General features: G+C 44.5%; 39 protein-coding genes, 1 tRNA gene and 2 pseudogenes. 37 read left to right on the plus strand and 5 right to left on the minus strand.

Going from position 1 to position 41645, the window contains the following annotated elements:
- Positions 1-1239: pseudogene (locus tag QZY95_RS00925) on the minus strand (pyruvate ferredoxin oxidoreductase); the annotation flags it as partial.
- 542 nt (positions 1240-1781) lie between these two features.
- On the opposite strand from QZY95_RS00925, the gene QZY95_RS00930 reads away from it, so the two are divergent.
- The 7 genes from QZY95_RS00930 to QZY95_RS00960 all read left to right on the plus strand — a co-directional run bounded on the left by QZY95_RS00930 (position 1782) and on the right by QZY95_RS00960 (position 10147).
- Positions 1782-2339 carry a hypothetical protein gene (locus QZY95_RS00930; RefSeq protein ID WP_290918094.1) on the plus strand — a complete coding sequence of 186 codons (558 nt, stop codon included), beginning with the start codon at positions 1782-1784 and terminating at the stop codon, positions 2337-2339.
- A gap of 199 nt (positions 2340-2538) precedes the next feature.
- A complete protein-coding gene (locus QZY95_RS00935) occupies positions 2539-3255 on the plus strand; it encodes a tetratricopeptide repeat protein (RefSeq protein ID WP_290918096.1) in 717 nt (238 codons plus the stop codon).
- A gap of 268 nt (positions 3256-3523) precedes the next feature.
- Positions 3524-5038, plus strand: a complete 1515-nt coding sequence (locus QZY95_RS00940) for a TolC family protein (protein ID WP_290918100.1) — start codon at positions 3524-3526, stop codon at positions 5036-5038.
- On the plus strand, positions 5031-6107 hold the full coding sequence (locus QZY95_RS00945; protein WP_290918103.1) for an HlyD family efflux transporter periplasmic adaptor subunit: 1077 nt from the start codon (positions 5031-5033) through the stop codon (positions 6105-6107). The genes QZY95_RS00940 and QZY95_RS00945 overlap by 8 nt, the downstream gene beginning before the upstream one ends.
- A 6-nt stretch (positions 6108-6113) precedes the next feature.
- Positions 6114-7889 carry an ATP-binding cassette domain-containing protein gene (locus QZY95_RS00950; protein ID WP_290918106.1) on the plus strand — a complete coding sequence of 592 codons (1776 nt, stop codon included), beginning with the start codon at positions 6114-6116 and terminating at the stop codon, positions 7887-7889.
- 15 nt (positions 7890-7904) lie between these two features.
- A complete protein-coding gene (locus QZY95_RS00955; RefSeq protein ID WP_290918108.1) occupies positions 7905-9032 on the plus strand; it encodes an ABC transporter permease in 1128 nt (375 codons plus the stop codon).
- Positions 9029-10147, plus strand: coding sequence for an ABC transporter permease (locus QZY95_RS00960; protein ID WP_290918111.1), 1119 nt, complete (start codon positions 9029-9031; stop codon positions 10145-10147). The genes QZY95_RS00955 and QZY95_RS00960 overlap by 4 nt, the downstream gene beginning before the upstream one ends.
- Before the next feature lie 141 nt (positions 10148-10288).
- On the opposite strand, the gene QZY95_RS00965 is transcribed toward QZY95_RS00960, so the two are convergent.
- Positions 10289-11194 (minus strand): DMT family transporter, encoded by a 906-nt coding sequence (locus tag QZY95_RS00965; protein WP_290918115.1) that lies wholly within the window; start codon positions 11192-11194, stop codon positions 10289-10291.
- 523 nt (positions 11195-11717) lie between these two features.
- Between QZY95_RS00965 and QZY95_RS00970 the strand changes: the two genes are divergently transcribed.
- From QZY95_RS00970 to QZY95_RS00980, 3 genes are all read left to right on the plus strand, one after another.
- A tRNA-Arg gene (locus tag QZY95_RS00970) sits at positions 11718-11794 on the plus strand.
- Positions 11795-11923: 129 nt separating this feature from the next.
- Positions 11924-12823, plus strand: coding sequence for a site-specific integrase (locus QZY95_RS00975; RefSeq protein WP_290918117.1), 900 nt, complete (start codon positions 11924-11926; stop codon positions 12821-12823).
- Between the two features lie 291 nt (positions 12824-13114).
- On the plus strand, positions 13115-14008 hold the full coding sequence (locus QZY95_RS00980) for a hypothetical protein (RefSeq protein ID WP_290918119.1): 894 nt from the start codon (positions 13115-13117) through the stop codon (positions 14006-14008).
- An 82-nt stretch (positions 14009-14090) separates the two neighbouring features.
- On the opposite strand, the gene QZY95_RS00985 is transcribed toward QZY95_RS00980, so the two are convergent.
- Positions 14091-15155, minus strand: coding sequence for an MBL fold metallo-hydrolase (locus QZY95_RS00985; protein ID WP_290918122.1), 1065 nt, complete (start codon positions 15153-15155; stop codon positions 14091-14093).
- A 241-nt stretch (positions 15156-15396) separates the two neighbouring features.
- Here QZY95_RS00985 and QZY95_RS00990 point away from each other — a divergent pair, with 241 nt between their 5' ends.
- The 7 genes and pseudogenes from QZY95_RS00990 (at position 15397) to traI (ending at position 19407) form a co-directional block, all read left to right on the plus strand.
- Positions 15397-15750: a hypothetical protein gene (locus QZY95_RS00990; protein WP_290918125.1), complete on the plus strand. Its 354-nt coding sequence runs from the start codon at positions 15397-15399 to the stop codon at positions 15748-15750.
- Between the two features lie 4 nt (positions 15751-15754).
- Positions 15755-16039, plus strand: a complete 285-nt coding sequence (locus QZY95_RS00995) for a hypothetical protein (protein WP_290918128.1) — start codon at positions 15755-15757, stop codon at positions 16037-16039.
- Positions 16040-16209: 170 nt separating this feature from the next.
- Positions 16210-16536: a hypothetical protein gene (locus QZY95_RS01000; protein ID WP_290918130.1), complete on the plus strand. Its 327-nt coding sequence runs from the start codon at positions 16210-16212 to the stop codon at positions 16534-16536.
- 18 nt (positions 16537-16554) lie between these two features.
- Complete coding sequence (locus QZY95_RS01005) at positions 16555-16716, plus strand: transposase (protein WP_290918133.1); 162 nt, start codon at positions 16555-16557, stop codon at positions 16714-16716.
- A gap of 4 nt (positions 16717-16720) precedes the next feature.
- Positions 16721-16855: pseudogene (locus tag QZY95_RS01010) on the plus strand (IS3 family transposase); the annotation flags it as partial.
- Positions 16856-17278: 423 nt separating this feature from the next.
- A complete protein-coding gene (locus QZY95_RS01015) occupies positions 17279-17665 on the plus strand; it encodes a hypothetical protein (RefSeq protein WP_290918137.1) in 387 nt (128 codons plus the stop codon).
- Complete coding sequence (gene traI / locus QZY95_RS01020; protein WP_290918140.1) at positions 17662-19407, plus strand: TraI/MobA(P) family conjugative relaxase; 1746 nt, start codon at positions 17662-17664, stop codon at positions 19405-19407. The genes QZY95_RS01015 and traI overlap by 4 nt, the downstream gene beginning before the upstream one ends.
- Positions 19408-20331: 924 nt before the next feature.
- On the opposite strand, the gene QZY95_RS01025 is transcribed toward traI, so the two are convergent.
- Both QZY95_RS01025 and QZY95_RS01030 read right to left on the minus strand, forming a co-directional pair.
- The gene (locus QZY95_RS01025) at positions 20332-21264 is read right to left on the minus strand and encodes a DNA/RNA non-specific endonuclease (RefSeq protein ID WP_290918142.1); all 933 of its coding nucleotides are present in this window, start codon (positions 21262-21264) and stop codon (positions 20332-20334) included.
- Between the two features lie 133 nt (positions 21265-21397).
- Positions 21398-22174 carry an autotransporter domain-containing protein gene (locus QZY95_RS01030; protein WP_290918145.1) on the minus strand — a complete coding sequence of 259 codons (777 nt, stop codon included), beginning with the start codon at positions 22172-22174 and terminating at the stop codon, positions 21398-21400.
- Between the two features lie 1289 nt (positions 22175-23463).
- On the opposite strand from QZY95_RS01030, the gene fabG reads away from it, so the two are divergent.
- From fabG to QZY95_RS01130, 20 genes are read left to right on the plus strand one after another with little or no spacing between them, the layout of a single operon-like run.
- On the plus strand, positions 23464-24189 hold the full coding sequence (gene fabG / locus QZY95_RS01035) for a 3-oxoacyl-ACP reductase FabG (RefSeq protein ID WP_290918148.1): 726 nt from the start codon (positions 23464-23466) through the stop codon (positions 24187-24189).
- A gap of 36 nt (positions 24190-24225) precedes the next feature.
- The gene (locus QZY95_RS01040; RefSeq protein ID WP_290918151.1) at positions 24226-25437 is read left to right on the plus strand and encodes a beta-ketoacyl-[acyl-carrier-protein] synthase family protein; all 1212 of its coding nucleotides are present in this window, start codon (positions 24226-24228) and stop codon (positions 25435-25437) included.
- On the plus strand, positions 25437-26915 hold the full coding sequence (locus QZY95_RS01045; RefSeq protein ID WP_290918154.1) for an NAD(P)/FAD-dependent oxidoreductase: 1479 nt from the start codon (positions 25437-25439) through the stop codon (positions 26913-26915). The genes QZY95_RS01040 and QZY95_RS01045 overlap by 1 nt, the downstream gene beginning before the upstream one ends.
- Positions 26897-28126 (plus strand): beta-ketoacyl-[acyl-carrier-protein] synthase family protein, encoded by a 1230-nt coding sequence (locus tag QZY95_RS01050; protein WP_290918156.1) that lies wholly within the window; start codon positions 26897-26899, stop codon positions 28124-28126. The genes QZY95_RS01045 and QZY95_RS01050 overlap by 19 nt, the downstream gene beginning before the upstream one ends.
- Positions 28123-28380 (plus strand): phosphopantetheine-binding protein, encoded by a 258-nt coding sequence (locus tag QZY95_RS01055; protein ID WP_290918160.1) that lies wholly within the window; start codon positions 28123-28125, stop codon positions 28378-28380. Before QZY95_RS01050 ends, QZY95_RS01055 begins: the two co-directional genes overlap by 4 nt.
- A gap of 12 nt (positions 28381-28392) precedes the next feature.
- A complete protein-coding gene (locus tag QZY95_RS01060; RefSeq protein WP_290918163.1) occupies positions 28393-29133 on the plus strand; it encodes a lysophospholipid acyltransferase family protein in 741 nt (246 codons plus the stop codon).
- 38 nt (positions 29134-29171) lie between these two features.
- Positions 29172-29573 carry a hypothetical protein gene (locus QZY95_RS01065; protein WP_290918165.1) on the plus strand — a complete coding sequence of 134 codons (402 nt, stop codon included), beginning with the start codon at positions 29172-29174 and terminating at the stop codon, positions 29571-29573.
- A gap of 9 nt (positions 29574-29582) precedes the next feature.
- Positions 29583-30662, plus strand: a complete 1080-nt coding sequence (locus QZY95_RS01070) for a radical SAM protein (RefSeq protein ID WP_290918203.1) — start codon at positions 29583-29585, stop codon at positions 30660-30662.
- Entirely contained in the window at positions 30662-31102 is a 441-nt protein-coding gene (locus QZY95_RS01075; RefSeq protein WP_290918168.1) for a 3-hydroxyacyl-ACP dehydratase, read from the plus strand. Before QZY95_RS01070 ends, QZY95_RS01075 begins: the two co-directional genes overlap by 1 nt.
- Positions 31099-31716 carry an outer membrane lipoprotein carrier protein LolA gene (locus QZY95_RS01080; RefSeq protein ID WP_290918170.1) on the plus strand — a complete coding sequence of 206 codons (618 nt, stop codon included), beginning with the start codon at positions 31099-31101 and terminating at the stop codon, positions 31714-31716. Before QZY95_RS01075 ends, QZY95_RS01080 begins: the two co-directional genes overlap by 4 nt.
- Positions 31717-31751: 35 nt before the next feature.
- Positions 31752-34145: a hypothetical protein gene (locus QZY95_RS01085; RefSeq protein ID WP_290918173.1), complete on the plus strand. Its 2394-nt coding sequence runs from the start codon at positions 31752-31754 to the stop codon at positions 34143-34145.
- Positions 34142-34894, plus strand: a complete 753-nt coding sequence (locus tag QZY95_RS01090) for a hypothetical protein (protein WP_290918176.1) — start codon at positions 34142-34144, stop codon at positions 34892-34894. The genes QZY95_RS01085 and QZY95_RS01090 overlap by 4 nt, the downstream gene beginning before the upstream one ends.
- A complete protein-coding gene (locus tag QZY95_RS01095; RefSeq protein WP_290918179.1) occupies positions 34891-35280 on the plus strand; it encodes a hypothetical protein in 390 nt (129 codons plus the stop codon). The genes QZY95_RS01090 and QZY95_RS01095 overlap by 4 nt, the downstream gene beginning before the upstream one ends.
- Positions 35277-35732 (plus strand): acyl-CoA thioesterase, encoded by a 456-nt coding sequence (locus QZY95_RS01100; protein WP_290918181.1) that lies wholly within the window; start codon positions 35277-35279, stop codon positions 35730-35732. The genes QZY95_RS01095 and QZY95_RS01100 overlap by 4 nt, the downstream gene beginning before the upstream one ends.
- A 2-nt stretch (positions 35733-35734) precedes the next feature.
- Positions 35735-36898: a DUF2062 domain-containing protein gene (locus QZY95_RS01105; protein WP_290918184.1), complete on the plus strand. Its 1164-nt coding sequence runs from the start codon at positions 35735-35737 to the stop codon at positions 36896-36898.
- Positions 36891-37793, plus strand: a complete 903-nt coding sequence (locus tag QZY95_RS01110) for a hypothetical protein (protein WP_290918186.1) — start codon at positions 36891-36893, stop codon at positions 37791-37793. Before QZY95_RS01105 ends, QZY95_RS01110 begins: the two co-directional genes overlap by 8 nt.
- Positions 37794-37802: 9 nt before the next feature.
- The gene (locus tag QZY95_RS01115; protein ID WP_074215702.1) at positions 37803-38057 is read left to right on the plus strand and encodes a phosphopantetheine-binding protein; all 255 of its coding nucleotides are present in this window, start codon (positions 37803-37805) and stop codon (positions 38055-38057) included.
- Position 38058: 1 nt separating this feature from the next.
- On the plus strand, positions 38059-39273 hold the full coding sequence (locus QZY95_RS01120) for a beta-ketoacyl-[acyl-carrier-protein] synthase family protein (RefSeq protein ID WP_290918196.1): 1215 nt from the start codon (positions 38059-38061) through the stop codon (positions 39271-39273).
- A 1-nt stretch (position 39274) separates the two neighbouring features.
- On the plus strand, positions 39275-40099 hold the full coding sequence (locus tag QZY95_RS01125; protein WP_290918198.1) for a beta-ketoacyl synthase N-terminal-like domain-containing protein: 825 nt from the start codon (positions 39275-39277) through the stop codon (positions 40097-40099).
- Entirely contained in the window at positions 40096-41271 is a 1176-nt protein-coding gene (locus QZY95_RS01130; protein ID WP_290918201.1) for an AMP-binding protein, read from the plus strand. Before QZY95_RS01125 ends, QZY95_RS01130 begins: the two co-directional genes overlap by 4 nt.
- The last annotated feature ends 374 nt before the right edge of the window (positions 41272-41645 follow it).

Consider the following 41645-nt stretch of genomic DNA (forward strand, 5'->3'; position numbering starts at 1 on the left):
GCCTGTACGTTTGCTTTCACTTGCGCCCATAGCAAGACCGGTGTCCAAAGCATTCATGAAGTAGAGCAGAGTGTTACAACCAATATCGCCGAAGATAGCTTCAAGTTGTCCGCTTTTCTTCATACGCGCAGCAACCTGAGCAAAGAGGCGGTAAGGACAACCGGCACAAATCATTGGTGGACGCGGTACAGGTGCAGCGGAAACACTTTTTGAGCTGATATCTTCACCAAGGAAAGCAGCAATGCTTGCAGGTGTCCATTCGGTTACTTTGCTGAATTCCGGCTTGCCGATTACTTTGAGACCGGCAGCAGCACATTCATCCTGCAGGTAACGGTAGCCGTCATCCAATACGTAAACGTCACCATCAATGGATGCACAGAAATCTTTAATTTTCTGCATTGGAAGCGGGTTGGTGAAGCCGAGGGACAGTACGTCAATATCATTATCGTACAGCTCTTTGTATTCTTCCATGTACAGTGCGTTTACACCGTATGCTATAACACCGCGTTTTCCGTTGCCTTTGATGTGCACGTTGAGCGGGCTTTCTTCAATGTATTTGGTGAGTGCAGGCATGCGCTCTTCCATAACACGGTCGTAGTTGATGCGTGCAAGGTTAGGAAGAGCGTTAAGCTGTTTCATCGGAGCAACTTCTGCAAGGCCGCGTGTTTCAGTTTCAGCAAGTGTAACAAGACCTTCACTGTGACAGAGTACACCGCTTGGCTGGATGATAACTGCTGAGTTAAATTTACGTGCAAGGTCAGCTGCAATCTTTGAAGATTCGTAGAGTTCCTGATGGTTGCGCGGCTCAAATACAGGGACAAAAGAACTTTTGTACAGTAAATGTGGATCAATTACGTGCTGAGTGGAACTTGGAGTAAAGTCTGTTGCTACATACAGAACAAGACCACCGCGTGGAACAGAAAAAGTTGCAAGGCTGGTAAAAACGTCGCCTGCCTGAAACAGCCCGGGGATTTTCATTGTTACAACACAGTCGCGACCTGCAAGTGTGTGCCCGTGGCCAACGCCCAGTGCAACTGATTCACTTACGGACCAGCCGACAGTGATCATATCCTGCACCTGTGACAAACCTTTGTCGATAACTTCAGAACTAGGAGTTCCCGGGTAGCCGTCTACAGCATGGATGCCATTTCGCACGCATCCAGCAGCAAAGGCGATGTTCCCCTGCAGGACTGTTTTATGTCCATGTTCCTCAGTACATAACTTTTTCATAGCATTCATGATTTACTCGCTCGTAATTGAAATAAATAAAGGTGCTGTGCGGGGTGCTTTATCTATGGCAGTAAAGAGAAAGCGCGCAAAACAGCAATATAATTATCTGAGTGAATGTGTTTAGCACAAATCGTGTAACCTTACGTCCGGTTAGTCATTACACAGGTGCCTTTTTTATACAAGATTACAGCGTGTTTAAAGGGCGTTAAAAAGGCAGAAGTCTGCGTATGACGCTGCCTGTAGGGTACGGCCTTGTGTACGCGTGTCAAAAATGTGGAAATCAGTTGTACCGAATCTCACAAATTTGTCCAGCACTAGCATGGTTCTCTAGATTTTTGAGGGAAAAAGCTGGCCTTGTTTGTAAGAAGAGTCGCGGGATGAATCTGAGGCGTTTCGGTTAGAATATATAGAATTTATTGAACTTGTTAGGATGGGTGTGCTACAGAATAAATAATCCCGCCTTTGGTGCGCCGCGGGAGTGATGGATGCAGATATGTTTTAGAGACTGCTTTGCTTGGGGAGCAACGCATAACGTTATAGTAGAGGATGACATGCGTACTCTTTTTTATGCTGTTCTTACAGGCTGTATGCTTGTGTTCGTCGCGCAAGCTGGTGTGGCAGGGGTAAAAACATATGAATATGTTGATGTACAAAGTGAAAGTGTACCGAAAATGGACTTGGAGCGAGTTCGTGCCAGTGTTGTTGTTCAAGACGCCCATACGCTTTCGCAAACGGATTTGATTGATACTGCGAAAGCAGCTGCATATAAACTGTGTGATAAGAATAAACAGCAGGTCATTGTCGTAAAAGTGTATCCATCTAAAGATTACGCGCTGTTTTTTCCACAGCTGCTGGATATGACATATTCACCGGAACTGATAGGCTGGAACGGTAAACCCTCTGCAAAGTGGGTTGCCTATATTGCTGACGAAATGCCTTCTGAAGAAGATATGTTCCGCATTCGTACGTGGATGCTGGAGCAGACAAAGAATAAGCAGTCTTTGTTAGATCGAAAGAAGGATATTGCGAAGAAAATGAAGATTCCAGTTGATGATGTGTACTTTCCTATCTTCAATTTGGTTCCTTGCCTGATGGAAAATCATGGATAGTAATAGCACCCAAAAAGATGCGGGGTTGCAACGTGTTTGATGCAGCTCCGCATCTTTTTTGTTGAATCTGTAGTTACGAGTCAAAATGCTTGTGAATCGTGCGTTAGAAGGCTATTTCATACGCAAAGAAAATGAAGACACATGCGCAAGAAACTCCGGTAATGGTTGTTTTTTGCCTTTTTTATCGCAGGAGAGTTGTATGACTAAGACCGAAACTACGATTGACGCTGAAGGCTTGCAGCAGATTGCTCAGCTTCAGCAGCGAGCTGTTGAGTTTGCCGAATCCGGCATGATGGAAGAAGCTCTTGAAGCTGCAATGGTTTGTATTGGACTTCAGGAGGAAATTGCCCCTGAAGATATGCTGTTACGAGCAAAGCTTATTCAGAATGCGAGTCGTATTCTGTTGTACACAGGCGACATGGAGCAAGCTGAAGCTATCGCTAACGAAGGCATCGGTCTTTTGCAGGGGGCTGAGGGAACAACAGCAGATGATATGGCTCATGCCTTTCTTAATCTTTCTTCTATTCTTTATGCCAAGAAAGATCTCGACAATGCAGCACTGGTGTTGATGGAAGCTATTACTATCTGGACAACTGAAAAAGGGCACGACAGTCCTGAAGTTGCTGATTGTCTTGGTAACCTTGGCCGTTTGCGTGAAGAACAAGGTAGAGCAGAAGAAGCTGTTGAACTCCACCAACAGGCTATTGATATTAAAAAACAGAAGTTCGGCGATCATGAGCAGACAGCATTTTCTCTTATGAACAAAGGCCTCGCACTGATGCTTTGTCAAAACCTTCCTGAAGCAAAACTTGCTCTTGAAGAAGCCATAGAGTGTTGTAAACGCATTGGTCAGGAAGATTCCGAAATGGCTAAAGCGTGTCAGCAAAATTTGGCTCTTTGTCTTGAACAGATGTAGTAAGAGTTTGTAAGACTTGCTTACCGGCTTTGTTATCGCTGGTAGCTATTGAGCATGCTTGTAAAGAAGTAAGGCTGCCCATTTGAATGATGGGCAGCCTTTTTTATTGTGTAATCAATTTTTCTAAGAGGCTATTGAATGAAGGGGAATAAAAAGTTGAAGGTCATTTATTCTAGAAATTTTATATAAAATATTAATAAAAAACAAAAAAAAGTGTATGCCTGAGCAAAGAGATTTTTCTTATAAACCATAGCGAGTCAGGTTGTGCATGAAAAATAGACGAATTGTGCGCGGCTTATATATAGCCGGTTTTGTTGTCTGCCTTACAGCGATTAGTGGTTGCTGGAAGGTGGGGCCTGATTATGTGGCTCCTGATCTTACACAGTTTCATGGTGAAAAGTGGAAGACGCCACTTCCTTCATTGTGTCCGGAAAGTGCAGCCGTGCAGTGGTGGACACAGTTTCACGATGCGGAACTGGAGCGACTTGTAAATTTGTTGTTGGCTCAGAACCTGACGCTCAAGAGTGCGCGTGCGAGGATTGTAGAAGCTCGATCTCAACGAGGGGTAACCCGTGCAGATTTGTTCCCTAAAGCATATCTAGGTGGATATGGTTTACGCACTCGAGCCGCCGATGATGCACAAGGCATAATCGGTGTTCCCGGAGGTGTGCAAACAAGTTTGTTTGCTGGCGCAGCCTTGGCAGGGTGGGAGCTAGATTTGTGGGGACGTGTTCAGCGTCTTGTTGAAGCAGCGGATAGTACCATTGAGGCAAATCGTGCTGCGTATGGTGATGTTGCTGTGTCGTTAGTTGCTGAGCTTGCATTGTCATATGTTGATTTGCGTGCTGTTGAGTCTCGCGTTCGGCTGTCTCAACGGAAGGTGTTGCTTTTGGAGCAGCAGAGCAAACTGGCTGCTTCCCGATTAGCAGCAGGCACCGGAACCAGACAGGATTTTTTACAGACCCAAACCGCTATCCGTCATGAAAAGTCCCAACTCCATGCTCTGGGACAGGCAAAAATTATTGCTGAGAACAGCATCGCAGCATTGCTTGGTACACCTCCAAGTAAAGTCTCTTACGCTTCAGGGTGCCAACTTCCTATGCCTGTTGTAGCTGGAATGAAGCTACCGGCGAGTTTGCTTTCCCGAAGACCGGATGTCCGAAAAGCTGAGCAGGAGTATGCCTCATCTGTTGCGCTCATAGGTGCAGCAGAAGCTGAGCGATACCCAAAAATAGCGTTGGGCGGGGTCTTGAGTTTCCAAACTGCTGATTTCGAAAAGTTGTTTCATGCAGATACGCTCGTCTATGCATTTGGTGGTGGAATATTGGTTCCGGTTTTTACTGGCGGAAGAATCGATGCTCAGATTGCTGTCCAAAAATCTCAGGCCGAGCAGCGCAAGTTTGCTTTGCAGCAGACAGTTGTTGATGCCGTTGCGGAAGTAGAAAACAGCGCTGTTGGTGTGGCGCAAACAGGAAAGCAGGTTGCAGAATTAACGTGTGCCATGCAAGAGCTTAGACAAGCAACAACGTTAACAAGTCGTTTGTTCTCCAACGGGCTGGCAAATAAAGATGCTGTAGTGTCGAGTGAGCTGGAGCAGGTCGATGTTGAGGATGCGCTTGTCGTGGCTCGGCAGCAGGAATTAGGGGAAGTCATCCATTTGTACCGTGCATTGGGCGGCGGTTGGGATGTTGTACCGGAGCGTGTTCAGCAAACAGCAAGCGATGTGAAAACCGTAGGTACTGTGTCTGAAGTTCAGTCCCAGAAGGAGCAGCGTCATGAATAAACGGAAGTTGTTATTAATTCTGCTTATTGTTTGTATCGGGTTGGTGTTCTGGTGGTATTTCAGCCCTTCTACACTGATGGAAGATACAAAAGAGGTCACGTTGTATGGGCAGATAGATTTACGCACGGTTCAGTTATCTTTCAGTGAACAAGAGTATATTAGTGAAATGCTTGTTGACGAAGGTGATGTAGTGCAGAGCGGGCAAGTTTTGGCAGTACAAAAGAAAGATAGACTTGCAGCTCAATATAATGAAGCCGTGGCGAAAGTAGAGGCACAGGAAAAGGTTGTTAAGAAGCTTAGTTCTGGGCTTCGTCCGCAAGAAGTAAAACAGGCTCACGCAAAAGTTCGGGCTGCGCAGATTGAATTACAAAACGCAGAAGCGTTGATGAAAAGAGTTCGAAACACAACGCCTTCAGGTGCCAGTACTCGTCAAAATCTTGATGACGCAGTAACCTCTGTCAAGTTGGCTCAAGCTCAACTTGCGGTTGAGAAAAATGCATTGAGTCTGGCTGAAGAAGGGTATCGCAAAGAAGATATTGCTGAAGCAAAGGCCACATTGAAAGCGTTAAAGGCAGCAGTTGCGCTGCTTAACGTTCGAATGGGGGAGTTACAGCTAATAGCCCCTGTGGACGGAACAATTCAAAACAGAATTGCTGAACTTGGAGAACTTGCTTCACCAGCGCGAGTTGCATTTACCTTAGCTGTGACAGAGCCCAAATGGGTACGCGCATATTTGCCCGAACCTGAGTTGGGGCTGGTAACAGAAGGTATGACGGCAGCAGTGTACTCAGACACTTTTGCAGAGCCTTTTGAAGGCTGGGTTGGGTTTATTTCTCCACAAGCAGAGTTTACTCCCAAACGTGTTGAAACGACAGAGCTTCGTACTCAGCTTGTGTATGAAGTACGTGTGTGGGTAGATGATCCTGAAAACAGATTAAAGTTAGGAATGCCTGTGACAGTTTCATTGGACACAGCTTCAAATAGGAATATCAACGCCGACTTGGACACTCCGGTTAGTGTATCTTCCGAAGACGTTGTAGATGTAGCCAGCAGTGATTCACAGGAATAGTTGTTGATGTCGGTGCGGGAAAAAGCAGCAACAAAGGCGTTGCTGGAAGCTAACGACTTGCAGGTGGTGTTTAAACCCCAAAGCAAACATCCGATTGTGGCATTGCATGGTTTGAATTTGTCTGTAGCTTCCGGTTCAGTGACAGGGCTTGTAGGGCCAGACGGAGCAGGTAAAACAACATGTCTGCGTCTTGCCGCAGGGCTTCTTGTTCCTCAGGCTGGGGCAATTACGGTTTTTGGCCATGATGTTGTGCGGGAGGCTGAGAAAATTCGTCCCCGAATTGGATATATGCCTCAGCAGTTTGGATTGTACGAAGATTTGTCTGTTCAAGAAAATCTAGATTTGTATGCTGATTTACATGATGTGCCAATGGCAGGACGGGACGACCAGTTTGCTCGATTACTGGAAATGACTGACCTCGGCAAGTTTACAGCGAGGCGATCAGGTCAGCTTTCCGGTGGCATGAAGCAAAAACTAGGTCTTGCCTGTTGTCTGGTAAAGATACCTGAACTGCTTATTCTTGATGAGCCGACTGTGGGGGTAGACCCTGTTTCACGCAGAGATATTTGGCGCATTGTGTACCAGCTTGTTCAAGAAGAAGGGCTGGGGGTTTTAGTCTCTACAGCTTACCTTGATGAAGCTGAGCGTTGTAACAATGTTGTTGTAATGCACAACGGCGTAAAATTGGCAGAAGGAACTCCGGCAAGTTTTTATGAGCGGGTGCAGGGGCGTGTTTACACCATTTCTCCAACACCAAATCAGAGTGTCCGGCATCTGCACGGAGAAATTCTACAACGTTCAGACATTGTGGATGCGTCGATTCAATCAGGTACGGTGCGTGCCGTTTTTTCAAGTGACAGTGGTTTTGTAGAAGAGACAGGTGGTAAGGAGAGGCGTGAACTTGAGGGGGCTGTTACGCCTGTGGCACCACGTTTTGAAGATGCTTTTGTCGACATGCTTCAACAGGATGGGGCTGCTGTTGAAAAGCTGTCACTGGACGGAATGCAAAGAACACAACATGGGGTAGAACAAGGTATTGAAGAACGTCAGGCAGCCATTGATGTTTCGGGGCTGCTGAAGACGTTTGGTGCATTTACAGCGGTTCATGATATTTCGTTTTCGGTACAGCGTGGTGAAATTTTCGGTTTGCTCGGTGCAAACGGGGCAGGGAAGACTACTACTTTTCGAATGTTGTGCGGGCTGCTCAAGGCCTCCGGCGGCAGTATTCATGTTGCTGGGAATAACATGCGCAAAGCCCCTTCCAAGGCTCGTTCCCGCATTGGATATATGGCACAGAAGTTTTCTTTGTATCAGCAGTTCACTGTGTCACAAAATTTACGCTTTTACGGCAAAGCGTATGGCTTGAAACGTGATGCGTTAACTCGGCGTTTGGACTGGGCGTTGACTGAGTTTGATATGGAAGATCGAAAAGATGTGGTTACTCAAAGTTTGCCCGCCGGATTTAAGCAGCGTCTTGCTATGGCAGCAGCAATGCTGCATGAGCCTGAAATATTATTTCTTGATGAACCGACCTCCGGTGCAGATCCGCTTGCACGTCGAGAGTTCTGGGCTCGAATCAATAAGTTTTCTCAGGAAGGGGTTACCGTCGTTGTAACAACACACTTTATGGAAGAAGCTGAATACTGTGATCATTTACTCATAATGGCACAAGGACAACAGCTTGCAGCGGGAACTCCGGCACAAATTAGACAACATGCTGTGACAGAGGCGAAACCGAATCCTACAATTGAGGATGCGTTTATTATGCTTGCGGATGGGTAAAGAAGAGAGATCTGTATGGCTGGAATTTCGTACATACGGTTACGCGGATTTATTCGTAAAGAAGTGCTGCAAATCAGGCGTGACCCTAGCAGTTTGTTGTTAGGCATAGTAATGCCGGTTATTTTGCTACTTATCTTCGGGTATGGCGTTTCTCTTGAGCCTACTAACGTTCCCATAGCACTTGTTATTGATGAGGCAAGTCCAGCGACACAGGAGTTAAAAGCGCGTTTTCAACTTTCCAGATATTTTAGACCGGTGACAGTGCATTCTATACCTGAGGCTGTTCTATTAATGGAATCGAACCATGTGGATGGCATTGTGCATATTCGTTCTAATTTTTCATCGTTGATGGAGGCTGGAGAGGAGGCGCCCATTCAACTGATTTTGAACGGGATTGATGCCAATAGAGCGAGGATAGTCGAGGGGTATATTCAAAATGCAATTGGTATGTGGTCGGAACGGTTTGCGTTACAGACAGGGAGGAGCTACGCGCCGCCAGTCGTTATTGAACCTCGTATCTGGTTTAATGCTGCTGCCAACAGTACATACTCTCTTATACCGGGGCTGCTGACCCTCATTATGACTCTTATAGGCACACAGCTTACAGCTCTTGTTATTGCGCGGGAGTGGGAACGTGGAACAATGGAGGCTCTGCTAAGCACTCCAATATCGTCCGATGAAATTTTGCTTGGAAAGCTTGTGCCCTATTATGTGTTAGGAATGATAGGCATGGCGCTATCCATTATTCTCGGTGTGTTCCTCTTTGAAGTACCGTTGCGTGGGTCTTTGTTCGTACTTGTTCTGTTGGGGAGTATCTTTTTAATAGCCTCTCTGGGGCTGGGGCTTTTCATTTCTTCCGCTGCCCGCATTCAATTTGTCGCGGCTATGGGATCTGTTCTTTCTGCTTTTCTGCCTGCATTCTTTTTGTCCGGATTGATGTTTGACTTAAAGAGCACTCCTGAAGCTATTCAGTACATAAGCACCATAATTCCCGCTAAGTATTTTGTCACAATCACTCAAACCCTTTTTTTAGCAGGGAACGTGTGGTCTGTTTTACTTCCAGCAAGTCTTGTTTTGCTTGTGATGTGTGTAGTGTTGGTTGTTGCTGCACGTAAAAAATTGGGAAGAAGGTTGCCGCAATGATTGAAGTTCTTCGGCGAATACTGACGCTTACGATTAAAGAGTTTATGCTCATTTGGATAGATCCAAAAAGTCGTTTTGTTATTATTATTCCTCCCTTATTCCAATTTTTTGTTTTTGGATATTCAGCGACATTTGATTTGCAGAGTGTTGAATATGCAGTGCTGGATGAATCCAGAACAGAGCAGTCTCGCACGTTGCTGAATCATTTTAGCGGCTCACCTCACTTTGAACTTGTAGGAATGCTTGATTCTACATCACAGGTTTCTGAGTTAATAAATACACGAGATGCTCGTCTTGTACTGCATATACCCACGGACTTTGCGGATAGGGTAACTAATCATGAGCCAGCAGTTATTCAAGTCATTGTTGACGGAAGAAACTCTAATGTCGCGTCAGTTGCACTTGGGTACATTCAGGAGATAACCCAGCAGTACGGGGCTCAACTTCAGGCTTCACTCGTGGCTGCAAATCCTCAGGTCACACTTGTTCAACGTTCGTGGTTTAATAAGAACATGGAAACACGGTGGTACATTGTTTCGTCGCTAGGCGGAATTATCAGCATGGTGATTGCTATGCTTTTGGCGGCGTTGTCTGTGGCTAGAGAACGTGAGTTCGGCACATTTGATCAGCTCCTTGTTTCTCCTATGCAGCCTGCTGAAATTTTAATCGGAAAAGCTGTTCCATGCGTTTTTTTTGGATTAGCAGATGCTGTATTGTTGTCCATTGCTGCTGCGTATTGGTTTGATGTGCCGTTTAGAGGCTCTATAGTGGCTTTAGTGATTGTGCTTCTGGCGTTCTTGTTTTCAGTTGTAGGAGTAGGGCTGTTCATCTCATCGATGTCAGTGACAATGCAACAAGGCCTTCTTGGAGCATTTGTTTTTATAATGCCGTCTGTTTTGCTTGGAGGCTTTACAACACCGATAAGCAACATGCCGTTGTGGTTGCAGAATGGGACGCTTGTTAACCCACTCCGTTATGTTGTTCAGGCATTGCGTGAAATATTTTTAATGGGTGCAGATTTGTCGACCATTTGGCCGTATGTTTGGCCATTGCTGATAATTTCAGCAGGTACAATGCCGGCGGCAGCAATTATGTTTCGACTGAGAACTCAATAGAGCTCAAATGAATACAAAAGAAAAACGACTGCAAGACAGCTATCTTACAGTCGTGTAAAAATCGTTACCATGTTATGCAAAAACATGATCATTCATGTAAAAAACGTTATCGCTTCTTAATCTATTTTGCTCTTGTTTTAGCTATTCTGTGGCGTCAGTTGTACGACTTTGGGATGAGGTGCCAAGCCAAATTGCTGTTAAAGCCAGAAGCCCACCAGTCAGTTCCATGATGCCGGCTGGTCTGGCAAAAAACAGAATGTCCCAGATGAAAGAAAGCGCGGGCATGATTAAGATAGTAAGACCAGCCTGTGAGGTTGGAATTCCGGGTAGTCCTCGAGAAATAAGAAGCCAACCTATTGCTTGGCTTACAAGTCCATAAAGAAATAACCACATGCCGTCTGTGGCTGTTGGAATAGCGATTGAGGTTGAATTCCAAATAAAAAATATTCCCATACTTGCCGCTGAAGCCAACGAGACTAAGGCAACAACCGCTACAGGTGATACATTAGGACTGCGCATTTGGATGTAGCGAACCATTAACGTGTAAAGGGCAAGCCATAACGCAGCTGCAAGTCCTAACCCGATTCCTGAAAATTCGCTTGTAAGGAAACTGTCGAGTGTGATCCCGATAAGCATGCAGAGTCCGGCAAGTGCAAGTGGTACAGCAAAGACGAATCGAGCAGTAAGTCGTTCTTTGAAGAACATCCATCCAGCAATTGCAAGAAAAAATACCTGAAAGTTTATGAGAATCGTTCCGACACCGGGCCCAAGGATATTAATAGAACGGTGCCAAGCCATGAGATCCAATGTTAAAAAGAGCCCTCCGGCACAGAGTAGGCCGGAATGTCGTTTAAGCAGCGTGATAATAGATTCGCGGCACTGTAGTAGAGAAAGACCGAGTAGGCACGTTCCACCAATGAAAGTGCGGTAAAATGCAGAAACGTCGGGACTTGTTGATGCAAGTTTTGCAAACACAGCAGAAAAACTAATACAAATTGCTCCTGCAACAACGCTAAGCAGGGCAGATGTAGAATGAGAACGGGTCATTATGTACACTCGTTATTTGTACAAAACATTAACGGGAATAGAAGAAACGTAAATTACTCGTTACGTAAAAGAGTTGGCTGAAAAAAATTAAAATATCAGTACCCTGTGTCGTACGAGTGTTTTTTACGAATCTTTCTAAAAGTGAAAATGAAACACCAATCCGTTATCAAACAATATGATAGCAGAACCCGCGCAGTATCAGGAAAATTTAGAGATTACAATCAAAGAAAGAGGGGAGTACGAAAAACGGCATATGGCGTTGTGCTTTTTTTGTGTCGTCAAAAAATATAGTTTTTTGCGGTGAGTTTTTTGAAGAATGGGGCAGATGGGCGGATAAGAAACTGTATAAGCTACGATCATGTGTCTTGCAGCTTTGGTGCAAATAATGTTTGAAATATATCTATAACATTTTGAAATAGGAATGTTTTTTAGAAGTAAATTTTTAGATTAACACTAAAAGTAATTATTCTAGACTTTTCCTTGACCTTTTATAGGCAATAGGATTAAAAGACCCATCTCACAAGCGCCTGTAGCTCAGCTGGATAGAGCAGCCGCCTCCTAAGCGGCAGGCCACAGGTTCGACTCCTGTCAGGCGCACCATAATTACGATTTCATCTTACAAGCTCTTGCATTACAAGGGCTTTTTTTTATGGTTAACGAAACTACAAATAGACATAGTTTTTGCTTCCGAAAGTTTCAAGACAAATCTTTAAACAAGGGGGCAATTTCATGGGACATGCCGTAGAAACCGTTGAATCTGCTTGGAATCTGTATAAAGAACTCAAACTCCCCACCATTCGGAAACCAAAAACTGACATTCAAGTATGGGAAATGCATATTGCTCCCTACTTAGGTGACAAAACTTTGGATTCAGTAAAAAGCATCGATATCCTTCGATTACGAAGTACTATTGAAGCTAAAAATCTTAGTCCGCAATCCGTTCACCATGTGCTAGGGCTGCTCCGTAGAATTTTGCGAAAAGCAATTCAATGGGAGCTGTACTCTGGCCCACTTCCAATCTTTGAAATGCCTCGTGTTCAGAATGAGAGAACTCGTTTTCTTACGTTAGATGAGTCGGAGTTACTACTGTCTGAATTAAAGCGTCGGTCTGAGCTTTGGCATGACATTAGTCTATTTGCACTATCTACCGGATTACGCTCCGGTGAAATTTTCAATTTACTTCCTGAACATATTAATCTTTCAGCAAAGACTGTTGCAGTTGTAGATACAAAATCTGATAACAGAGTCGTACCGTTAAATAGCGCTGCGTTTAAGATTGCTGAAAACTATCTCGCTCGTAATGCAGGATCATATCTTTTTGTGACCATGCACGGAAATAAAATACAATTTGCTGGCAAACTCTATAGAAGAGCAGTAGAAGCCTGCGGCTTAAACGAAGGTATACGCGATCGTCGCCAGCGTGTTGTTTTTCATACATTACGACATACTTTTGCCTCTTGGTTAGTTCAAGGGGGAACTCCTTTAGCCGTAGTAAGCCGGCTGCTAGGTCATAGCGACATAAAAATGACTATGCGTTATTCACACCTAGCACCCCTCCAAGGTCGTGAAGCAGTAATGTATTTAGAAAGTTATATGCAAAACCCACTAAGGTCAACAGAGAAAAAATAAAATATTATATGTGGTTATGAGCTGAAAATAGGTGAAATAGAGTGAGATTAAGTGAAATTAAATGTATTAAAGCGAGATGTGATGAAATGAAGTTTTCTTGCTCTTTGTGTGGCGTTAACGTTAATACTAAGCCCCTTTTTAGGGGCTTTTTTATGTGAACCAGCGGTGCATTGTTAAGAATAATCCTATTATATAATGCTGCTTTGTGGAACAAGAGGTGAGATAGGACGATTGGCCGTAGGTGTTGAAGTCTCTTATAAGATATGACAAATGTTTTATAGGAGGGGCGAAGTGAAACCAGAACTACTTACAATTACATACAAAAATAGTTGTAAACCGAAGGAGCCAAGTGACATAAGACATGTCGCTAGATCCTTAGCAGCAATGGCAGATTTACTGGAAGAATCTTATCGAGAAGGATGTTTTTCTGAGTTATCGTTAGATGTTGTATTTCGGGAGTATCGTCGAGGGTCTGATGTTTTTGATATATGTATTCAGGCGGGCGCACAAGTAGCACCTTTACTTGCGCCTAGTTTGCCGCTGTTACCAAATGTTTTGGGAATACTAGGACTTGTAAAGGGGGAGCTGCCTGGAATGCTCCAGTTTTTAAATTGGCAAAAAGAACATCCTGATTCTACAAAAGAATCTGAAGAGAATGGTAAGATTATCTTAACCGCTCCTGATTCAAAGATTACTATAACAAATACTGTTTATAAAATTGCAAATAGTACGGTGATGTTGCAAGCAGCTCAAGATGTGGCAGAACCATTAGCTAATGAATTAACTGCAATTACAGTTAATTCTTCAAACACAGAAGGTGTTCCTGTTACCAAGCGTGAGCTAAGCAGTATCAAGAGAGCCTTGCTTGTTAAAAAAGATGAGTTTGAAAATGCTTATACAGATAAGTTATGGATTATAGTTGCTCGTCCTAGTCTTACTGGGGGAGAGCAGTGGTATTTTAAAGAATCTTCTGAAAGTAGAGAATTTGGTGCGAAAGTAAAAGATATAAACTTCTTGGATAGAGTTGTGAGTGGTATGCCCTTTGGGAATGGCGATATGTTAAAAGTTATTATGCAAACCAAGCAGAATATGAGTGAAAAAGGAAATCTTGTTACTAAGCGCTCAGTTTTAAAAGTTCTTCAAATTAAGCATCGAACAGAACAAGGGACATTGATAAAAACTTGATTTGATAGAGCTCGTAAGGATTGAAATTGTGATCTAACTTTTGATTCAAGTTTCTAGCAGGATCAGATATGGGTTAGAATGGTTATGGGCAGCCCCTTGTATTCTGGTGGGGGGCACTAATGGGATGCCAACTTTTTTGCGAGGTAAGTTGTAAATGTACGATCGTGCAATTTTGTGTGCCGCAGCTGTTGCCGTTACACTTGATATTTGAGGTGCATAGTGTGTGCTTTTTTTTAAACTCGTTACTGAGCCTTGCTATCAAGTGTGAACTTCCTCGTACATATTTATTATTTTTGTTGTGAGAAAAAATATTTATTTTACCATAAGCACTGTCATTGCCATCTGAACCATGATGGGGGGCTGTAACAATAATATCTCTGGTTGGAGGTGTTGTGTGGTTGAAAAAGTTTGGTGATAAATTACTATCTGCACAAAATAAAACACCATTGTATTTGGCTGTTTCGGGAGAATAAAATGCGAGTGCTGTCGTATTTTCCCAAGATAATCTGAAAAAATCAAGAAAGGTTGCACAATGTTGTTGTTTGAACTTGGCTATATTTTTAGCATCAATTTCACATGAATTTACGGGAAATAGGTCAAGCGGTGAACTTGTAGGGGGGATGCCATGGTGAAAGTATCTAATCGTACAATGTTTCTCTTTAGCAAGTATCAATAATTGATAAATATCATTAATCCATTGGGCTGTTTTCTTTTTCACTAAAGAATGGGTTAAGAGGGAGCGAAGTAGTTTGAGATGGTTTTGTGATAAATTATCTAGTCCATCAATCATGCTATCAGCACGGGAAAACTCGTTGATTATAATTTCATTTAGGTTGTCATATACGGTCTTGGCATTAAACGATGAATCTTCGATAAAAGCCCAGAAGGCAGGGATCCAAAGTTCGTTGAAGGTGAAACGTGGACGTTTTGATTTAAAAACTTTGATTAATCCTTTAATATGGTCTCCATCGTGATGTGTGCAGATAGCGATATCAATATGTAATACAGCTACTTTTTTTAATTCTTTGCAGATTGGATTCGCTCGCCCATATATTTTTGCTTGCCCTCCATCAACGAGTATTTGCTTTTCCCCTTTTTTTAATAAAAAAGCATCACCGCCGACATCGAAAGCATAGAGTTTTTGCATGAGCTTATTCCTTGTAACCTATTGAGAGTGATTATTTTTTGCCATAACATGCTGTAACTGTTTGTTTTATGTAAAACCTGTTTTCGGGATACTTCTTTTTATTTTGTAACTCAATCTTTCCTTTTCTGGAGATTTTAGATACACTTTTATGCAATATTTCAAATGCTTGCATTAAGGTATTTTTGCTGGTTAAGCAAAGCCCTATACGTACGGGGCAATATGAATCTAAAAGAGTTAGCGGATGGATGAAAAAGTATTGAGTCAACATGCGTTTAAATTTCTAGGAGAAGCTCTTTCTGGAGTTTTTACACCACTTATCTTGATAGTCTTTGGTGTGTTATTTTCGGCGACCTATATAGTTACGAATCGTACGGATCATGATTATATTTGTTATGCAGCGCTATTAGGTGCTGCTGCAACAGTGGCATTTGCATGCAAGTGCTATCATTATGCTTTGAAAGAGAAAGATCTAATATTACGAACCGATGCTTGCTATACAGCTAATGCGCATAAAAGTACTGGTTCGACAGAGCACATAGTTCGCCCAGGCCCACGTGTTCGAGGCGGAAAGTCCAACAAAAATAAAGAGAAATAGTAGAATGTACTCGTATGTTTTTTCATATAATCCAGACAAGCTTAAAAAACGTACCGTCTTTGACTTCTTGAATGAATGTGAAGAAGTCGCTGCATGGCTTTCCCCTTTTGCAGGAACTGTGATTGTTATTTCTAATTCGTCCGCTGAAGATTTAAGTGAGCTTTTTAGTGATGAGTTTGGTGAAGCAAATCATCTTTTTGTTGATATTCAAGATGATGAACCGGACTATCAAGGTTGGCTTGATGAAGAAGCTTGGGATTATATCAATAGCCCGGACGATTATGAATAGGTTCAAACGCCGCCAGAAATGGCGGCTTTTTTATGCCCGATGTTACCCTCTTATTTAGCATTATTAGTCTGTTATATTTACTTTGGGAGAAGTAAATGGTTACAGATGTGGTTGAGCTAACTCTCATTATTTAAGACTGTACGGGGGGAATTTGACTCGAAGACGTTACTATGGCTGATATTATAAGGCGAAAATCTACAGCTCCCAAAGAAGTTGTGGCTGAGGGGGGGCTTGATGCTGGCTATCTAGAAGACTTTAACTGGAAGAGTGAATATGATAGTTTTTCAGAGGGTTACTTAGAAGCATCTCCAGCGACACAATGTTGCTCTCCGATATCGTTTACCCATGAGACGGTAGCGCAAGTTGAACCAGATTTTTCTGAAGTTTTACCTAATCGTGATGACGAAGCCATTGTTGAAGAAGACGAAGCGATTCTTGATGATCACCTTTTGATCCTGCTACAAACTTGTGGACACTTAGTTAAGCCATTATCCTGAATCAAAGAGAATATGGCGATGAGTGTCCGAAAACGTAGATCATATGATACTGAGTTCAAAAAGAATGCAGTGCTGTTAACTGAAGATTCAGGCCGTACTGTTGCTGATGTCGCTGATAGTTTGGGAGTTCTTAAGGACATGTTGTACCGTTGGCGTAGAGAAATTTCACAGAAAATTTAAAAACAAGCATGAAGCAGAATTAGTTTTATTTAACTATATCGAGGCGTACTACAATCGTAGACGGCGACATTCGAGTAATGGCTGGCTTTCACCTGCCATCTTTGAGTCTCGCAACGAACAGTATGACCTTGTGACTTAACTTGGTGTCCACATTTTTGTTGTAAGATCAAGAGTCTCAGTTTCGATTGGGACTTTTTTTTGGTCTTTAGTCTATGAAGCTAAAATTTAATGAAATTTACTCTAATAAAAGAGCAAGAGATGATTGTAAGTAAAAAAAAGTGAAGTTAGTTGGATTCAAGTGACTTTAAGTCATAAAATCAGAATCTTGTCGCCTTAATTGTTCTTTTGTGTGTATCTTTGGTCGGAGTCCGTAGGCAGGACAGGTAAACTGCCCCCACTTTTAAAGTGGGGGCGTTTACTGCCTGCCACCATAAAGGTGGAAAAGAACTTATTCGCCTATCGGCTCAACGTACAAGAAATGACGACTCATTTCTGAGTCATCCCCATCCATGCAGATCATCCTGTTCTGCAAAATTTCACATCCTCCGATCGGAGAAGATCCATGAATAAGAAGCCAGCAGAAAAAGTAAGAAAGGTTCGTATTGAGTCTTACATCACTAGGGAAGAACACGAGAAGGTTGTGTCATTAGCTCAGCAGTGCGGTATCTCTGTATCTGAACTCATACGTAGGCTTGCTCTTGGACAAGAACTCAATTCAAAAGTTGATAAAGAGGCTTTTTTAGACTTGCTGAAGGTCAATGCAGACCTTGGCCGTCTGGGAGGCTTATTCAAGTTGGCGTTAACAGAGAAAGTTAGGAAAGTAGCAAGTCATAAAGAGTTGAGACGTATTTTGCATGAAATTGAAGATCGGCAGGAGGAATTGCGACAGCTGATTAAGTTAATTGAAAAGGTCGTGCTTAAACGTGGGGCGAAAGGATCTTCAGCATGATTTCAATGAAGCAACCTTCACCATCTCCGAAAAATGATAACTATGCTCGTTTAGCCAACTATATTGCCGACGCTTCTCATAAGGGAGAAAAGTGTATGGCTGTCTGGAGTGCAGGGTGCATGGCCGGCGAAGACTTTCAATTGGGCATCTCTGAAGTTTTAGCGACACAAGCGTGTAATGAGCGTACTAAGAAAGAAAAGACCTACCACTTAATAGTCTCTCTTCGTCCAGAAGATGAGAGCAAGCTTTCCGAACAAGATTTCAAAGATATCGAGCAGCACTTTGCCGAGGTGCTTGGCTTTGAAGAGCACCAACGTCATTGCGGTGTGCATACCAATACTAACAATCTTCATATGCATGTTGCTTACAACATGATTCATCCTGAAAAGAAGACACGGCATGAGCCATATCGCGATTATTGGAAGCGGGATAATTTGTGTCGAGAACTTGAGCAGAAATACCAGCTCGCACTTGATCCGGGGCGGAAGCAACGTCGAGAATTTTATCAATATGTGTCGAACAAGAGTAAGAACTTCTTACCGGCAATAGAAAGAGCGAAGTCATGGGAGAATGTACATTGTGTAATGGCAGAATACGGACTTCAACTTTCATGCAAAAAAGAAGTTTTCATTACTCCATTTGATAATTCGGGGATGGCCTACCGCTTAAAAGGTTATGAACTTCATTCAGCGTTCAGAAAAGAAAGCTTGGAAAAGCGATTTGGCTCATTTCAGCCTAAAAAAGCTTTTTATCCGGCCAAAGAGACATTTATTGTTAGTAAACAAAGAAATGTTAATGTCTTGAATGAAAAGGCAGAGGCTTTGGAGGCATATACAGGGCAGGAAAGTTTTGATGGGTATCTCAAGCGGCATAAGGGCATTATCGATTCGGCTCGTGAGTCATCATCTTCATGGCAAGAGTTTCAAGCTGTTTTACAGGACGAGCTGAACATTACGATTAAAGAGCGCGGGCGCGGAGCTGTTTTTGCTGACTTGGGAACAAGAGGAAAGAACCAACCTCATGCGAAATTGAGCTGTTTAGGTCGGGAGTACTCCAGAGCACGATTGGAAGTAGATTTTGGTGAGCTGGAACGGTTGAATGAAGGGCGAACAAGTACCCCTAAAATGGGGTATGACAGTAACCCTCTTCACCGTGATCCGGAGCGAGGGCGATTGTACCAAGAATACCAACTTGGCATCAAAAAGCGGAAAAAAATGTTTGAAAAGCAGAAGGAGCAAAGAGAGCATGAGGCTCGAGAGCTGCGACTTAAGTGGAAAATAAAGATTAAAAAGTACCAAATTGATAGTATGTTGACTTGGAAAGAAAAGCGGTACTTAGTTAATGCAGCCAAGGCTGAGCAACTACGCCATGAAGAGTTGCTGAAGGAAAAGTACGCAGAGCAGCGAGTAAAGATTAAAAAAGAAATTCCATACGGCAACTGGAATGAATTTCTGCGGCAAAAAGCTGAGGCTGGTAATGCTGTGGCGTTGGCTATTCTTCAGTCCTCAAAAAAGAAAGAGCAGCATGTTTTCAATGAACGTCCTGTAGTGAAGCTTTTGGAGGGAATGACTTATACTGTCGATAATGAAGGGAACATTACCTATAAGCTTAAAAATGGTGGGGCAGTACGAGATTGCCGTAAAGATATTTATGCAAGCAATGACCTTGAGGCAGTACGGTTTGCAGAGAGGCTGAAGGTAAGGCGCTTTGGTGTAAAGGCTATGAGGCAAAAAGAACGGTAAGAACGTTCTAATGGCGGCTGATGAAATTGTTTTTAGCTCTTTTTAAGGCAAAATGTTGGCAACTTGGCGCAGACATATTGTTCCCTGGCAAGGCGTTCATTGTATCTTTCAAACGTTACAAACCTACAACTAAAGAGTGTCTACGAAACTAGTTGCTATTCAACACTTAGTAATGGGGGGAGGTTTCAATTACTATTGAAATACGTCCAAATGATCAAATTTATGCGAATTTATGTCCAGATAGTAAGTTAATACTTATATATTGAGTGCTGATATTATAAGATCACGTTCTTGGTAGGGGGATAAAAAGCAGTTTAAAGAGAAGAAGGCGTCCCGAGTGTTAAAGAACGCCCTCTCTCACCGTTAAGCAATGTAGTAGGATACTAGGTAAATATCCCACCAGTTGTGTATTAATGTTTTTAAGGGGAGGAAGGGGGAGTCAGGATATGTATTCAACAAAGGTGGACCAATCGGATATACAGTATTTATCTACCACTATTTATTATATTTTATAAATTTTGAAAAAAGAAAGTGGGGAGATTTCGAAGTTTTTGAAATCTCCCCACAATCAACTGTGACAAGCTGTTGGTTGGTAGATACTTGGAGTTGCTAGGAGGAGCCAGTATTATCAAATCAATCTTTTACTGTTATTATATGTTGAGTGTATAATACTGGTCGAGATGAGGGGATTTGAACACCCGACATCTTGCCCCCCCATACTAGGCTTCCTACCGTCATCACTCTTAAGCGGGTGTTCCTTATTTTCACAAACCCAGAAGAACTTGTTTTTTTCTTTGATTCAAAAAGGCGCATTACTTTGTCGCAGCCTTCTTCAGGGCGTGGTTTGAAAAGATATCTACCGTTTAAGTATCTTTCCTCAGTTGTATCGTTTTCATCCGCGTGCTCTTCATTAAAGGGCGGGGCTTACTTAGGTAATCTTCCTCCTGCATCCAAGCACTCTTGTAGTGTGTTGTATGGTGTGTAGTGCTTTGTACGACTGTAGTACCTTGAAGAGCTGTCATGACAGATGTGTGAACGGGATAGTTTTACGATGTTATGCGAGGAACTGGAAACAGTTCGCTTTTTTGTGGCTTTCTTCTGGTGTGTGCCGTTTTTCCACGTCCATGCTGTGGTGTTTGTCATTCTCTCTAACATCGCTTCTGATGCATCATTCATGTCTGCAAAAAAGTCGATCCCTGTCACAGCTTCAATCCGATCTACTGAAACTACAAAGTCTCTTAACGGAGCAGATGACTTCTTATTTGGCAATAAGAATGCAATCACCTTATTCCGGTGAGGTGTGTAGATGATTTTGTAGTAGGTATTTGGAACTAAAACCTTGTTTTTACCGATGTACTGACTCCCGTTGAGGACTCCACCAGTCACAACGATAATGTCTTCTGTATGAGCCCAATTGCGTACCCGCTCCTCAAGCCTCTTCCAAATTCCCCTGTTGAAGCCAGGGCGTTGGGGGCTCATATTCGACATATAGAATGATTCGCTCATAGCTTGTTTCGAGAATGCCATGTCGGCGGCTGGAGCGAGATGCCCACGATCATATCCGCTCTTTTTGTAGTCGCGTAAGCTTGCTGATCCCGTTGCTATTTGAGGATCAGGTCGAAAAGAATCGTCTCTCTTTACGCGTGGAGTATTGGTTTCCTTTTGGGTCATTTCGTACATGACCCACTCGGCCTGTTCTGTTTCCTCGTCATAACCAAGAGAGTAGTTTGTATGGTGGACTATGCTGTCGGTACGTGAGCCAGCTGGGAGCAGTTCTTTGTATATTTCCCCCTGTGCTGTAGAGGCAAAAAAAAGGAAGATAATGACGGCTACGAATTTGGAGTAACGATGGTGCATGACGTGTCCTTGTGAAATTGTTTTATGACGCTCGGTTTGTATCTTTTGTTGCTAATGCTTTTTTCAACAACATCTTTTTCCAAAAATACTTCTGCAAAGAAGGCAGTTTTTATATTGTCCTTATAGAAGGGCGTTAAAAGGACAGGCTACAAGATAGGCCGAGCATCCATGTTGTGTTATGTGGCTCAATAAATTTTACTGGTTGATCGCCAATCTGGCTTGATGCCTTTTTAGATGTTTTAACTTCATACCATTCGAAATACGGTGAAATTCCAAGGCTGTAACCTTCTGATTTATTTTCTAATGTTGCTGATATCCGCGATCCAGCACCACTAGCAAAATTTTGGTGGTTTGTTATGTCGGAATACCCATTTCCGACGTCACTCAAATTTGAAGACACTCTTCCGGCTATCAATAATGAACCTTCCATTTTGACTTTTACGTTCCAACTGTTATTAAACTTATATTGTGTGTTCAAACCGACTGGCAGGTAGAACTGACTAATCTGGCGAAGGTAGCCTCCTTCAGCAATGATGTCGTCCCGCCAGTAGCGGTATTTGAGGCCTGTATACGGAGTTAACTGCCAGGATGACATGGTGAACTTTTTCCCTACAGCAGCCGTACTTTGAAACAAGAAGTCGTGAGTATCGCAATTGAGACCTGTGCCATCAGAGTACATCCCTTCATAACGTAATTCCCCGCCTAATCCTTCAGCTTCAAGGCCAAAGAAATATCCTTGATTGGTTGTATGTGTAACCTCGGTGTTTACTCCGGCAAGGTAGCCAGTTTCATCCATGATCTGCTCGTGATACGAAAAGTAAATGACCTTGGGAGATATTGTAAAAGTTGTTTGAGCATGAGCAGTAAAAGGAAAAACAAAAAGAAGTAACGCAAGAGTGAGTCTTTTCATGTTTATTCTCGTGGCTTATTCGGGTGAGTTGTTGAGGAGATAAGCTTCCTAGTTAGGATACAGGTTAGAGGTACAAGAAAAAGGAAGAGTGTCTTTTAACTTCTTAGTATTCTAATAAATATTTGTCTGGTGCACTAGTTTTTTGATTTTTGGAAAGAGGTAGGTTTTTGCAATGAAGCGTGATCAGGAAATAAAGCGTTTTTCGGAAATTATATTCAGCTCAAAACAGTAAAAGAAGGGATCTATTTCAGGGGCTATGAGCCTTGAATTCGATCAATCTTAAGCGATTAAAACCAAAAAGCCATCAAGCTTAGTTATGCGGACTTCTTTGGCTCGCTTAAAGCAGCTGTTCAACGCCTTGATATTATTTCAGATTATTCAAAACACATTAGGCCTGAAAATTTGAGAGTTACGCTAATAGAGACAAGGAAGAACATTAACGTCACCCGTTTCACGGGCTGATCTACAAATCATACCTCCAAGCTGTATCACTCCGTATTTTGTTTGACAGGGTGTCATGTGAAGGGGATAATCTTCTACACGGTTAAGCCATTTTTCATGCCGTTTTGATTTTTGGGGCTACATGACGCCCCCTATTGGGAGCATCCATGGGAAAAAACTACCTCTATGGCCGAGCTAGTACCGTAGATCAAAATCCAACTGTGCAATTCATCGCACTCAAAAAGGCATAGTTAGATGAACTGCTCTGAACGTACCGTTACCCGAGCAAAACGGAAGATAAAAACCAAGATGCAGGTAGATTGGCCTGTTGCTATTAGGCTTAATTGATAGTTTCCATAGTCGAGCTTTCTATATCCGCATCTCAAACAAAAAAAGCGACCTTTGTGGTCGCTTCGTAGTAATATTATTTTGCTTCGCTTTTTATTCGCTTTACTGTCGAGCAGAACATCCAAACCTGTCTGTAGTCTTACTAAGTTAGCGCTTCTTGATTTCGGAAGGAATGGACGATCCAATGGGGCTCCCTCCATCTTCGACATTAAATGAAAAAGCTCCCAGCCACTAAGGCTGGGAGCTTTTTCATTATCTACTTTTAATTTCTCATGAATAGTACCATGCTCTGAAGGTGAGTATTTCAAAAAACTATGTTGATGTAGCGTCATTGAAGTATTTATGAGGCTTTTTTTGTGTAATAATGCTAAAATTAATGGAATCTTACGCTATAATTGAGCACTGAAGAGTCTTCAATTTTCTTATTAGTTCTCCTTGCCAATTCTGTAATCTATCCATTATAACGCGCCTGTCTAAAACCTATAATCTAAAAGAGAACTATGACTTCCCCTATTGCACTTATAACTGGGGCCAGCAAAGGTATTGGCGCTGCAACAGCATTGACTCTTGCTGAGTCCGGATATGATGTTTGGTTAAATTATCGTGGTGATCATTTTGCCGCTGAACAGGTTAAGGCCGCTATCGTTAAGAAAGGGCGTAAATGTACGCTTCTTCCTTTTGATGTTGCCGATAAAAATGCTGTCAGGACTGCTTTAGAGCCATTATTGAAAGATGCTGTTCCGTATGTGTTGGTGAATAATGCTGGTTATACTAAAGATGGTTTGATGATGTGGATGGACGATGAAGATTGGAATGGTGTGCTGGATGTTCACCTGAATGGTTTCTTCTACGTTACTAAATGCGTGTTGACCTATATGCTTCGCAAACGTGAAGGGCGCATTATCAACATGGTTTCCACATCTGGTGAGACAGGTGTTGCTGGGCAGGTGAACTATTCCGCCGCAAAGTCAGGGCTTATAGGGGCCACGAAATCTCTTGCGCGGGAAGTGGCAAAGAGAAATGTTTTGGTGAATGCCGTGTCTCCTGGCTTTATTGAGACCGAGATGACAGACGGTCTGCCTAAAGAGAAGATTCTTCCGATGATTCCAGTTGGTCGTATGGGGACAGCTAGAGACGTGGCGGGTGTGGTGCGCTTTTTATGCTCCGAAGATGCAGGTTACATCACCGGACAGGTTCTTTCTGTGAACGGCGGCGTTCATATGTAGTATTAGCCCGGTCTTTCGGGCAGGGGGGCATTCTCCATGTATAGAGTGGCTATTACTGGTGTTGGCATTATTTCTTGTCTTGGCAACGACAGAGAAACTGTTGCGTCAGCGTTATATGATGGGCGTTCTGGAATTATATCAGACCCAGAGCGAATTGAATTAGGATTTGCAAGCCCGCTTACTGGTGTTATCAATTTTTCTCCAAAAAAGTATCTTACGCGCAAACAACGTAAAACCATGCCCGATTTTGCTGTGCAAGCCTACGCAGCAGTGGCTGATGCGTTGGAGCATGCCAATCTTACATTGGACGAGTTGCAAAATGATATGACTGGACTTGTGTTCGGCTGCGACTCAAGTGGCTTAACTGCTGTGGAACAAGTTGATCTGCTTCGAGAGCGTGGTGAGACCTGTCTTATCGGCAGCGGGCATGTGTTCCGTGCGATGACTTCCACCGTGACACTGAACTTGAACTCCATTTTGGGGACGCAAGGTGCTTGTTGGACTATCAGTTCTGCGTGTGCCAGTGGCGGCAATGCCGTGGGGCAGGCTGCTGACCTTATTGCCCTCGGACGTCAGGAACGTGTTATTTGTGGGGCCGCGCAAGAGCTTAACTGGCAGTCTGTGTGCAGTTTTGATGGACTTGGGGCTTTTGCCACAAATGATGATCCTGCCAAAGCGTCTCGTCCTTTTGACTCACAACGTAACGGGCTTGTTCCAAGCGGTGGTGCAGCCGCAATTGTTTTGGAACGGTTCGACCTTGCGGTTGAGCGTGGCGCACATATTTTAGGCGAAGTCTGCGGGTATGGATTTTCTTCAGACGGCGAAGCTCTTTCTGTACCTAGCTCAACGGGGTTATCTCGCGCTATGTCCATGGCACTCCGTAATGCGGATGTTCAACCTTCAGACGTTGACTATATCAATGCTCATGCGACTTCTACGCCTCTGGGCGATGCTGCAGAAGGGCAGAATATTTTGCAAGTGTTCGGCGATACAACACCGCCGGTAGCTTCGCTAAAGTCTATGACAGGACATGAACTCTGGATGACTGGTGCGTCTCAGGTTGTTTATTCCGTGTTGATGGCTGAACGGGAATTTCTTGCTCCAAATATCAATTTTAACGAGCCGGATGACGCGATTAAGACGTTAAATGTTCTTCAACAGACCAGAGAAACTCGCGTTCATAATATCTTATGTAATTCTGCTGGATTCGGCGGTACAAACGCCAGTCTTGTTTTGAGATTTTTCTGATGCAGTATGATGTAATCATAATCGGTGGCGGGTGTTCCGGTCTGACTGCTGCCATTACCCTTGCGAAGTTGGGACGACGTGTTGCTGTTGTCGAGAAGGATAAGCGGCTTGCTCCCTTACTGCGTGGATTTAGCAGGCAAGGAGTACATTTTGATACAGGCGTTCACTATGTCGGTGGACTTGGCTCAGGCGGGGTGCTGGAGTCTTATTTTAGATTCTTAGGCATTGATGATGTTGAACGGAAAGAACTTAGACCTGCTTGTGCTAATATTTTCAAATTTCTGGACTCATCCCGCGAAATAACTTTTCCGCATGGTGCAGATTCGTTTGTATCTATGCTTATGGAAGAATTTCCTGACGAAGCGGACGGGATCGTCTCTTTTTGGGAGCGCGTGGAAAAAACCGCAGCGCAGTCTCCTTTTCTGAATTTACAGCACTCACTTGATGAAGATGCGCTAATCCCTGACTTGGACGTTCCAAGCGTGGCAGATGAAGCCCGTAGGGCGACATCGAACCCGTATCTGCAAGCGGCATTTTCCTTGCATGCATTACTGTATGGTGTTTCGCCTGAGCAGGCGCGCTTTGACGCACATGCCTACACACTTGCATCGTATGTACATTCCGCACACTCGTTTCCTGGTGGGGGCAAGGTGCTGGCTGATGCGCTTGAAAAGAGAGCACGTGAGCTGGACTGTGATGTCTTTTGCGGAAAGGGTGTTGAGCGTATTCTGGTGGATGACGGTTGTTTTGCCGGTGTGCAGTTTGCCAATGGTAAAACTATTCATAGCAGGCAGTGTATCTATACCGGTCATCCGGCTTTGTTGCCAGACCTGTTACCGGAAGGTGCTGTACGTCCCCAATGGGCAAAGCGGCTGAAACGTTTGGAGGATACAGCTCAGGCAATGGTTCTATTTGCTATTGCTGATCATCCAGTCGAACTTCTTACAGACAGTAACGTCTTTCTTTGTACTGCTCCTTGTGTAGAAAAATTTTTTGAAGCGGACGAAGGAGTTATTTATCTGGCAGGCGGTGAGCCTTTGCCAGATGGACGACAAGCAATAACAGTAGTAACTGCTGCCTCCACTGAAGGTTTTTCCGAATGGCAGGAGACGTCATATGGGAACAGGCCATATGCATATCACAAGGAAAAAGAACGTATTAGCAAGGCTATTTGGCAAAGGGTTCAAGATGGGTGTCCTGAATTAAGAGATGGTGTGAGTCTTGTTGATGTGGCTACTCCTTTGACAATGCAGCACTGGGTAGCGAGTCCTACAGGTAGTTTGTATGGCGTACGGCATTGTATTGATCAGATTTCTCCGATGCCTATGACAAAAGTTAAGGGGCTTGGTTTGGCTGGTCAATCTGTTCTTCTTCCGGGAGTTCTTGGCGCAATGGTTTCTGCCTTTGTAACCTGCGGGTGCTTGGTCGGGATGAAGGAACTGCATAAGGAGTTACGGGCATGTATCCGAGAAGAGTAGTGATTACCGGCATGGGAGCTGTGTCTCCTTTTGGCGCTGGTGTCGAGAGCATGTGGGATGGGCTTGTGGCTGGTAACTCAGCTGTTGGTGAGTTGCCGTCTGGTACTGAAATTTCTGGGTTGAGTGTTCGTGCTGCAGGTATGGTTCCGCCTGTGAATGTTAAAGTAATTCCCCGTCAGTATCGTCGTTCAATGTCGCGCATGACGCAGTACGCTGTGCTGGCTGCTCAAGAAGCTTTGGATCAGGCAAACATTCCTGACGCGGTTCTAGCTTCTGGAAGATTAGGGATTTCTGTTGGTTCTACTATCGGAAGTGCGGATGCTTTAGAAGAGTTTTTTACTGAGTATGTAAAAGAAAATAGTCTGGAAGCAATTCGTTCTACAACATTTTTTAAAGTGATGGGGCATACCGTAGCTGCCAACCTCGCCCAAGTGCTAGGTGTTACTGGACGTGTAGAAGCTCCTTCCGCAGCTTGTGCTTCTGGATGTCAGGCAATCGGACTTGCCTATGAGAGCGTTGCATATGGCAGGCAGGATGTCATGCTGTGTGGTGGAGCTGATGAGTTCAGTCCGCTTACTGCTGCTACTTTTGGTCTGATGAATGCTGCTTCATCCAATGACGCAACCTCTCCAGATGCCTCATCTCGCCCGTTTGACAGTAGTCGTGATGGAATTGTTTGTGCTGAGGGAGCAGGTTTGCTTGTTGTTGAAAGCCTAGAACACGCACAAGCCCGTGGTGCGACGATTTTTGCCGAGATTGTAGGCTTCGCTTCTAACAGTTCTCCAAGCAGCATAGCTAATCCAGACGCGAACTCCATTAAAACATGTATTGAACTTGCGTTGAAAGACGCTTCTGTATCACCTGTAGACGTTGATTATATCAGTGCTCACGCTACGGGCACCGAGCAGGGGGATATTGCAGAAGCGACTGCCATAGCTGAGATATTTACCTCTATGCCAATGATTAGCAGTCTAAAAGGGCATATGGGCCATACAATGGCAGCCAGTGGGGCACTTGAAAGCATTGCATCTGTGTTGATGATAACCAATGACATAATTGTTCCTACCCGCAACCTCACTGAGGTTGATCCCCGGTGCGGAGCCGTGAATTTGCCTGTTGTAAATCATAATCAGGCGGTTAGCACCGTCGTTAAAAACAGTTTTGCCCTCGGGGGCATTAATTCTGTACTAGTTATAAGGAATGCTACATGACCGAGAAGGAAGTAATAGAGATTGCGAATGTCGCGCTCGCAGAAGAGTTTGAACTTGAAATGGAACAGATGGTCCCTGAAGCTCGTTTTAACGATGATCTGGGTTTAGACAGTCTTGATGCTGTTGATATGGTTGTTGTTTTGGAGCAGGCGTTTGGATTTAAGTTGCGTGATAATCAGGCTCTGAGAGAAATTCGCACTCTTGATGATTTGCATAAATATATTTTGCGGAAGAAAAGCGAGCTTGAAGGTTAGTCTGGTTTTGGTATGCGCTTGTCTCTTCTGCTTATGAACTTGATTCAGTACCCGTTGTTGATAGGGTGGACTGTTTTTTGTGTGCTTCTGGCTTTTCCTCTGTTTCATCTATGGAGATTGGTAACTGGATGGGAGCTGGATAGGGTTGCGCGCATGTTCATCTGGTTTTACGGCAGAGTCTGGATGGAGTTCTTGAGACCTTTTGGACGGGTTCGTAAAGAGGGCTTGCAAAAGGAACGTGTACCGACACCTTGTGTTTTTGTGGCTAATCATTTGTCATTTTTTGATGTGTATTGCATGGGGACACTGCCTGTAACAAACTTTTCTATTGTTGTTCGGGCATGGCCGTTTAAGATGTGGTTTTACGCTCCTTTTATGCGGGCAGCCAAGTATTTGAACAGTGAACAGCTTGATCAGGAAGAGTTTATGGCACAATGCCGTGACGTCTTTGACAGGGGAGGGAGTGTTCTCTTTTTCCCTGAAGGACATAGAAGCCGTGACGGAGAGCTGGGCAGGTTTTATTCAGGGGCCTTTAAGGTGGCTCTAGACAATGATGTTCCTGTTGTTCCGCTTGCCATATCCGGTACGGATAAATTGTTGCCTAGAGGGCAATGGGTAATGCGGCCGGCAGAGGTCGTGGTTGAAGGTTTGGAACCGGTCTATCCTCGTCAGTTTATGCATGAAGATGTGCCCCATCTTGCTATGCGCAAATATGTTAAGCAGGCCATAGCTGCTGCCCGCAAACGACGGTAGCTATCTTTTATGAATCTTGTGTTACCCAAGGGGTTGTTATGAAACGCGTTTTCTCTTTTCTTGTTGTTATGATGTTCGTTATTGCTTCTGTTGGTTGTTCTAAGACTATGATGAGTTACCATGATCAGTCTTTTCAGGCAGCTGATGGTTCGCTTACGCTGAAGCAGGTAGAAAAAGCAATTGTGACTGCCGGTGCAAAGCGTGGTTGGGTAATGAAAAAGAAACATAATGGGCTTATGATTGGTACACTGAATGTACGTAATCATATGGTTCAGGTTAATGTGAAATATAACACTGAAGCTTTCTCTATTACGTATCTCAACAGTGTGAATATGAATTATAACGCGCAGCGTAAGACTATTCATCGCAGTTATAACACTTGGATCATGAACCTCCGAAATGATATTCAGGCAACAATTCCGTTGGCTGTTATGGAGTAAATCTTGAGTATGCCAGACCGCCCTTGGGGATCTAATTTCAGCCAAGAAGACATAGATTCTGCCAGAAAAGAGAATCGCATCCTTTCTCTTGAGCTCGAGCTTAGTCGCGAATGCGACTTGAATTGCATTTACTGTTACGCTGAGTCCGGTTCTGCCAGAGAGGATGAACTTTCATTGGATGAAATTTATTCTGTGTTGGATGAAGCCGCAGACCTTGGTGTGCGTCGTGTGATTGTGCTCGGGGGAGGTGAACCTCTTGTATATACTCATACGCTGGACATTATGAGATCAATTGCTGCTAAAGGTATAGGAATCGATCTTTTTACCAACGGTACGCAAGTTACTGCTGATATGGCACGTGAGTTTCTTTCGTTGGGGGTCGCGCCTGTTGTGAAGATGAACAGCATGCGTCCTGATGTTCAGGAGAGGTTAGCCGGTAAAAAAGGATCTTATGTCGATATTCGACGCGGTCTGGATTTATTGATGGAAGCTGGATACCCCACTTCGGAAATTCCTTTGGGGGTTCAGTCTATCATTTGCAAGCAGAACATTGATGAACTGCCGGACATGTGGGTCTGGCTTCGAGATCGGAATATTATTCCTTATTTCGAGATGATCACCTTGCAAGGTAGGGCACAGAAGCATCCAGAGCTTGCTGTTACCATTCCGGAAACCCAAGCATTGTTTGAAGAGCTGGCCCGCATTGACAGGGAACGATATGACCTGCATTGGGAACCGCATCCATCCGTTGTTGGATTGTGCTGTAACAGGCATGCATATTCCTGCACGGTAACGGTTTCCGGCGATATCATTCCGTGTCCTGGTGTTGATATCTCTGTTGGTAATATCCGAACGCAGCCGCTTGCGGACATTCTGAGTCAGAGCCGAGTGTTGCATGAATTGCGCAACGTTCGGGAACACATCAAAGGTGAATGTCGTGAGTGCGATCTTGCTCATGAATGTTACGGCTGTCGAGGGATGGCGTATCAAGCAACAGGGGATTATTTAGCTCCGGACCCGCTGTGCTGGAGGCCTTCCCAGAAAGCTACTGATAAGAAAAAGACAGGTCTTGGAAAGGAGGCTATGTAGTGTCTTCGTTGCCGTTAGATGTTGCAGGTATTTTACCACATAAGCCGCCTATGCGCCTTGTAGACCGTCTCGTGCATGTTGAAGATGAGCAGGCAGTCGTTACCGCCCGGCTTGACGAAGATTGCATTCTTGTCGGCAGAAACGCTGAACTTGATAGTGTTGTATATGCTGAGCTGGTGGCGCAGGCATATGCTGCGTTCAAGGGATATCAATTAGCGCAGGCTAACGAGGATATTAAAGAAGGATATCTCGTTGGTATTCGCAAAATGAAGGTGCTTGGTAAAGCCGTTGCCGGTGATTCTTTGACTGTGACAGTTACAACAGTAGGATTGCTGCAGGGATTTGCCGTGGTAGATGGCACCGTTGCTCATGGTGAAAGGCTGATTGCGGAAGTGCGTCTAAAACTTTACGTGCCGGAAGAAGGCGGTCTGGAAGTATGATGCGTGTAATTCTGTTGTGTCTTTGCTTGTTGTTCTCCTGTGAGGCACATGCTTATGCAGGTACAGAAGAGTTTTTGGATAAGCTTAAGACGACAATGGGGAATGTACAGAGCTTGAAATGTCGCTTTGTGCAGCGTAAGACACTGGCTATGTTTGATGACACTCTAGAGTCGCAAGGGGTGTTGTTGTTTCAAAGCCCAGACCGCCTAAGGTGGGAATATATTTCACCCGTCAAAGCGGGGTTTGTTGTTGCAGGAAAACAGGGACGACGCTGGAATACGCTTGCCGGAACGGATGAACCGTTTCGTGTGGCGGATGATGTTGAAATGCGTATTCTGACAGAACAGGTACTAAAATGGACATGTTTTGATCTTGATGCGCTTCGCGAACAGTATGAGTTTGCTGTAGCAAGTAAAAAACCGCTGAAACTTGTTCTTACCCCGAAGAGCACAGTTGTTCGTCGCTTGTTGAAAGAGTTACGGGTTACCTTATCTCCTGCAATGAGTGATGTTGCCAAGCTTGAGTTTATCGAAGCTGATGGCGATGTCACAACATATACTTTTTTTGATACGATTATTAATTCTGATATTGACGCCTCTTTACTGACCCCATGATTGGGCATGGAAGTCTGGAACGCTTTGCATACATTATGAATCAGATCCATAGTTTCGCAGCGTGGTACAATGCTCTTGTACCACATAGAAGAAAGCTGCTTATCTTTGCCGTATTAGTGCTTGTCTGCTGTGGCGTAATGTTAAGTCGCATGCAGGTGCGTGAAGATATCGGTATGATTTTGCCCAACAACGATACGGAACTATCGTATAGCCTCAATCTTATGGAGTTGGCTCCATTTTCCAGAATGGTTTTTATTCAACTTGAGGCTGGAGAGAATACGTCTCCGCAGACTTTGTTTGCAGCAGCAAAAAGGCTCCGGTCTGCATTACCGGATAATCTGACCCCTTGTTTACCGGACAATGTATTGCCGGACCCGAAGGCGTTTGTTCGGATTCTTCCCTCTTTGGCTGATCAGGCTGTTATAGACTCGTTAGAAAAGCAGCTTGCGGAGCATGAGCTTGATACGGTGATGCGGGATAATTATCTCGCGTTATTTAATGCTTCCAGTTTTGTCTCCAAGAGATTTATCCAATACGATCCATTTCACCTTCTGTCGCCTTTATACGAGTTGCTGCGTTCTTTTCGAGTTGCAAAAGATGTAACTGTGCAGCAGGGAGTGTTATCGAAGGACGACGGGCGGAAACTTTTGTTGTTGGTAAAAAGTTCTGTAGCCCCCACTGACTCTGGTAATGCTGAATTAATGCTTGCCGGAATTTCGAAAGTGCTGGGGGATACGGTGACTGGAGATATTAGCACAACCGTATTTAGCGGACATCAGTTTGCTGTGGAAAATGCTCGCACGATTAAGCAGGACTTGCGTGTAGTGCTTACGGTATCGCTCGTCGGTTTACTGGCAATATTTTTTGTGTTCATCCGCTCTCGGGATATTTTGTGGGTGGCTGCTGTACCAGGTGTTGTGTTACTTGTGGCATCTTCTGTTTTAGCTGTTACCCAGTCGGTTGTTTCTTCTATCACCTTAGGTTTCGGTGCAGTACTTCTTGGCATTTCTGTTGATTTTGCCCTGCATGTCTATTTTGCCTTTCGGTACAGTTCCTGTACTCCTGCTAAGACCCTGGCTGAAGTAGGCCGTCCGGTAATGTTCGGTGGTATAACGTCATTGGCTGCCTTTGGTGCATTGGCTTTCTCGGCTATGCCGGGCATTCAGCAATTGGCGTATTTCGGTATAGTCGGTCTGTGCTGTGGATTAGTACTGGCGTTAGTTATTCTTCCTCATTGTCTAGTGCCATGTTCTGGTGTTGAAACAGTTTGTAGCCGAGTTCCGAATCAGTTCGGCAGTTCCATTTCTTATGATGGTGAACGTGAGTGGAATGTTCCTCTTTGCATCGTTACCTGCTGTTTACTCGCCGGCGCCTTGTTTTACGGGGGACATGTACAGATGGACAACAAGCTACGCTCCCTCAGTGTTTTTCCAAAAGCTTTGTTGCAGGCAGAGAATACTATTCGGCAGGAGTGGGGCGGGAAAAATGAGTCCGCAATTTTTTTTGCAGAAGGAACAACACAGGAAGAGGCTCTTAAAAGAGGCGAAGAGCTCCGCGTATATTTACGCAAGCATGGCGTAATGAAGCTTGCATATTCTTTGTCGACCGTATTGCCCCCTGAAGAAAAAAGGGCTGCCAACCGTAGCCGGTGGAATTCTTTTGCCGCCAGTCAGTTATCGGCTATGGAGCAGGCTGTGTTGCATGCGCAAGCTAAATACGGATTTTCTTCTCATGCCTTTGCTCCTTTTTTTCAATGGATGACCATTTCGCCAGCTGATATTGGACTGGAAGATTTAAACGCAGCAGATATCGGCGGTATTTCGTCACTTTTGTATGCCGAAAAGGATGGCAGGCAGTATGTACAGACTCTTGTACCAGATCTGCCGGAAATTCGTGACCTCGCACGTTCTTCTGAACTGCCTGAGGGGATATATTTTTATTCGGCAAGAAATCTTGGGGAACAACTCGGCAAAGCAATTGAGCAGGACTTCCGACTGTTCGTCGGATTGGCTTTTGCCTCCATGGCGGTGCTGATGTTGTTGTTCTTCCGTCACATCGGGTTAACTTTACTTGCAATACTCCCGTTATGTACTGGTCTGACATTTTTGTTGTGCGTGATGAGGGTAACAGGAACCGCATTTAACTTATTCAGTGTTGCAGCGTTACCACTGATTATCGGTCTTGCTGCTGATTATGGAATTTTTGTTGTGAATGCCTGTAAAGAAGGTGTTGAGCATGGAACGCTCCGTGCAGTACTGGTTTCCGGTTTAACAACGGTTTCTGGATTCGGTGCACTTGTTTTTGCAGAACATCCCGCAATGTATTCGCTAGGTATAACCGTGCTTCTCGGTGTTGGAGCAGCTATTCCGGCTGCGTTATTTCTTGTCCCTATGCTGTATCGGTCTAAAAGCTGCCGGAGTGTGCGATGATTTGTTTGTTAGTACTCTTTTGTTGCTTGCTGACGGGGTGCTCCGCAGGCAGTATCGATCCGCATCCGATGCCTCCTGATGGTGACGTTGCTATTGAAGCCGTAAGCCATTGGAGTCAAAGCAAGGCGATGTATCGAATAAGGCTATCCGGCGATGTGTCGACCAACGGCAAGAGTTTTACCTTTCAAGGCCTAATGCATTTAAACGGTGTAACTCGGACTGCCCGACTTGTTACATTTTCCGAATTAGGGACCAAGCTTTTTGATGTATCTGTGATGCCGGAGGGGGAGCAGCTTCACTCAACGTTACCCGGTATCGGGTTATTACAGGTGCGCAAACTGGTGGTGAGAAGTGTTCGCCGCATGTTGGTGAACTATATGCCTTTACGAAGCGATTCTGCTCGTGCTGATGGTCAAAGAAGAATTTTGCAGCGGTGCGAAGGACAAATTTGTCTGACCAATACCTTTATGCCACTGCCACCTGATAACATTACCGTTGGTCATCCTTCAGTGGAGGATCAGCAGCTCGGACAAGCTGCTGAGGGTAATGGGGTAGCAGAGGGCGTGCGCGGTGAAACAGCCGTACATAATGAGTCTTCATTGTTGTGGAAAGCAACGTATAGTAATCATACATCTGTTGGTTCTCATTGGATGCCGACAATGCTTGTATATTTAGAGCCAGAGAATAACGAGATAAATACACGTGTTAAATTTGTCGTTGTGTCTGTTGCCGAGGGGGAGAAGAAATGAACAGGGTGCGTAAAGAACTTATCAATGCAATGGCCTCGGTGCAGCAGGGGAAAACGGGGCAGTGGATATCTCATTTTCGGCTGCCTGTATCGTTTGTAGGGTTTGAAGGCCATTTCCCTGAACGTCCTATTTTGCCTGCCATAGTTCAGATGTTGATGGGCGTGGTTACTGTTGAACGCATCTATGGAAACAGTTTGGAAATTTCTGCCATCAGCAATGCAAAGTTTGTTCAGCCTGTGTCGCCGGATATGGACGTGGCTGTGTCTTGTATTCCTGCTGATGCGGAGCGTTCGTCTGTAACTGTTCGTTTGACAACAGAAAATGGTGTTGCCTCCTCCTTTTCATTGCAGCTCGCCCGTGTAGCAGGCAGTACGGAGGGCGTGTGATTAAGCCATATTTCCGTTCATCTGATGGGCCAAAGCCGCTTTCCTGTGAGGTTGAAAGGCGGATTCGATTTGAAGAGGTAGATCCTTTGGGCATTGTCTGGCACGGCCGGTATCCTAGTTATTTTGAAGACGCCCGTGTTGCTCTGGGTGACTCTTTGGGCATTGGCTATATGGATTTTTACAAGCAGGGGATTGTAACGCCTATCAAGCAGATGCATGTCGATTACATCAAGCCCCTTGAGTATGGTGACACTTGTTCCGTTGAGGCATTGCTTCATTGGAGTGAAGCCGCCAAGCTGTCGTATGAATTTAATATTCGCAATGAACAGGATGAAGTTGTTACGCGCGGTTACTCCGTGTTGTTGATGGTGACGCTTGAAAGAGAGCTTCTTGTGACACCACCTGACTTTTATCAGAGTTTTCTTTCCCGTTGGTCAAGCGGGGCGTTGTAGCAATGCGTGATGATATTTTAGTCGTTATTCCTGTATATAACCACGGTGCAACGTTGCGCAATGTGGCAAAGGGTGTTCTTGAGCAGCATCCGCATCTTCTTGTTGTTGACGACGGCAGCACTGATGGGGGTGCGGAAACTCTGTCCGGTTTACCTTGTCATGTGGTCAAACATGAGAAGAACATGGGCAAAGGAGCAGCCATCCTGACTGCTTCAAAGAAAGCAATGGCTCTTGGGAAGACACACATTGTTACGATTGATGCAGATGGACAGCATTTTCCGGAAGATCTTGAAGTTTTTTTTGCTGCTCAGGAAGAAGATCAGAATGCGCTCTACGTAGGAGCACGAGATTTCTCTGTGCCGAATGTGCCTGGTTCATCAAAATTTGGTCGTCAATTTTCACGATTCTGGTTGCGTATTCAGACGGGATGGGATGTTAGTGATCCGCAAAGCGGATTCAGGGCGTACCCCGTTGCTCTGCTGAATAATCTAAAGTTGAGTGAAACTCGGTATGCGTTTGAAATCGAAGTGCTTGCCAAGGCTGCATGGGCTGGTATTCCACTTAAGACGGTGCCGATATCTGTATATTACCCAAAGTCGGAAGAGCGCGTATCTCACTTTCATAAGCTTAAAGATAATGTGACCATCAGTCTGCTTAACACGCGACTGACAATGCGCTCTATGCTTCCTTTACCGCACGGTAAGTTTTCCCCTTCGCTGGAAGAAGGTATTACCGTCACCCATCCTATTCGTTCGTTGCGCTTGCTGCTCGAAGACGAGGCTACTCCGCATGAGTTGGCTCTTTCTGGCGCGCTGGGTGCGGTTTTAGGAACGCTTCCTCTTATCGGGTTGCATTCTATCGGTATTTTATTACTGGCGGGATGGTTGCGATTAAACAAAATATGCGGGCTGGCCGTCAGTCAGTTATGTATTCCACCTTTTGTGCCTGCCATTTGTATTGAGGTCGGACACTATGTCTGCCATGGACGATGGCTTACCGAAATCTCAATGGAGACGCTTGGCTATCAGGCGTTGGATCGTTTGTGGGAATGGGTAATCGGGTCTTTGATTGTGGCACCTGCGGCCGCTGTTTTGGTCGGTGGAATCATTTGGTTGTTGTCTTACCTTATCCAAAGTGGTTTGCAGGCTAGAGGTCAGCATGACTAGCATGACAGCATCTAAATGGAGCAGCAAGAGCCTTGGCGGCCAGTTGCGGCATCAATTTTTTTATTTTTTGGTACGTATTGGTGGAATCATTCCGCCGTACATTGTTCTTGTATTTGTAGTCGGTTGGTACAGCTTACTCCCTTCGGTACGCCGACGTTCGCAGCCTTACTTAACTCGCCGATTTACCTCCTGCGGCTGGTTGTCGCGACTCTGGAAAGGTTTCCGACTCAATCTTTCTTTCGGCATGGTTTTGTTGGATCGCATTATTTATCGTGAGCTTGGACGTGGTGCCGTTTTAGCTCAGGAAGAGGATAATGAGCGTATCCGTTCTTTGCTCGCAGAGGGGAATGGACTCATTGTTCTTTCTGCTCATGTAGGGTGCTGGCAGACAGGCATTGCTGGCCTTGCGTGTGGCGGGGTACCTATTAATGTTGTGCTGTTGCAAGAGCAGGGAAATGTTGATCTGCACTTTTTTCAACAAGGCAGTCGTGGCCCTTCAGTAAACGTTATCGATCCATCAGGGCCTTTTGGTGGAATGATTGAAATGTTGAGTGCTTTGAAACGCAACGAAATAGTGTGTGTTATGGGGGATCGATATTTACAGGGTGACAAAAATCTTGTTGATGTAAAATACTTCGGGGAACAGGTTAAGCTACCAATGTTTCCAATTTCGGTTGCGGCTGCTGCGGGTGCTCCGGTAGCAGTAATGGCGACGCTTCGCGAGGGCGCGTGTGTTGCCCGTGCACATGTGCTGGATGTGTTTTCTGTACCTGCTAATGTTGGTAAGAGAACAGAATTGTGCCGTCCTTATGTTCAACGTTTTGCAACGTCTCTTGAGCGGCTTGCGTGGATGCAACCATATCAAATTTTTAATTTTTTTGACATGTGGAACTAAGGAGAAAATATGTCTGTTTACGACAAGTTGCTTACAGCAATTCTTGATGAGTTATATATTGAAGATATTTCGGCTGAAACAGTGAAAGGTGATGAGCCCCTTTTTGGTGACGATGGACTTGGTCTGGACTCCCTTGATGCGGTAGAACTTGTAGTCTTGGTAGAAAAGCATTTTGGTGTAGTGATCGAAAATATTGAAGAAGACCGAGTCGCCTTCTCCTCTCTCAACGCTTTAGCTGCATTTATCGAAGAGCGTCAGGCGTAGTATGAAATGCCGTATCAGTGTCACCGGAATGGGGATTTTATGTGCTGCAGGGCAAGGAGTGTCAGCTGTTATGGACACTCTATACTCTGGAGCCCGTCTTGCTGCGCCACCTAAACGAATTAGTTGTGAACTGGATGTAGTGTATCCTGTGTATGAGGTGCAGAATCTTTCAGCAGCGGCATATTCAGAAGGTTCTGGCATTATTGATAATGCATGCTCTTCTGAAGACTCTCTTTCTGTTCGTATGCTTATGCAGGTTGTTCAGGAGGCGTTGGTTCAGGCTCAACTTACACCGAAAGATCTTGTAAACAAGCGTGTTGGTGTTTGTATAGGTACAACTACCGGTGCTTCGCTTAATTTTGCCGATGACTATTTTGCGCATAAGAAGCATGGGTGGAAGTCCATGAGTCAGGTTTCCTCATGGTTGCATTCTAATCCAGCGCTCGCTGTTTCGAAGTACTTGGGACTTTCCGGGCCTTGCCAGACGGTTGTGAATGCGTGTTCATCTGGTACAGATGCTATTGGGTTGGGCATGTCGTGGTTGGAAAATGATGTTTGCGATATTGTTCTTGCCGGAGGCGTGGATGAGCTCAGTCTTGTTTCTTACAATGGATTTATTCGTCTCGGGGTATACGATCCAGAACCGTGTAGGCCTTTTGATGCTGGACGCAAGGGACTGAATCTTGGAGAAGGCGCTGCTATGCTGGTGCTTGAAAAGCGGAAAGATGCTGAAGCGCGTGGGATTGCTTTGCAGGCTGAATGCGCGGGGTATGGAACCTCTGCAGATGCATATCATTTGACCGCTCCCGCACCCGAGGGGGATGGGGTGAAGCGTGCCATTGAAAGTGCGCTGGAGCAGGCGGAAATTACCTGTGACGATGTGGATTTTATTAATGTTCATGGCACTGCAACCCCAGATAATGACAGGGTAGAGTCTCGCGTATTGACCGACATGTTCCCTGATACGCTTGTGTCAGCCACAAAAGGGTTTACCGGCCATACACTTGGTGCTGCCGGTGCTATTGAAGCTGTATTTGTTATTCAGGCGTTGCTTGATCAGAAGTTGCCTGCAAGCGTTGGCTTTGGTGAATCGGAAGATGGTTTTACTATGTGTCCAGTAAGTAGGGATATTTCCATCGTTGCTCGTTATGGCCTTTCTGAATCATTAGCATTTGGTGGGAATAACTCTGTGCTGATCTTTTCGAAGGAGTTGTAATATGTCATGTGCCATTATGGGGATGGGTATAGTGACTCCGGAAGGGAGCTCTTTTGATGTCCTTGCTGAGAAAGAGTTAGATTTGGCAAAAACAGCTGATGTTCAGATGTTAGAGCAATTTCATACTAAACGGGAGCTACGAAGAACTTCTCAGTATAGTCGGTTAGCCTTGCTTGGTGCTAACTTGGCTCTTAGGGATGCTGGTATGTCGGTTGAGTCGTTTGACTCTGGAAGATTAGGTGTAATTGTTGCTACTGGTTATGGGCCAGCTCGTACGACATTTGATTTTTTGGATTCTATTCACGACTTTGGTGCCAAGCTTGCGTCCCCGCTCGCTTTTTCTACCTCTGTGCATAATATTGCTGCATCCATCATTTCTTTGAAACTTGGTATTGCTGGCCCTTGTTTGAGCATAAATCAATTTGAAACGTCTTTTGCTTCTGCTCTTGTATCTGCACGTTGCTGGTTAGATGAAGGGCGTGTTGATGCAGTTCTCGTAGGTGCCGTGGACGAATATGATTCTACGTTGTGCGACGCTATTGCGGCTGTAGATGGTGAAGCCATTGAAAGTTCTTTTCCGCATAGTTCCCCAGCTGAAGGCTCGATGTTTATGTTATTAACGCGAGATGAAGTTGGAAAACGAGGAATGTTAAATAAAGTGTTGATCCAGCGCCGAACTGCATCAGACCCAATTAAATCTGCTTTTCCGGCAGGGCAAGCCTTGGAAGTCGCAAGAGCAATTGCCTTGAAACAGAATGTAGCTGTGTGTTGTAATGATGCATCAGGTCTTGAGTCAGTAATTTCTATTAATGGTTCATGTGCATGAGTGTTTTTACGTCCTTTGATGTTGAATTGTTATTGATCAGCATGCTGCGCTCGCGTTTGTTGGAAAAGGGTGGCGGGTTGCTGCAAGGAGATAATGTAGACTTTGCGTGCTCCTTAGAAGAGGCGTTTCCTGCACTGACTGTAGACGATAAGCTAGATGTCTATAAACATCTATGTGAGATGCTTGGTGCTGTAGCTGATGACTGTAGCAATGTTTTATCTCAGTCGGTACGCACTGTGTGTAGTAATGCTTATGCACAGTGGGAGAACGGTCCGGCGGTACTTTTCTTTCGGACTTCCGGCTCAACGGGCGTTCCGGTTGTTTGTGAACAGTCTTTGGAGTTATTGGAACAAGAGGCACTCTTTTTAGCAACTCTTGTTAAGGATTGCTCCAGGGTTGTATGCGTTGTTCCGCAGCATCACATCTATGGGTTTCTTTTTACAGTGCTTCTCCCAACCGTCCTAAAGGCTGATCGGCTCATTGTTCCACCATACCCGGGGCAATCGTTTATTAACTTGTTGCAGGACAGGGATGTTGTGATTGCTTTTCCTATGTTTTGGAAAGGACAGTCAGAGTTGCAGTTGGAATGTGATAAGGATGTCGTGGGGATAACCTCAACCGGCCCATGTCCAGCCGAAGTTATTCAGAAGCTTATATCTAAGGGCTTTTCAACAATTCTAGAAGTGTATGGATCGTCTGAAACAGGTGGCGTCGGATATAGGAGAGCACCGGATACTCCATACGAGCTTTTCCCTTACTGGGAGATGGAAAATGACTTGCTGCAACGAACTGGCGGTGCGGGAAATATAATCTGTGCCTTGTCGTTTCCTGACAATGTGCGTTGGGATTCTCCACGTTTGTTTATGCCTCTTCGGCGTAAGGATAATGCAGTTCAAGTCGCTGGGCGTAATGTGTATCCAGATCGGGTTAAGCAGGAGATTCTGTCTCATCCTGATGTGGTTGAATGTGCCGTTCGTTTAATGCGTCCAGAGGAAGGAAGTCGACTTAAAGCGTTTATTGTACCTAGTGAAAAATGCGAAGACTGGAATTTGTTTAAAAAAGAGCTACAAGCATGGTGTCGGACTCGTTGTAGTGTTGCGGAGTTGCCAAAGAAGATAACTATTGGCAGTGATCTGCCACGGAATAGTATTGGTAAGCTTGCAGATTGGTAGTTTGTTCAATGAACGTTTATACAGTACAAGTTGTTATGCTACTGTAAGAAATTACGGCCGAAAGAACTTAGATGGTTAAGAGAAGGCTTTTTACGGAATGAAATTTTTGGTCCTAAGTAAAGAGTATATTGACTACATTTGAAGTACCTTCTGTCAAAGTAGTGCGTTACAGCTTACCCAATTGAATTGTCGGACCAAGGTACTTTCATTTTTGGCTATATACTCGTTGAGTATGGAGTGATTCGGTAAAGATTAAGAGCGTAGCCATTCGGTTAGCGCTCTTTTATATGCTCGAGCGGCGAGTTCTCTATTTTCTTTTGAAAATTTGATTGATATTTTTTCCTAATCTGAGGTCTGCCCCTAATCTGTACCGG

The sequence above is a fragment of the Halodesulfovibrio sp. genome (assembly GCF_015482765.1).
Taxonomy (GTDB): domain Bacteria; phylum Desulfobacterota; class Desulfovibrionia; order Desulfovibrionales; family Desulfovibrionaceae; genus Halodesulfovibrio.

What these genes read in the sequence shown, in the direction of transcription:
- QZY95_RS00930 (WP_290918094.1), top strand. Translation starts at nt 1,782, where the DNA reads ATGCGTACTCTTTTTTATGCTGTTCTTACAGGCTGTATGCTTGTGTTC.
- QZY95_RS00935 (WP_290918096.1), top strand. Translation starts at nt 2,539, where the DNA reads ATGACTAAGACCGAAACTACGATTGACGCTGAAGGCTTGCAGCAGATT.
- QZY95_RS00940 (WP_290918100.1), top strand. Translation starts at nt 3,524, where the DNA reads ATGAAAAATAGACGAATTGTGCGCGGCTTATATATAGCCGGTTTTGTT.
- QZY95_RS00945 (WP_290918103.1), top strand. Translation starts at nt 5,031, where the DNA reads ATGAATAAACGGAAGTTGTTATTAATTCTGCTTATTGTTTGTATCGGG.
- QZY95_RS00950 (WP_290918106.1), top strand. Translation starts at nt 6,114, where the DNA reads ATGTCGGTGCGGGAAAAAGCAGCAACAAAGGCGTTGCTGGAAGCTAAC.
- QZY95_RS00955 (WP_290918108.1), top strand. Translation starts at nt 7,905, where the DNA reads ATGGCTGGAATTTCGTACATACGGTTACGCGGATTTATTCGTAAAGAA.
- QZY95_RS00960 (WP_290918111.1), top strand. Translation starts at nt 9,029, where the DNA reads ATGATTGAAGTTCTTCGGCGAATACTGACGCTTACGATTAAAGAGTTT.
- QZY95_RS00965 (WP_290918115.1), bottom strand. Translation starts at nt 11,194, where the DNA reads ATGACCCGTTCTCATTCTACATCTGCCCTGCTTAGCGTTGTTGCAGGA.
- QZY95_RS00975 (WP_290918117.1), top strand. Translation starts at nt 11,924, where the DNA reads ATGGGACATGCCGTAGAAACCGTTGAATCTGCTTGGAATCTGTATAAA.
- QZY95_RS00985 (WP_290918122.1), bottom strand. Translation starts at nt 15,155, where the DNA reads ATGCAAAAACTCTATGCTTTCGATGTCGGCGGTGATGCTTTTTTATTA.
- QZY95_RS00990 (WP_290918125.1), top strand. Translation starts at nt 15,397, where the DNA reads ATGGATGAAAAAGTATTGAGTCAACATGCGTTTAAATTTCTAGGAGAA.
- QZY95_RS00995 (WP_290918128.1), top strand. Translation starts at nt 15,755, where the DNA reads ATGTACTCGTATGTTTTTTCATATAATCCAGACAAGCTTAAAAAACGT.
- QZY95_RS01000 (WP_290918130.1), top strand. Translation starts at nt 16,210, where the DNA reads ATGGCTGATATTATAAGGCGAAAATCTACAGCTCCCAAAGAAGTTGTG.
- QZY95_RS01005 (WP_290918133.1), top strand. Translation starts at nt 16,555, where the DNA reads ATGAGTGTCCGAAAACGTAGATCATATGATACTGAGTTCAAAAAGAAT.
- QZY95_RS01015 (WP_290918137.1), top strand. Translation starts at nt 17,279, where the DNA reads ATGAATAAGAAGCCAGCAGAAAAAGTAAGAAAGGTTCGTATTGAGTCT.
- traI (WP_290918140.1), top strand. Translation starts at nt 17,662, where the DNA reads ATGATTTCAATGAAGCAACCTTCACCATCTCCGAAAAATGATAACTAT.
- QZY95_RS01025 (WP_290918142.1), bottom strand. Translation starts at nt 21,264, where the DNA reads ATGCACCATCGTTACTCCAAATTCGTAGCCGTCATTATCTTCCTTTTT.
- QZY95_RS01030 (WP_290918145.1), bottom strand. Translation starts at nt 22,174, where the DNA reads ATGAAAAGACTCACTCTTGCGTTACTTCTTTTTGTTTTTCCTTTTACT.
- fabG (WP_290918148.1), top strand. Translation starts at nt 23,464, where the DNA reads ATGACTTCCCCTATTGCACTTATAACTGGGGCCAGCAAAGGTATTGGC.
- QZY95_RS01040 (WP_290918151.1), top strand. Translation starts at nt 24,226, where the DNA reads ATGTATAGAGTGGCTATTACTGGTGTTGGCATTATTTCTTGTCTTGGC.
- QZY95_RS01045 (WP_290918154.1), top strand. Translation starts at nt 25,437, where the DNA reads ATGCAGTATGATGTAATCATAATCGGTGGCGGGTGTTCCGGTCTGACT.
- QZY95_RS01050 (WP_290918156.1), top strand. Translation starts at nt 26,897, where the DNA reads ATGTATCCGAGAAGAGTAGTGATTACCGGCATGGGAGCTGTGTCTCCT.
- QZY95_RS01055 (WP_290918160.1), top strand. Translation starts at nt 28,123, where the DNA reads ATGACCGAGAAGGAAGTAATAGAGATTGCGAATGTCGCGCTCGCAGAA.
- QZY95_RS01060 (WP_290918163.1), top strand. Translation starts at nt 28,393, where the DNA reads ATGCGCTTGTCTCTTCTGCTTATGAACTTGATTCAGTACCCGTTGTTG.
- QZY95_RS01065 (WP_290918165.1), top strand. Translation starts at nt 29,172, where the DNA reads ATGAAACGCGTTTTCTCTTTTCTTGTTGTTATGATGTTCGTTATTGCT.
- QZY95_RS01070 (WP_290918203.1), top strand. Translation starts at nt 29,583, where the DNA reads ATGCCAGACCGCCCTTGGGGATCTAATTTCAGCCAAGAAGACATAGAT.
- QZY95_RS01080 (WP_290918170.1), top strand. Translation starts at nt 31,099, where the DNA reads ATGATGCGTGTAATTCTGTTGTGTCTTTGCTTGTTGTTCTCCTGTGAG.
- QZY95_RS01085 (WP_290918173.1), top strand. Translation starts at nt 31,752, where the DNA reads ATGAATCAGATCCATAGTTTCGCAGCGTGGTACAATGCTCTTGTACCA.
- QZY95_RS01090 (WP_290918176.1), top strand. Translation starts at nt 34,142, where the DNA reads ATGATTTGTTTGTTAGTACTCTTTTGTTGCTTGCTGACGGGGTGCTCC.
- QZY95_RS01095 (WP_290918179.1), top strand. Translation starts at nt 34,891, where the DNA reads ATGAACAGGGTGCGTAAAGAACTTATCAATGCAATGGCCTCGGTGCAG.
- QZY95_RS01105 (WP_290918184.1), top strand. Translation starts at nt 35,735, where the DNA reads ATGCGTGATGATATTTTAGTCGTTATTCCTGTATATAACCACGGTGCA.
- QZY95_RS01110 (WP_290918186.1), top strand. Translation starts at nt 36,891, where the DNA reads ATGACTAGCATGACAGCATCTAAATGGAGCAGCAAGAGCCTTGGCGGC.
- QZY95_RS01115 (WP_074215702.1), top strand. Translation starts at nt 37,803, where the DNA reads ATGTCTGTTTACGACAAGTTGCTTACAGCAATTCTTGATGAGTTATAT.
- QZY95_RS01120 (WP_290918196.1), top strand. Translation starts at nt 38,059, where the DNA reads ATGAAATGCCGTATCAGTGTCACCGGAATGGGGATTTTATGTGCTGCA.
- QZY95_RS01125 (WP_290918198.1), top strand. Translation starts at nt 39,275, where the DNA reads ATGTCATGTGCCATTATGGGGATGGGTATAGTGACTCCGGAAGGGAGC.
- QZY95_RS01130 (WP_290918201.1), top strand. Translation starts at nt 40,096, where the DNA reads ATGAGTGTTTTTACGTCCTTTGATGTTGAATTGTTATTGATCAGCATG.